At 40.3% G+C, this 57,671-nt stretch carries 56 protein-coding genes, 1 tRNA gene, 3 pseudogenes and 1 riboswitch (1 of these 61 only partly in view); of the genes and pseudogenes, 42 read left to right on the forward strand and 18 right to left on the reverse strand.

Annotation, left to right across the window (positions count from 1 at the left end; translation table 11 throughout):
* The first annotated feature begins 58 nt into the window (after positions 1 to 58).
* Positions 59 to 1,102, forward strand: a complete 1,044-nt coding sequence (locus tag LC040_01940; protein ID WLR51689.1) for a CapA family protein — start codon at positions 59 to 61, stop codon at positions 1,100 to 1,102.
* Positions 1,103 to 1,129: 27 nt separating this feature from the next.
* Here the strand turns inward: LC040_01940 and LC040_01945 are convergent, their stop codons facing one another.
* The 5 genes from LC040_01945 to kynU are packed head-to-tail and all read right to left on the reverse strand — an operon-like array spanning position 1,130 to position 5,546.
* On the reverse strand, positions 1,130 to 1,339 hold the full coding sequence (locus tag LC040_01945) for a hypothetical protein (protein ID WLR51690.1): 210 nt from the start codon (positions 1,337 to 1,339) through the stop codon (positions 1,130 to 1,132).
* A 48-nt stretch (positions 1,340 to 1,387) separates the two neighbouring features.
* Positions 1,388 to 2,731: a sodium-dependent transporter gene (locus LC040_01950; GenBank protein WLR51691.1), complete on the reverse strand. Its 1,344-nt coding sequence runs from the start codon at positions 2,729 to 2,731 to the stop codon at positions 1,388 to 1,390.
* Between the two features lie 24 nt (positions 2,732 to 2,755).
* Positions 2,756 to 3,613 carry a tryptophan 2,3-dioxygenase gene (gene kynA / locus LC040_01955; protein ID WLR51692.1) on the reverse strand — a complete coding sequence of 286 codons (858 nt, stop codon included), beginning with the start codon at positions 3,611 to 3,613 and terminating at the stop codon, positions 2,756 to 2,758.
* Positions 3,614 to 3,633: 20 nt separating this feature from the next.
* A complete protein-coding gene (kynB, locus tag LC040_01960; GenBank protein ID WLR51693.1) occupies positions 3,634 to 4,266 on the reverse strand; it encodes an arylformamidase in 633 nt (210 codons plus the stop codon).
* Entirely contained in the window at positions 4,263 to 5,546 is a 1,284-nt protein-coding gene (gene kynU, locus LC040_01965) for a kynureninase (protein ID WLR51694.1), read from the reverse strand. The genes kynB and kynU overlap by 4 nt, the downstream gene beginning before the upstream one ends.
* A 226-nt stretch (positions 5,547 to 5,772) precedes the next feature.
* Positions 5,773 to 5,872, forward strand: a riboswitch (purine riboswitch).
* Between the two features lie 464 nt (positions 5,873 to 6,336).
* Between kynU and LC040_01970 the strand changes: the two genes are divergently transcribed.
* Complete coding sequence (locus LC040_01970; protein ID WLR51695.1) at positions 6,337 to 7,626, forward strand: NCS2 family permease; 1,290 nt, start codon at positions 6,337 to 6,339, stop codon at positions 7,624 to 7,626.
* Positions 7,627 to 7,756: 130 nt separating this feature from the next.
* Entirely contained in the window at positions 7,757 to 8,404 is a 648-nt protein-coding gene (locus LC040_01975; GenBank protein ID WLR51696.1) for an urease accessory protein UreH, read from the forward strand.
* A gap of 31 nt (positions 8,405 to 8,435) precedes the next feature.
* On the opposite strand, the gene LC040_01980 is transcribed toward LC040_01975, so the two are convergent.
* Positions 8,436 to 9,341, reverse strand: coding sequence for a DMT family transporter (locus tag LC040_01980; protein ID WLR51697.1), 906 nt, complete (start codon positions 9,339 to 9,341; stop codon positions 8,436 to 8,438).
* 233 nt (positions 9,342 to 9,574) lie between these two features.
* On the opposite strand from LC040_01980, the gene LC040_01985 reads away from it, so the two are divergent.
* The 15 genes and pseudogenes from LC040_01985 (at position 9,575) to LC040_02055 (ending at position 26,006) form a co-directional block, all read left to right on the forward strand.
* Positions 9,575 to 10,429 (forward strand): MurR/RpiR family transcriptional regulator, encoded by an 855-nt coding sequence (locus LC040_01985; protein ID WLR51698.1) that lies wholly within the window; start codon positions 9,575 to 9,577, stop codon positions 10,427 to 10,429.
* Positions 10,430 to 10,440: 11 nt separating this feature from the next.
* Entirely contained in the window at positions 10,441 to 11,460 is a 1,020-nt protein-coding gene (locus LC040_01990) for a TAXI family TRAP transporter solute-binding subunit (protein WLR51699.1), read from the forward strand.
* A 51-nt stretch (positions 11,461 to 11,511) separates the two neighbouring features.
* A complete protein-coding gene (locus tag LC040_01995; GenBank protein ID WLR51700.1) occupies positions 11,512 to 13,458 on the forward strand; it encodes a TRAP transporter permease in 1,947 nt (648 codons plus the stop codon).
* Between the two features lie 265 nt (positions 13,459 to 13,723).
* Positions 13,724 to 14,473 carry a hypothetical protein gene (locus LC040_02000; GenBank protein WLR51701.1) on the forward strand — a complete coding sequence of 250 codons (750 nt, stop codon included), beginning with the start codon at positions 13,724 to 13,726 and terminating at the stop codon, positions 14,471 to 14,473.
* Between the two features lie 22 nt (positions 14,474 to 14,495).
* Entirely contained in the window at positions 14,496 to 14,828 is a 333-nt protein-coding gene (locus LC040_02005) for a (2Fe-2S)-binding protein (protein WLR51702.1), read from the forward strand.
* Complete coding sequence (locus LC040_02010; protein ID WLR51703.1) at positions 14,812 to 15,909, forward strand: FAD-binding oxidoreductase; 1,098 nt, start codon at positions 14,812 to 14,814, stop codon at positions 15,907 to 15,909. Before LC040_02005 ends, LC040_02010 begins: the two co-directional genes overlap by 17 nt.
* A 64-nt stretch (positions 15,910 to 15,973) precedes the next feature.
* Positions 15,974 to 16,945: an ornithine cyclodeaminase family protein gene (locus tag LC040_02015; GenBank protein ID WLR51704.1), complete on the forward strand. Its 972-nt coding sequence runs from the start codon at positions 15,974 to 15,976 to the stop codon at positions 16,943 to 16,945.
* A gap of 172 nt (positions 16,946 to 17,117) precedes the next feature.
* Positions 17,118 to 18,311, forward strand: coding sequence for an FAD/NAD(P)-binding oxidoreductase (locus tag LC040_02020; protein WLR51705.1), 1,194 nt, complete (start codon positions 17,118 to 17,120; stop codon positions 18,309 to 18,311).
* 32 nt (positions 18,312 to 18,343) lie between these two features.
* A complete protein-coding gene (locus LC040_02025) occupies positions 18,344 to 18,895 on the forward strand; it encodes a hypothetical protein (GenBank protein ID WLR51706.1) in 552 nt (183 codons plus the stop codon).
* Between the two features lie 18 nt (positions 18,896 to 18,913).
* Complete coding sequence (locus tag LC040_02030) at positions 18,914 to 20,326, forward strand: MBL fold metallo-hydrolase (protein WLR51707.1); 1,413 nt, start codon at positions 18,914 to 18,916, stop codon at positions 20,324 to 20,326.
* Between the two features lie 78 nt (positions 20,327 to 20,404).
* Complete coding sequence (locus LC040_02035; GenBank protein WLR51708.1) at positions 20,405 to 21,433, forward strand: PAS domain-containing sensor histidine kinase; 1,029 nt, start codon at positions 20,405 to 20,407, stop codon at positions 21,431 to 21,433.
* 1 nt (position 21,434) lies between these two features.
* Positions 21,435 to 22,073 (forward strand): response regulator transcription factor, encoded by a 639-nt coding sequence (locus LC040_02040; GenBank protein WLR51709.1) that lies wholly within the window; start codon positions 21,435 to 21,437, stop codon positions 22,071 to 22,073.
* A 258-nt stretch (positions 22,074 to 22,331) separates the two neighbouring features.
* Positions 22,332 to 23,631: pseudogene (locus LC040_02045) on the forward strand (cytochrome ubiquinol oxidase subunit I).
* 29 nt (positions 23,632 to 23,660) lie between these two features.
* Positions 23,661 to 24,674: a cytochrome d ubiquinol oxidase subunit II gene (locus tag LC040_02050; protein ID WLR51710.1), complete on the forward strand. Its 1,014-nt coding sequence runs from the start codon at positions 23,661 to 23,663 to the stop codon at positions 24,672 to 24,674.
* 225 nt (positions 24,675 to 24,899) lie between these two features.
* Positions 24,900 to 26,006 carry an AbrB family transcriptional regulator gene (locus LC040_02055; protein WLR51711.1) on the forward strand — a complete coding sequence of 369 codons (1,107 nt, stop codon included), beginning with the start codon at positions 24,900 to 24,902 and terminating at the stop codon, positions 26,004 to 26,006.
* A gap of 9 nt (positions 26,007 to 26,015) precedes the next feature.
* On the opposite strand, the gene LC040_02060 is transcribed toward LC040_02055, so the two are convergent.
* A complete protein-coding gene (locus tag LC040_02060; protein ID WLR51712.1) occupies positions 26,016 to 27,509 on the reverse strand; it encodes a potassium/proton antiporter in 1,494 nt (497 codons plus the stop codon).
* Positions 27,510 to 27,718: 209 nt separating this feature from the next.
* Here LC040_02060 and LC040_02065 point away from each other — a divergent pair, with 209 nt between their 5' ends.
* Positions 27,719 to 28,822, forward strand: a complete 1,104-nt coding sequence (locus tag LC040_02065) for an NAD(P)/FAD-dependent oxidoreductase (GenBank protein ID WLR51713.1) — start codon at positions 27,719 to 27,721, stop codon at positions 28,820 to 28,822.
* 35 nt (positions 28,823 to 28,857) lie between these two features.
* On the opposite strand, the gene LC040_02070 is transcribed toward LC040_02065, so the two are convergent.
* From LC040_02070 to LC040_02080, 3 genes are all read right to left on the reverse strand, one after another.
* Positions 28,858 to 29,982, reverse strand: coding sequence for a M20 peptidase aminoacylase family protein (locus LC040_02070; protein ID WLR51714.1), 1,125 nt, complete (start codon positions 29,980 to 29,982; stop codon positions 28,858 to 28,860).
* 29 nt (positions 29,983 to 30,011) lie between these two features.
* Entirely contained in the window at positions 30,012 to 31,442 is a 1,431-nt protein-coding gene (locus LC040_02075) for a Na+/H+ antiporter NhaC family protein (protein WLR51715.1), read from the reverse strand.
* Positions 31,443 to 31,651: 209 nt separating this feature from the next.
* The gene (locus tag LC040_02080; protein ID WLR51716.1) at positions 31,652 to 33,661 is read right to left on the reverse strand and encodes a sigma 54-interacting transcriptional regulator; all 2,010 of its coding nucleotides are present in this window, start codon (positions 33,659 to 33,661) and stop codon (positions 31,652 to 31,654) included.
* A 98-nt stretch (positions 33,662 to 33,759) separates the two neighbouring features.
* Between LC040_02080 and LC040_02085 the strand changes: the two genes are divergently transcribed.
* On the forward strand, positions 33,760 to 34,047 hold the full coding sequence (locus LC040_02085; GenBank protein WLR51717.1) for a hypothetical protein: 288 nt from the start codon (positions 33,760 to 33,762) through the stop codon (positions 34,045 to 34,047).
* A 40-nt stretch (positions 34,048 to 34,087) separates the two neighbouring features.
* Here LC040_02085 and LC040_02090 read toward each other — a convergent pair whose 3' ends face one another.
* Positions 34,088 to 34,735, reverse strand: coding sequence for a YitT family protein (locus tag LC040_02090; GenBank protein ID WLR51718.1), 648 nt, complete (start codon positions 34,733 to 34,735; stop codon positions 34,088 to 34,090).
* 246 nt (positions 34,736 to 34,981) lie between these two features.
* Between LC040_02090 and LC040_02095 the strand changes: the two genes are divergently transcribed.
* From LC040_02095 to LC040_02150, 12 genes and pseudogenes are all read left to right on the forward strand, one after another.
* Positions 34,982 to 36,382: a protoporphyrinogen oxidase gene (locus LC040_02095; protein ID WLR51719.1), complete on the forward strand. Its 1,401-nt coding sequence runs from the start codon at positions 34,982 to 34,984 to the stop codon at positions 36,380 to 36,382.
* A gap of 101 nt (positions 36,383 to 36,483) precedes the next feature.
* A complete protein-coding gene (locus LC040_02100) occupies positions 36,484 to 37,272 on the forward strand; it encodes a DUF4181 domain-containing protein (GenBank protein ID WLR51720.1) in 789 nt (262 codons plus the stop codon).
* Positions 37,273 to 37,371: 99 nt separating this feature from the next.
* Positions 37,372 to 38,841, forward strand: coding sequence for a YdiU family protein (locus LC040_02105; GenBank protein ID WLR51721.1), 1,470 nt, complete (start codon positions 37,372 to 37,374; stop codon positions 38,839 to 38,841).
* 226 nt (positions 38,842 to 39,067) lie between these two features.
* Positions 39,068 to 39,481 carry a hypothetical protein gene (locus tag LC040_02110; protein WLR51722.1) on the forward strand — a complete coding sequence of 138 codons (414 nt, stop codon included), beginning with the start codon at positions 39,068 to 39,070 and terminating at the stop codon, positions 39,479 to 39,481.
* 19 nt (positions 39,482 to 39,500) lie between these two features.
* Positions 39,501 to 40,022, forward strand: coding sequence for a hypothetical protein (locus tag LC040_02115; protein WLR51723.1), 522 nt, complete (start codon positions 39,501 to 39,503; stop codon positions 40,020 to 40,022).
* Between the two features lie 102 nt (positions 40,023 to 40,124).
* Complete coding sequence (locus tag LC040_02120) at positions 40,125 to 40,826, forward strand: hypothetical protein (protein WLR51724.1); 702 nt, start codon at positions 40,125 to 40,127, stop codon at positions 40,824 to 40,826.
* Positions 40,827 to 40,887: 61 nt separating this feature from the next.
* Entirely contained in the window at positions 40,888 to 41,124 is a 237-nt protein-coding gene (locus LC040_02125; protein WLR51725.1) for a hypothetical protein, read from the forward strand.
* Between the two features lie 64 nt (positions 41,125 to 41,188).
* A complete protein-coding gene (locus tag LC040_02130) occupies positions 41,189 to 41,614 on the forward strand; it encodes a hypothetical protein (GenBank protein WLR51726.1) in 426 nt (141 codons plus the stop codon).
* A gap of 28 nt (positions 41,615 to 41,642) precedes the next feature.
* Positions 41,643 to 41,882, forward strand: coding sequence for a hypothetical protein (locus tag LC040_02135; GenBank protein WLR51727.1), 240 nt, complete (start codon positions 41,643 to 41,645; stop codon positions 41,880 to 41,882).
* Between the two features lie 66 nt (positions 41,883 to 41,948).
* A pseudogene (locus tag LC040_02140) lies at positions 41,949 to 42,527 on the forward strand (transposase).
* Positions 42,528 to 42,729: 202 nt separating this feature from the next.
* Positions 42,730 to 43,035, forward strand: coding sequence for a hypothetical protein (locus LC040_02145; GenBank protein ID WLR51728.1), 306 nt, complete (start codon positions 42,730 to 42,732; stop codon positions 43,033 to 43,035).
* Positions 43,036 to 43,175: 140 nt separating this feature from the next.
* Entirely contained in the window at positions 43,176 to 44,453 is a 1,278-nt protein-coding gene (locus LC040_02150; protein WLR51729.1) for an IS110 family transposase, read from the forward strand.
* A gap of 502 nt (positions 44,454 to 44,955) precedes the next feature.
* Here LC040_02150 and LC040_02155 read toward each other — a convergent pair.
* From LC040_02155 to LC040_02170, 4 genes are read right to left on the reverse strand one after another with little or no spacing between them, the layout of a single operon-like run.
* Positions 44,956 to 45,105 carry a hypothetical protein gene (locus tag LC040_02155; GenBank protein WLR51730.1) on the reverse strand — a complete coding sequence of 50 codons (150 nt, stop codon included), beginning with the start codon at positions 45,103 to 45,105 and terminating at the stop codon, positions 44,956 to 44,958.
* A gap of 41 nt (positions 45,106 to 45,146) precedes the next feature.
* On the reverse strand, positions 45,147 to 45,470 hold the full coding sequence (locus tag LC040_02160; protein WLR51731.1) for a GNAT family N-acetyltransferase: 324 nt from the start codon (positions 45,468 to 45,470) through the stop codon (positions 45,147 to 45,149).
* On the reverse strand, positions 45,464 to 45,673 hold the full coding sequence (locus LC040_02165) for a hypothetical protein (protein WLR51732.1): 210 nt from the start codon (positions 45,671 to 45,673) through the stop codon (positions 45,464 to 45,466). Before LC040_02165 ends, LC040_02160 begins: the two co-directional genes overlap by 7 nt.
* A gap of 17 nt (positions 45,674 to 45,690) precedes the next feature.
* Positions 45,691 to 45,870, reverse strand: a complete 180-nt coding sequence (locus LC040_02170) for a hypothetical protein (protein WLR51733.1) — start codon at positions 45,868 to 45,870, stop codon at positions 45,691 to 45,693.
* A gap of 205 nt (positions 45,871 to 46,075) precedes the next feature.
* Here LC040_02170 and LC040_02175 point away from each other — a divergent pair.
* Positions 46,076 to 46,148: transfer RNA gene (locus LC040_02175), tRNA-Val, on the forward strand.
* Between the two features lie 143 nt (positions 46,149 to 46,291).
* Here the strand turns inward: LC040_02175 and LC040_02180 are convergent.
* On the reverse strand, positions 46,292 to 46,504 hold the full coding sequence (locus LC040_02180) for an excalibur calcium-binding domain-containing protein (protein WLR51734.1): 213 nt from the start codon (positions 46,502 to 46,504) through the stop codon (positions 46,292 to 46,294).
* A 405-nt stretch (positions 46,505 to 46,909) separates the two neighbouring features.
* On the opposite strand from LC040_02180, the gene LC040_02185 reads away from it, so the two are divergent.
* Positions 46,910 to 47,806, forward strand: a complete 897-nt coding sequence (locus LC040_02185) for an HNH endonuclease (GenBank protein WLR51735.1) — start codon at positions 46,910 to 46,912, stop codon at positions 47,804 to 47,806.
* 182 nt (positions 47,807 to 47,988) lie between these two features.
* Here the strand turns inward: LC040_02185 and LC040_02190 are convergent, their stop codons facing one another.
* A complete protein-coding gene (locus tag LC040_02190) occupies positions 47,989 to 48,699 on the reverse strand; it encodes a LuxR C-terminal-related transcriptional regulator (protein ID WLR51736.1) in 711 nt (236 codons plus the stop codon).
* A 180-nt stretch (positions 48,700 to 48,879) separates the two neighbouring features.
* On the opposite strand from LC040_02190, the gene LC040_02195 reads away from it, so the two are divergent.
* From LC040_02195 to putP, 8 genes and pseudogenes are all read left to right on the forward strand, one after another.
* Entirely contained in the window at positions 48,880 to 49,992 is a 1,113-nt protein-coding gene (locus LC040_02195) for a class II histone deacetylase (protein WLR51737.1), read from the forward strand.
* 293 nt (positions 49,993 to 50,285) lie between these two features.
* Positions 50,286 to 51,152 carry a methyl-accepting chemotaxis protein gene (locus LC040_02200; protein WLR51738.1) on the forward strand — a complete coding sequence of 289 codons (867 nt, stop codon included), beginning with the start codon at positions 50,286 to 50,288 and terminating at the stop codon, positions 51,150 to 51,152.
* A gap of 149 nt (positions 51,153 to 51,301) precedes the next feature.
* Positions 51,302 to 51,865, forward strand: a complete 564-nt coding sequence (locus tag LC040_02205; GenBank protein ID WLR51739.1) for a YdcF family protein — start codon at positions 51,302 to 51,304, stop codon at positions 51,863 to 51,865.
* A gap of 149 nt (positions 51,866 to 52,014) precedes the next feature.
* Complete coding sequence (locus LC040_02210) at positions 52,015 to 52,755, forward strand: sulfite exporter TauE/SafE family protein (protein ID WLR53174.1); 741 nt, start codon at positions 52,015 to 52,017, stop codon at positions 52,753 to 52,755.
* 277 nt (positions 52,756 to 53,032) lie between these two features.
* Positions 53,033 to 53,980: an agmatinase family protein gene (locus LC040_02215; protein ID WLR51740.1), complete on the forward strand. Its 948-nt coding sequence runs from the start codon at positions 53,033 to 53,035 to the stop codon at positions 53,978 to 53,980.
* A 17-nt stretch (positions 53,981 to 53,997) separates the two neighbouring features.
* Positions 53,998 to 54,966, forward strand: coding sequence for a glutaminase A (gene glsA / locus LC040_02220; protein WLR51741.1), 969 nt, complete (start codon positions 53,998 to 54,000; stop codon positions 54,964 to 54,966).
* Positions 54,967 to 54,987: 21 nt separating this feature from the next.
* On the forward strand, positions 54,988 to 55,644 hold the full coding sequence (locus LC040_02225) for a helix-turn-helix transcriptional regulator (protein WLR51742.1): 657 nt from the start codon (positions 54,988 to 54,990) through the stop codon (positions 55,642 to 55,644).
* Positions 55,645 to 55,819: 175 nt separating this feature from the next.
* A pseudogene (gene putP / locus LC040_02230) lies at positions 55,820 to 57,326 on the forward strand (sodium/proline symporter PutP).
* A gap of 56 nt (positions 57,327 to 57,382) precedes the next feature.
* On the opposite strand, the gene LC040_02235 reads toward putP, so the two are convergent.
* Positions 57,383 to 57,671 carry the end of a LysR family transcriptional regulator gene (locus tag LC040_02235; protein ID WLR51743.1) on the reverse strand. Its footprint extends 635 nt past the window's final position, so 289 of the gene's 924 nt are visible here — the last part of the coding sequence; its start codon lies beyond the right edge, outside the window; its stop codon occupies positions 57,383 to 57,385.

Consider the following 57,671-nt stretch of genomic DNA (forward strand, 5'->3'; position numbering starts at 1 on the left):
AAATTGTGGGATTAAAGATTATAATGAATACGTTTATAAAGAGAAGTGGGGGGATGGGATGCGTTTATTTTTAACCGTGCTGGCGATGGTGCTTGTAATGGCTAATAGCAGTGGAGTTGCCGCACAAGAAGAAAAGCCGATAACAATTGCATTTACAGGAGATGTGTTGTTTGCTGGCAGTATTAAGAATGCGATTAATCAACATGGGGTCAATTATCCATTTGTGTATGTGAAACAAGAGGTTGAATCAGCGGATATAGCGATGCTGAACTTAGAAACAGCGATTACAGCTTCGAATGATAAGTATCCGAAGATCTATAATTTCAAAGCAGCACCACATGTATTAGGGGGCATAAAACAATCAGGGTTTGATTTAGTGAGCTTAGCGAACAATCATGCGATGGATTACCGTGAGAAAGGCTTAACTGATACGATGAACCATCTAAAAGCATACAAGCTGCCTTACGTAGGAGCAGGGAAAAATAAACTAGAAGCCTACACACCGAAACGCTTCATTGTAAATGGAAAAACCATCTCGATCTTTGGCTTTTCGCACGTGCTTCCGTCTGTTTCGTGGTATGTACAAGCTAATAAACCAGGCATCGCAAGCGGCTATCAGTTGGATCGGATGGAATATTTAATTCGCAAAGAGAAAAAGGATTATGGCTCTGATTATGTGTTTGTTAATATTCATTGGGGGCAAGAAAAGAATCCAAATCCAGTTGCGTATCAGAAAACATATGCTAGGAAGTTAATTGAAGCTGGTGCAGATGGCATTGTTGGGCATCATCCGCATGTCCTGCAAGGCTTTGAATATTATAAAGGCAAGCCAATTGCGTATTCGCTCGGAAACTTTCTTTTTCCGTCATACGTAAGTGGAAATACAGCTGAAACAGGGATATTAACGTATAGCATACAGAACGGCAAGATTTCGATGAAGTTTACACCATATCAAATTCATCAAAATCAAATTATAAAAAAGGATCAAGCCTATAACGAGAAACTGTTAACGAAAATGAGAAATTTATCTGTTAATATCGCTCGTGACAAGACATGTTTCTTTCCGAAGTTTGAACAGAAGCTAAATATATGTGGAAAATAAGAAAACTTGCCAAAGCGGCAAGTTTTTTTATTCTTCCTGAAGCAGGCGGCCCAGCTTCTTCATTTCTTTGTTTTCTCTTAATTTTGCATCGAATGGATTTTTTTCTTGTGAGAAATCATCAACTGGGTTCATCGTAATGCTGAACTGTGTCCCGTTGCTGTCATTGTTGATTCCTTCTCGTGCACCGTCAGAATGTGGTGAGACCTCTGAATGTGTATTTCGCTTTTCGTTTGGCATGCAATCAGCTCCTTACGCATTAGGATAAGAAGCAGAGCTCAATCTTATTCAAATAATGCCTAAGCTGTTTAAGAAAACGATTAGAATTGTAATCGGAGCAACCCATTTCATTAAGAATTTCCAAGCGGAGTAGATGCCTAGTGAATAGGAATGGCCTGACTTGAATTCATCTTCAACTAGTTGTTGGTTCATTTTATAAGAAATGAAAATTGCGATTAACAAACAACCAAGCGGCAACAGAATGTTACTAACAAGGTAGTCTGTTGTATCAAAGATCCCTTTTCCGAAGAACGTAACATCTTGTAATACACTAAATGAAAGTGCAGCGGGGATGCCTGCGACAAAAACGACTAAGCCTGTTAGCCATGAAACAGCAGAGCGTGAACGCTTTCCGCCTTCTGTAAAGGCCGAGATGATAATCTCTAATAAGCTGAATGATGACGTTAACGTAGCAAATAGGAACAGTAACAAAAATAAGCTTAGAAACAGTTCGCCAAATGGCATTTGAGAAAAAACAGACGGCAGCACGATAAACAATAATCCTGGTCCTTCTGTCGGTTCAAGCCCAAATGCGAAGACAACAGGGAAGATCGCTAATCCAGCTAATAATGAAACGAAAATATTCATAATCGAAACAGAGCCTGCCGCGTATGGAATGTTTTCCTTCTTATCTAAATATGAACTGTATGTAACCATGCAAGAAAAGCCGACAGCTAACGAAAAGAAGGATTGGCCAAGTGCATAAAGAACAGACTCTCCAGTGATTTTTGTGAAGTCTGGCTGCAGGAAGAAGCGAATGCCTTCCATCGCACCGTCCAGCGTTACGGAACGAATGACAAGAATGACGAAAAAGATAAAGAGAAGCGGCATCATATATTTGCTTGCCTTTTCAATTCCGTTCTTAATTCCGAATGAAAGGACGATGACATTAATGAATAAGAACAATGCAAGACCTAACAGTCCGAGTGCAGGTGAGCCTGTCACTTGTCCAAACAGCTGTCCATAATTCATATCTGGCTCAATAATACGGCCGACGAGTGACAGTGCTGTATAGAGTAAGACCCAGCCGCCGACAACTGCATAGAAGGAAAGCAGTAAGAAGCAGCCCGCGACCCCGAGGCGTCCTGTAATTGTCCATATGCTATTGGGGGCAAGCTTATCATATGCAGAAACTGCTTCTTTCTTAGCACCCCGTCCGATAATAAATTCTGAAATGAGCATCGGCAGTCCGATCAGCAGAGTGAAGGCGATAAAAATAAGAAAAAAAGCGCCGCCGCCATTGGAGCCGGTGACATAAGGGAATTTCCAAATCGCTCCTAATCCAATCGCAGCACCTGCTGAAGATAAAATAAAGCCGAGCTTCGATGACCATTGTTCTCTCTTTCTACTCATAATAGTCCTCCCCTCACAATTTCCTTATAAATCTGTACGCAGATCCCAAAGCTCAGGGAAGAAACGTTGATCAAGTACTTTCTTCAAATAACCAACACCAGAAGAGCCGCCTGTCCCTGTTTTGAATCCAATAATTCGTTCAACTGTTTTCATATGACGGAAGCGCCACTGCTGGAGCCAATCTTCAATATCGACAAGCTTTTCTGCTAATTGATATAGTTCCCAATAAGTGTCGGTATCTTTATAAACAGTCATCCACGCCTTTTTCACGGAGTCATCTGCCTTGTATGGTTTCGAAAAGTCTCGCTTAAGCAAAGCAGGATTAACCGGCAAGTCTGCTTTTGCTAGTGCTTGAATCGCAACATCATAGATGCTTGGCTTATGGAATGCTTCTGTCAGCTTCGCATGTAGCTCTGGGTCTTTTTTATAGATTTTAAGAACGTGTGATGTTTTATAGCCGAGTGCAAATTCAATCATACGATATTGATAGGACTGAAATCCAGAGGCTTGTCCTAATGAATCACGAAATTCCATATATTCAGCAGGGGTTAAGGTTGAAAGAACATCCCATGCTTGGATGATTTGTGTCTGTGTTTTGGAAACACGAGCTAATTGCTTGAAAGCCGTCTGCAAGTCTTCTTGCTGAATCGCTTCAATTGCTGCATGCACTTCATGTAGAATAAGCCGCATCCATAGCTCGCTAACTTGATGGATAATAATAAAAAGCATTTCATCATGATGGTCGGAAAGGCGGTGTTGAGCTGAGAGAATTTTATCTAGTTGCAGATATTCTCCATATGTCATATTGTTTACAAAATCAGTGTGTATGCCTTTTTCTGATTCAGCAGCACGGTTTTGATGGTCGTTTTCATGATAGGTCATCGTGGTTTTCCTCCCTTTAGTTAGATTGGTCGAATGACAGCGCGTACAGGGCTTCCGTCTGCTTCCTTTAGCGGCAGAGGAAGGGCAATGAGTTCATAATCGCCCTCTGCTATTTCATCAAGCATAAGGTTCTCTAATATATGAATGCCATGTTCGTAGAGAGCATGGTGGCCGGTCATTTCCTTGCTGTCCAGCGGGTCGACTGATGGGACATCAACACCGACTAGAACGATGCCTTTTTCTTTGAGAAAGGCGGCGCCATCAGCAGTAATCGGCGGAATCTGCTCTGGAAAGCACTCAGGTTGATTTGGTACAGACGTTTTAAAAAGCACACGCGAAATGCCATTAAGATTCGCAGTGCGAAGAGCATCTTCATTTATTTTTGAAGCAGAAGAGACGTCAATCACTCGAGCTGGGCCGATAAAGACATTCAAATCAAGGTCTAAGATTCGCTCTCCATCATCGCGGAAGTGAAAAGGAGCGTCCACGTGTGTTCCAGTATGCAGACTAGTTGTCATGCTGCCAATATTAACTGAGCCGGTTACTGTTTTCGGAAAGGTAAGATGATAAGAAAAGGCGGTATCACCTGGCCAGTGAGCAATATTATCGTCTAGCGGCTGAGAGATATCGATCCACTGCGTTTGTTTGCTCATGCGATCACTCCACGTTTATTTTCAAATTTTTTGTAATGCTCGTCTTTCATAATTTTTTTCAACGTTTGCACAGTATGCCATACTTCTTCAAATGTATTATAGAGGGCAACAGGTGCCAAGCGAATACCATTTGGAGCACGGAAGTCTGGAATAATCTCATATTCTTTTAACGATTTACAAATCCGTGCAGCTTCCTTATGTGTAATAAAAAGGTGTCCGCCGCGCTGATGATTTTCGCGTGGGTTACAAATGGTAAAGTCGTATTCGCTTAGTTCATGCTCAAGCAAGTTGGTTAAATAGCTAGTTAACCGGAGTGATTTTTCACGAATGTTTTGGATACCTGCTTCTTCAAAGAGGGAGAGGGCGCCAATTAACGGAGCCATGCTTAACACATGTGGTGTTCCCATTTGAAATGCACCTGCATCTTCAGCTGGTGTTAACGAATGATCCATATCAAATTGTTTGTCTTTTCGAGAACTAAACCATCCAGAGAGACCAGGTGTTTTGCCGAAATGCTTCTTATTGACATAAAGGGCTGCCACGCTTCCTGGTCCGCCATTTATATGCTTATATGTACACCAAAAGGCAAAGTCCACACCCCAATCAGAAAGCTGGTGAGGGATTGAGCCAATTGAATGACAAAGGTCAAACCCGATGACAATCTTTCGTTTGTGTGCTTCCTCTGTCAGTCTCTTCATATCCAAGATTTGACCACTGCGATAAAGAATGCTTGATAAAACAATTAGCGCAACATCCTCATCCATCGCTGCGATAATGTCATCCTCATTTAAGGTATGACCATCACGGCTTTTAACTTGAATGAGATGCTCGGCCGGGTCGAACCCTTTTAGCTGAAGCTGACTTTGTAGAGCATAGATGTCAGTTGGGAAATTCAATTCATCTGCTAGAATTTTTGTTCGCGTTCCATTTGGTTGATAGAAGGTGGAGGCGAGCTGATGTAAGTTTGATGTTGTGGAACCGGTTACAACAACTTCTTCTTTATGTGCACCGATTAGTGGAGCAAAGCGGTCCCCTAACGTTTCGGATAAATAAAACCATGGATGTTCGCCTTCTGTCCAGCCGTCAATGCCATATTGCTTCCAAGCATTCATCACATCTAATAAAGATTGCTCAGCTCGCTTTGAAAGAAGACCGAGTGAGTTCCCATCAAGGTAGATGCGTTCTTCACTTAAGTAAAATTCATTACGGAATTGCGCCAGAGGGTCTTGCTGATCAAGCTGTACGGCGAAGTCTCTTGAAAACTTGTCTCGTTCATTCATTGCCTGACAACCTCCTAAAATAGAATATTCGTAAAATTAATATAATTGTATAATTTTCCTTACTGAAAAAGCAAGGACATGGCAGTCCTACTGGAAAATGACTTTTTAAAATGAGCGTTTTGTCGCTTTAAGCAAATTAATGAAGAGAAAAGGAGAGGTATGACTTGTTAAAAACGAACATTTTCATATTGACATAATAAAATAGTTCGTATAATATGTCTGTTGGAATAAGTAAGATTAGTTAATTCGTATATTCTCGGTAATCTGGACTGAGAGTTTCTACAAGGAACCGTAAATTCCTAACTACGAATGGGAGCTTCGTGTGCCCATTTTTAGTTAGGAATTTTTTTTGTGGAAAAAGGGCGGAGCTGCACGCGTAGTGTGAGTGAAGCTGGAGTGTGATCGTTCTTTGGAATGTAGAGCGTGAATGAAAAGGGTGCGTCGTTTCGCTCGCACCGCTTTAATTGAAGGTTCGGAGAGGCTTATGCAAGGAAGAGGAAAAAGGGCGGAGCTGCACGCGTAGTGTGAGTGAAGCTGGAGTGTGATCGTTCTTTGGAATGTAGAGCGTGAATGAAAAGGGTGCGTCGTTTCGCTCGCACCGCTTTAATTGAAGGTTCGGAGAGGCTTATGCAAGGAAGAGGAAAAAGGGCGGAGCTGCACGTGTAGTGTGAGTGAAGCTGGAGTGTGATCGTTCTTTGGAATGTAGAGCGTGAATGAAAAACGTGCGTTGTTTCGCTCACACCGCTTTAATTGGAAGTTGAAGAGGAAAAGTGTATTGGGGGTATAATCAGTGGAACGTTTTTTTAATTTGCAGCAGTTAGGGACGAATGTGAAAACAGAAATTATTGCTGGGATTACGACCTTTTTAACGATGGTTTATATTGTTGTTGTCAATCCTGCTATTCTTTCTGCAGCAGGTGTTCCGTTTGAGCAAGTATTTGTGGCGACAATTATTGCAGCAGCAATCGGAACATTAATTATGGCATTGTTTGCGAATCATCCAATTGCAATTGCGCCTGGTATGGGGATGAATGCTTACTTCACAAGTGTGGTTGCAACGCAGGGTGTGACATATCAAGCTGTATTTGGAACGGTCTTTCTTGCTGGGATTATTTTCTTGTTGCTTAGCTTTACGAAGTTAAGAGAAACATTGATTCAATCAATCCCGCCTTCATTAAAATATGGAATTACATCAGGAATTGGGTTATTTATTGCATTTATTGGACTTAAGATGTCTGGAATTGTTGTTGCAAATGAGGCGACATTAGTTGGGTTTGGTGATTTACATCAGCCTCATACGATTCTTGCAATTATTGGTTTGTTTGTAACGTTGATTTTGATTGCTCGTAATGTGCAAGGTGCGCTGTTTTTCGGAATGCTTGTGACAGCGGTTGCGGGTTATTTTACAGGGCAGCTCCAGTTTGATGGCATTGTGTCTGCGCCGCCTGTGCCGGTATTCTTTGATTTAGATATTGGTGGAGTATTCTCACATGGATTATATACAGTTGTGTTTGCTTTCTTATTAGTAACGATTTTTGATACGACAGGCACAATGGTAGGTGTAGCAGAGCAGGCTGGCTTGATGAAGGATGGGAACTTTCCAAGAGTGAAGCCGGCATTAATGGCTGATGCGATGGCAACAATTGTTGGGTCTACGTTTGGTACAAGTCCTTCTAGTGCATACATTGAATCCTCCTCAGGTGTGGCAGTTGGGGGCCGTTCTGGGCTCACGTCACTTGTTGTTGGGTTGTTATTCATTGTTTCACTTTTCTTTTCACCATTTGTTTCAGCGATTTCATCTCTTTCAGCCATTACGGCACCTGTGCTGATTATTGTTGGCTGCTTTATGATGGAAGGGTTAGCACGTGTGAATTGGAAGGTGTTTGATGAAGCGTTTCCTGCATTTGCGATTATCTTAACGATGCCATTGACATCAAGCATCGCGACAGGAATTTCAATTGGATTTATTACGTACCCATTAATGAAGCTAGTTAGCGGAAAAGCAAAAGATGTTCATCCTATTTTGTACGTGTTTGGCGTTATCTTTATTATCCAAATGATTTTCTTTCCTGCACATTAAGCAGAAGACAAAGGGCTTTGCGCTCTTTGTCTTTTTTGTCTTAAAAGTTCATTTTTCGTAGATTATTCATAGCATTTTTATTTCTATTGAATTATAATTTTTTAGAAGAATTTGTTAGAGGGGGATTTGAATGGAGATTGGTTTTCTATCAGTCTTGCTTTTTGGTTTTATATTAGGAATCAAACATGCGATTGAGCCTGACCATGTGATTGCGGTATCGACCATTGCAAGTAAGAGTAAGGTTTGGTGGCGCTCTTCGCTTGCAGGTGTCTTCTGGGGGATAGGACATACATTAACACTGCTGGTTGTTGGAGTTATCGTCATCCTATTAAAGGTTGAGATTAGTGAAGTTGTAGCGATGTCTTTAGAATTTCTTGTCGGCATTATGCTCGTTTATCTCGGTGTAACAAGTGTCATTTCGTATAAAGGACAACCTCATTCACATGAAGACAGCAAAGGATTTTCCTATGGAAAGTCATTGTTTGTCGGGTTCGTTCACGGCCTAGCGGGAAGCGCCGCGATGATTCTATTAACGATTTCTACAGTGGAAAGCTTAACTGAGGTTGGTTTGTACATCTTCATCTTCGGCCTTGGAACGATTGTCGGCATGTTGCTATTCTCTACTGTTATCGGCCTGCCGTTTGTCTTTAGTATAAAAAAAGGTAGTGTTAATCAAACACTTACAAGACTGACTGGTGTAGTTAGCGCAGCTTTTGGAATTTACTTCATGTATAACCTCGGCATCAATGAAGGATTATTTCAATTATGGATTCAATAGATTTAATTAAGCCAGAGATTACTCTCTGGCTTTAATGATCTCTTATAAAACGAGGGAGGCGCAGTTCTTTTGTAATAAGAATGCCAATTAAGATAAGTACTGAACCGATAATCATCTGGGTGTTCATTTCTTCTCCTAACAGTATCCAGCTGAACAGAAGTCCAAATACAGGCACAAGTAAAGAAGAAATGGTGACAGTCACGATGTTTACTTTCGTTAAAAGGTAGAACCAAACGGAAAAGCAAAAAGCAGAAGCAAGCACGCCTGTAAATAAAATCGTATAAATGCTCATCGGCGTTAGTGCAAGTGGCTTTTCGCTATCAATTAGTAAGGTTGCGAGAAAGATTCCAAGTGTCCCGAAGAACATCTGAAACGTCGTCACTTGTATTTTATCTTCATTTTTAAATTTCTTTTGGTGAAAAATGTTCGCCATTCCCCAAGAAACAGCTGCAAGTACAATGAGTACTTCTCCAAATACGACATTCAAATTCTGCGTTAAGAAGACATCCCACCCAATGATAAATAATAAGCCGACAGTTCCTATGCTAATTCCCAGCCATTTTTTCGATGTTACCTGTTCGTTTAGAAAGATCTTAGCAAATAGACTACTCCAAAGAGGCATGGAGTAAAGGATAACAGATGACTTGCCTGCTTCTACGAAACGCATGCCATACATAACGAGTAGGAAGACGAACGTTGTTTGCAGCAAGCCAAGCAGAAATAAATCAAATAACCGTTCTTTCTTCGGAAGTGGATTTCTTAGAATAAATAGAATCAGAAATAATGTGAAAGTGCCGACAGCAAAACGAAGCAAAGAAAATGTAAACGGCCCCATATATTCCAATGAAACTTTCATCAGCACCCACGAATAGCCCCAAATCGCGACGATTGCCAACACTAAAAGTTGAAGAGAGAGCTTATTTGTATGTGGCATCATTATTGTTTCACACCTTTTTAATATTATTAGAAATTAATCAGTTAGATGAGTTACTACAAACCTTCTCTCGGAGAAAAAGATTTACCCTTGCTATGTTTTTTATTCTATAACTTTACAAAATTACCTTGACATTTCAATAGAATTAAAATATTCTGAAAATAATAAAAAAAGAATAAACTTCTTCTTTTTTATAGATAGAAGAAGAAAAAACTTCTTTTAAAGGAGGGGATGAAGTGTTGGAGCAATTTGTGCTAGACAAAATAAAACATAACCAAAAGAATCTAACAAAGGCTCAAAAGCTTGTAGCTGACTATCTTCTTCATAACAGTGAAAAGGTTTCATATATGACAGCAGTGCAAATTGCGCAAGAAGTTGGTGTGAGTGAGACAACAGTTATTCGTTTAGCAGTAAGCCTAGGTTATCAAAAGTTCTCTCAACTACAAGAAGAATTTAGAAAAGAGCTTCTTAATCGCCGAACCTTGCAAAGATTTAAAGAAGCGAGTGAAAGGGCAGAAACAGATAGTATATTAGCTCAGAGCTTCCAACAGGATGTAGAGAATCTTAATTTAACATTGGAGCGTATTGACGAGAAGGAATTCGAAGCCGCGATCGATTCTATTTGTGAGGCAAGCAAGGTTTATACGTTAGGCTTTCGTTCTTCAACTACTGATGCTTTTTACTTAGGATTTACATTAAACAATTTAATAGGGAATGTCGAGCCTATTACAACGATAGGAACAGCGATGGATAGTTGTTTGAAGGAATGCGATGAAACAAATGTGATTATCATTTTCTCTTATCCAAGGTATACCTCGATTACAGTAGATGCTGCGAAGTACCTTAGTGAGAAAGGCTGTAAAATTATTGGTATTACGGATAGTCTCCAATCGCCAATTATTCAATATTGTAAGCAAGTGTTTTTTACTTCTATTGAATCTTATACACCATCAGACTCTCATGTTGCTGGAATTGCTCTTATTAATGCCTTTCTTTCGGCAGTCGGGCAGAAGCTTCCAGAACGTGTGGAAGAACAATTAAATGAATTAGAAGGTTATTTTGAGAAGATGAAGATATTTCATAATTCATGAGGAGGATTCGTATGAAAATTAAACGCAATTTTTTATTTGTTTTATTGTTAGCGCTTTCAATGGTAATGGCAGCGTGTGGAGGACAGCAAGCTTCACCTGCGCCAGATAATGAAGAAGGGGCAGAGGAACAACAACAAGGGACGCAAAATTTAACAATCGCCACGGGTGGAACGACAGGTACGTATTTTCCAGTTGGAACTGCTATCGGTCAAGCGATGAGTAAAAGTGATCAATTTAAAGTGACAGCGCAATCGACAGGTGGTTCAATTGCTAACCTTCGAATGATCAAACAAGGTGAGGTTGAGTTAATCTTATCCGCTGCAAATACTGGTTTTGCAGGGTATAAAGGAGAAGACCCTTTCAAGGAGCCAATTGAAAACATTCGAGCAATTGCTGGGCTGTATCCAGAAACATTCCAATTTATTGTGAAAAAAGATTCTGGTATGAAAACAATTGATGATTTAAAAGGAAAACGAGTTGCAGTTGGTTCGCCTGGTAGTGGTACAGAGCGTACGGGGAAATTAATGCTTGAGGCTCACGGGATTACTTATGATGATATTAAGCCTGAGTTTCTAGGATTTGGTGAAGCAGTTACAGCCTTGAAAGATGGTGGAATTGATGCTGCAATCATTGGTTCAGGTGTACCGACAGCTGCAGTTGTGGATGCTTCATCTTCTATGGAAATCGACCTGCTAAATGTAGATAAGGAGAAATTCGAAAGCTTTATCGAGGACGAGCCATTCGTTATAACAAATACCATTCCAGCAGGTACGTACGAAGGTGTTGATTATGAAGTAACAACAGCAGCTTCACCAGCAATGCTATTAACTTCAACAGAGATGGATGAAGAAGCTATCTATAACCTTACAAAAACAATGTTTGAAAACATTAACGTTATCCAAGAAGCACATGTGCAAGGTAAAAACATTTCACTTGATACAGCGCTCAAAGGCATTTCGATTCCATTACATCCAGGAGCGGAAAAATATTATAAAGAAGAAGGCAAAGACGTTAGTGGTATCGGTCAATAGTAAAAAGGGGGAGGCTCTCTCCCTTTTTTAATAAGAAAGAGGGTGAAATGATTGAGTAACCAATCTACCTTAAATTCTCAACAGGATGAAAAAGAATATGATTCTGAAAGTAAGGTAAGGGACTTGAAAAAATGGTTGAAAACAGTCGTAACCATTATTGCTGTCTCATTTTCATTATATCAATTGTATTCAGCTGGGGTTTCTTCCCTTCCAGCAATGCAGCATAGAGCGATTCACCTTTCTTTTGCATTGGTGCTGATTTTCATTCTGTATCCTGTAACGCAAAAAGGCAAAGGTAAGTTTCCGATTTTTGATCTCATACCAATTCTCGCAAGTGTCTCAATAGGTGCCTATATTACGATCAACTATATGGAATTAGTTTATCGGCAAGGTGCACCTACTACAATGGACCAAGTGATGTCTGTTATTGCAATTCTTTTATGTCTTGAAGCATGTCGTAGAACAATGGGATTATCGCTTAGCATTGTTGCTTTATGTTTCTTGGCTTATAACTTCTTTGGTCAATATTTATCAGGGCCTCTTGCACATAATGGCTTTACACTTGGTCGTATACTCGAGCATCAATATTTAACATCAGAAGGGATCTATGGAGTAGCGATCTATGTAACTTCGACCTTCATTTTTACCTTTATCTTATTCGGTGCATTTCTCCAAGTAACTGGTGGCGGAAAAGCGTTTATTGATTTAGCGTTTGCTATTACAGGTAGATATCGAGGTGGGCCGGCAAAGGCTGCTGTATTCGCAAGTGGATTTATGGGAAGTATTTCTGGAAGCTCATTTGCAAATGTAGCGAGCACAGGCATCTTTACTATCCCATTGATGAAGCAGGTTGGATACAAAAAAGAATTTGCAGGTGGAGTTGAAGCTGCGGCTTCTTCAGGCGGTCAAATTATGCCACCGGTTATGGGGGCTGCCGCATTTATCATGGCTGAAATGACAGGTATTTCTTACAATCAATTAATTGTATATGCCGCATTTCCTGCTATTCTTTATTTCTTCTCGGTGTTTCTTATGGTTGATTTTCGTGCAGCGAAAATTGGGTTGAAAGGATTAAGCAAAGAGGAAATTCCTAGTGTGAAGGAAACGTTAAAGAAAAGTATTTTTGTTCTTGTCGGACCTGTGGCGATTATCTACTTTTTAGTTGCTGGGTTTTCTCCTATTAAGGCTTCCTTCTATGCGGTATTAGTGGTCATTGCAGGAAGTTATTTTAGAAAGGATACAAGATTAACATTTCCTAGATTAATAGAAGCGCTAGAGTTAGGTGCGAGAAATTCGATTGGGTTAATTTCAGCCTGTGCTGTCGCTGGCTTAATTGTGGGTACTGTAACGTTGACAGGTATAGGGGTGAAGTTTGCTGATTTAGTAAACCTCTTATCAAGTGGCTCCGTATATATTGCATTAGTATTAACGATGCTTGCAAGCATTGTAATGGGAATGGGACTTCCGACTGCTGCTTTATATATAATTTTAGCGACGATGGCAGCTCCAGCCCTTGTGAACTTAGGAATTGCTCTGCCGGCAGCTCATTTATTTATTTTCTACTTTGGTTGTATGGCTGCAGTCACACCTCCAGTCGCCTTAAGCTCGTTTTTAGCAGCTGGTATTGCTGGTGGTAATCCGATTTCGACATCGATTCAAGGCTTGAAGTTATCCTTAGCAGCATTCTTGTTGCCGTTTGTATTTGTATTAAATCCAGCTATTCTATGGTATGAAACTGATTTATTACACTTTTCTGGAGTAGCGCTTACCTCAATTATTGGAATTATCGCCTTAGCAGCGAGCTTAGAAGGGTATATCATGAGCAAATTATTGTACTGGCAAAGAATTGTTTTATTTGCTTCAGCGCTATTATTGCTTGTACCAGGATTAGTGACAGATTTAGTTGGGGTGATAACAATTCTATGTATTATAGGTTTTAATTCCTTTAGAAAAAACCCTGTAGAAAATTCTAAAATTGAAAATCACTCTTCGGCTTGAGGTGATCAAATGTCTGAAACTGAAATGGTTGAAATTTTATTTAATGAAAAAAGCCTGAATGTTCCGAATGGAATAACTGTTTCTTCCGCGTTATGGACCTCTGAAATAAAGGCTCTGAATTATACCTATAAAAGTGGCAGTGTAAGAGGGATGTATTGTGGAATAGGCAGGTGTCAAAGCTGTCGGGTGTTTGTAAATGGTGAAATGAAACGATCATGCCAAACGTTAGTAGAGCCAGGAATGGTCATCCAGGAGGGAAATATGTATGAAAGAACGTGAACTTTCCATTATTATCGGCGGTGGAAAGTCAGGACTTCAACTTGCTGAGCAGTTTATTACAAATAATCAAGACTTTCTCTTGTTTGAAATGTCGCCTTTTATAGACGGTAAGCCAAAGAGACAGCATCAGAGATATTCCGCCGATGAACGGTTTCAAACGAATACGATTGTGCATGGGATTACGAAAGACTTAGAGCTGTTAATTGAACAAGAGGAGACGACGGCAACCATTCAAGCTTCAAACGTTTATGTAGCAACTGGAAGCTATGAAGAGCCGCTTGTTTTTTCAGGATGGACTTTACCTGGAATTATTACATCGCAAGCTGCAAATCAATTATTTTATCGAGATCGTGTTCCGCTCGGAAAACGTGTTGTATACCTATCCGCATGTAAGGTGGACGAAAAATTTTTCGTGGATATGATTCGTGAATATATTCATATTGACCTCCTAGAAGGGTATAAAATTTCAGAGTTAACTTGTATTCAGAGCTCGAACGCAACGCTTACTGTCTCGTATACATGTAATGGAAAACGACATGAGCTGAAAGATATTGATCTTGTAATCTGTCAGAATAGGAGATTACCTGCTTTAGAGCTTGTGAAAATGGCGGGAGCTAAAGTAGAAAAGACGACAGACGATATGATACGACCTGTACTTAATGAGCAGGGTGAATCTTCAATACAAGGCCTTTTTGTAGTCGGTAGTGCAGCAGGAAGGTCTGTTGCAAACTCTTAAAGATATAAGGTTGGGATGAGGAATGCTTCACTTAATTGACGAATTTTCAATTGTGTGTAGGTGTGAAGAAATTAATCGCGCTGAAATTGAAGAAAGCATTGATGCTGGCGCACGCACGTTAGATGATATAAAGCGCCTTACGCGTTGTGGAATGGGAGCTTGTCAGTGGAAGACGTGCAAAACAACTGTAGAGAAAATTTTACAACATAAATTACCGCATCAGGACATTAAAGCTGATACGCCTAGCTTAAGGTATCCTTTATTTCCAATTGAAATAAAAAAATTGGTGAGTATGAAAGCGTACAAAGAAGTTAAGCCACAACAGTATGGTGAAAATAATGAAAAAAGTGTATAAAACAATTATTCTAGGCTCGGGTATTATTGGCTCAACGATAGCTTACCATCTATCTAAGCAAGAAGACGGGATTTTAATTATCGATAAGCATGCACCTGCCTCTGGAACATCAAGCGCTACACAAGCGTGGGTGTGGGTTCATACGAAGAAACCGGACTTTTATGCTGAATTATCCATGTATAGCTCAGAGTTATATTTAAATCTCAAAAAAGAGCTTTCTTATGAATTTGAATTTCATCGTAGTGGGGGCATAACGCCGATCTTTACTGAGGAAGAATGGGAGAATGCTGAAAAGCTTGTTCAAACACAAAAGAAAGTGGGCATTAATGTGAAGCTGCTTTCTAAGAAACGCGCCCTTAAGAAGGAACCAGCTTTGAATCCTAGCATTATTGGTGCGATGTATAGTCCATTAGATGCTCACGTGAATCCTATGAGACTCGTGTATAGCTTAATAAAGGAAGCAGAAAAGAATGGGGTTCAAACCTCCTTTTATAATGAAGTTATATTTGCAGAGAAATTAGATGCTGGAGGATATAAGGTCGAAACACAGCAAGGGACATTTTTTGCTGAACGCCTCGTAATTGCAGGTGGGCCATGGGCCCCGCAAATTGGAAAGTGGTTTGATATCGATATTCCGATTGAGTTAGTTAAAGGACAAATTATGGTCACTGAACCAATCCAGCCGATTATTAAACATATTGTCAGAGGAATGAGACAGACGAATAATGGTGAGCTGCTAATCGGTATGTCGAGCGAGAGGACTGGCTTTGATAGAAGTACAACATTTGATGTTCTAAAGCAAAGTGCACAGCTAGCTTCACATCTTATTCCTGCCTTAGAGGATGTGAAAATTGTGAGACACTTTGCTGGTATTAGAGCTGTGCCGAAAGATAAGCTACCGATCTTTGGTGAGGTAGACGGGCATGAAGGACTGTTTGTTGCTGCTACCCATAGTGGGATAACGCTGGCTCCGATCATTGGACTGTTAATGACTGAAATTATTTCTGGTAAAGAGCCGACCATTTCATATGACCCTTATGACATTAAACGGTTTGAAAAGTCAAATAAAGTAGAGGTGTAAAATGGCGAATCTTCATTTCATGTATTTGTCCCAAGAAGATGTGAAAAAATGCGGTGCTTCAGATATGGAATTAATAATAAAACATATAGAAGAAGTTATTTCTCTTCATGAAAAAGGTGATTATAATTTACCTACAAAAACCACGCTTAGATGGGGAGATATTGACAGTGAAAAAACAAGCGGAAGAATTAATTCGATGCCAGGGTTTATTGGTGGAGAATATCAAGCCTCAGGGATAAAGTGGATTTCAAGTGCACCTCAAAATCCTTTTAAATATAACTTACCAAGAGCTGCTGGAATTATTGTAATAAACGATTCGGAAACACTTATTCCTGTGGCTATTATGGATGGAACCCTTATAAGTGCTATGCGCACAGGTGCTGTTTCAGGAGTGGCTGCTAAATATTTAGCAAAAACAAACGTAAACGTGCTTGGATTAATTGGGGCTGGGGTTCAAAATCGTACTCAGCTTATGGCAATGATGAGTGTCTTTCCAAGGATAGAGAAAGTGAAGGTAAATGACCTCAATAATGATCGTGCAAAAGCATTTTGTGAAGAAATGGCGGATATGTTTGATATTGAATTTGAAATTGTTACTGAAGCTGAACATGCTGTAAGAGGTGCTGATATTTTTATCACTGCTACTGTAACAGATGCACCCATTGTAAAGCCGCACTGGGTTGATGAAGGTACTCTCCATATCCACGTAGGTAGCCATGAATGTGAGTTCGATGTTTTGCACCAGGCAGATAAAATAGTAGTAGATGATTGGGAGGAGTTAAAACATAGAGGCGTTGAAACGATTTCAATCATGTATGCTCAAGGTGAATTTGATCCGAAGAATATCTATGCAGAATTAGGGAATATCGTAAATGGAAAGAAAGCAGGACGTGAAACGGATAAAGAAAGAATTTACTTCAATAGCGTTGGCATGGGAATTGAAGATGTTGCAATTGGAAAAGTTATTTATGAACGCGCAAAACAATTAGGTGTAGGCCAAAGGTTAAGTTTGTGGGAGTCGCTAAGCTTAGTTTAAAATCTATGAAAGTATTGGAGGTCCGATTTTCGGGCCTCTTTTTTATGTTAAGTAGAATATAGGGGAAACCCCCTATGGTATGAAGTGGATATTTTTAATATTATGAACATGTAAACGTTAACAAATAAAGACCTCACACACAACACATGTATTTTCATAAGGAGGGGTTGAGATGACCTTACATTATAGAGTCATAGTTGTCGGTGGTGGTTCAGCAGGCATTTCCGTAGCTGCTCGTTTGTTACGGGGGATGAACGGCCTTAAGGAAGATCTCGCGATTATAGATCCAGCAGAAAAACATTATTATCAACCACTTTGGACTTTGGTTGGCGGTGGAGCCGTTGATAAAAAAATAACCGAACGTGACATGTCTTCCGTTATTCCAGAAGGCGCACGGTGGATTCAAGAAGCAGTAAATGCGTTTCATCCGAAAGAGAATCAAGTGACATTAAGGAATGGGGAAATGCTTTCGTATGACTATCTTGTCGTGGCAGGCGGCATTGAGATTAATTGGGAGGCAGTTAAAGGATTAAAGGATGCGGTCGGAAAAGGCGGCGTATGCAGTAACTATACGTATGAAACGGCTGATTATACGTGGGAAACCTTGCGCAATTTCAAAGGTGGAAACGCTGTGTTTACTCATCCGAATACACCAGTAAAATGTGGAGGAGCGCCGCAAAAAATTATGTATTTAGCAGAAGATTACCTTCGTCAAATGGGCATACGTGACAAAGCCAATATTATCTTCGGTTCTGCTAATCCAGCAATTTTTGATGTGCAGAAATATCGTGATGCACTTGAGAAAGTTGTGAAGCGTAAAGAGATTGAGACAATGTTCCGTCATAATTTGATTGAAGTGCGACCAGAAACAAAAGAAGCGGTCTTTGAGAACTTAGAAACAGGTGAAGAGAAGATTATCGATTATGACATGCTCCATGTAACACCTCCCATGCGGGCACCAGAATTTATACGAAACAGTCCGTTAGCAGATGAGAAAGGCTTTGTTGATGTGAGTCCGTATACGTTGCAGCATACGAAATATACGAATATCTTTGGCTTGGGAGACAGCAGTAATCTACCAACATCTAAGACAGGGGCCGCGATTCGAAAACAAGCTCCTGTAGTGGCAAACAATCTTCTTTCTTTATTAAAAGGAGAAGCGCTTACCGCCTCTTATGACGGCTATACATCTTGTCCTGTCGTTACAGGCTATAAGAGTTTAATACTAGCAGAATTTAATTATAACAAAGAGCCGCAAGAATCTTTTCCATTTAATCAGGCAAAAGAACGGTACAGTATGTATTTAATGAAGAAAGACTTATTACCAGTCTTGTATTGGGACGGCATGTTGAAAGGGACAATTTAACAAAATTGTTGAACTTAGAAAGGAGGGAGTATATGTCTAATCGAGAATTATCAAATGTAGATTGGATTGAACTTCTTGAAAAAGACGAAATCCGTCAGTCCTTGCAAATATTGTTGGAAAAGCTTCCGCAGTTCGTTGACGCCATCCTTTCAGTAGAACAATTGCTTGAAGTTGCAACCGTCGTCCTAAAAGATAAACAAACAACGGAACAATATATTCAAAAGCTAGAAGGACTAAATATCAATGTAGACACAATCGAAGCACTGCTTCAGCTTATCGAAAAATTGCCAGTGTTAATGAAATGGCTGTCGAAGGCTGAAGAGGTTGGAACCTTTGCAGAAGCGGTAGTGAAGGATGAGCAGTCCCTTGCAAGTTTGAAGAATAGTGTGGAAGAGCTGATTAACCCTGCTAAAGGGAAGGCGCAAGAAGGTGTAAGCCTTTTAACAGAAGTGAAGCAGCGGGCAGAAAGTTCACAAGGACAGATTTCAATTTTCACAATCATGCGTTGGTTAAAAGACCCTACTGTTCAAAAAACTCTCTCATATGTCCAAGCCTTCTTAGAAGTATCTGCTAAGAGAGCATAAAAAATAAGGAGTGGTACCATGTTATTACGTTATTTTTATGATGAGAAATTAGCGCACGCATCATATCTAGTAGGCTGTCAAGCGACAGGTGAAGCTGTTGTCATTGACCCGTCCCGTGACATTCAATCATATGTAGAGGTAGCTGAGAAAGAAGGGCTTCGTTTAACAGCTGCGGCCGAAACGCACATTCATGCTGACTTTGTAGCAGGCTCTCGTGAACTTGCTCATGCATTTGATGCGACTCTTTATTTATCTGATGAAGGGGATGCAGATTGGAAGTATCAGAACTTAGCTGGTATGAAGCATGAGCTATTAAAGGATGGCGATGTCTTCACAATTGGGAACCTTGACTTTCAAGTAATGCATACACCTGGACATACACCTGAAAGCATTTCCTTTATTCTGACTGACAAAGGCGGCGGAGCAAATCGTCCGATTGGAGTCTTTACAGGAGATTTTGTTTTCGTTGGAGATGTTGGGCGCCCTGATTTACTTGAAAAGGCTGCGGGACAATCAGGAACAGCAGATGCTGGTGCTCATGCGATGTTTCATTCATTGGAACGATTCAAGGAGCTTCCTGATTTCTTGCAAGTATGGCCGGCACATGGCGCGGGAAGTGCATGTGGTAAGGCGCTAGGTGCTGTCCCATCATCAACTGTAGGGTATGAAAAATTATTTAACTGGGCTCTTCAATATACAGATGAGACTCAGTTCGTGGAAGCTCTATTAGAAGGTCAGCCTGAGCCTCCAAAGTATTTCGCGGTTATGAAGCACGTGAATAAAGTGGGCTTACCGCTATTAAAAGATTTAGATGAACCCGAAAATTTCACATCAATTACACAATTAGAAGCTATACTAGAAAAAGGGCATCTGGTTCTTGACCTGCGTCCGGCAAGCGCATTTGCGAAAGGACATCTTCCTGGAACAATCAATATTCCATATGGAAAGTCATTCACAAACTGGGCAGGCTGGATCGTAAATTATGATGAACCGTTGTACCTCCTAACAGATAAATCACAGCTGGATGACGTCTATCGTGCACTTCACTCAATTGGTATCGACAAAATTGCCGGTGTGATGGATGTTGAGAAAGCGATTGATGAAGCGGGCGATCTTGAAACATATGACGAGCTTACTCCGACAGAAGCACTTGCTGAAGTTGAAAAGGGAGAAATGAATGTATTAGATGTACGAAACCAGACTGAATGGGATGAGAGCCACATTCCGGGCGCTTCTCATATCATGCTTGGAACATTAATGGACCGCATTGATGAGGTGAAAACAGATAAGCCGCTCTTAATGCAATGTGGATCAGGTCTTCGTTCAGCGATTGGCGCAAGTATATTACAAGCAAATGGTATAAAAAATATTTATAATCTTACAGGTGGTTTCACTGCTTGGCAAAATGAAACTGACCTAGTAACGAAATAATCATAAGAGGAGGGCTGTTCCGTTAGAATGGACGGCCCTCCTTTGCCAAATTTGTGTGTTTAGAAAAGGTGGGGTTGGATGCATTCTTTACAGTTGGACAATCGATATTTGAAGCAAATTTTCGAATATATTCAGGACGGTATTATCGTTATGGATCAGTCTCGAGAAATTAAACTAATGAACCCTTCTGCAATGCGTTTGACTGGATGGAATGTTGGAGATTTTGTGCCCTATTGTACATTTTGTGAAAACAGGAGCCTTAAAAAAGGTGAAAATAAATGTTATTTAATCGCAAGAGAAGAGGTGCCATACTTCTTATCAAAAATGCCAACATATCATGGGAAGCAAATTGACGTTGAGATGAGCACTGCTTTAATCTACTCTGACCAAGATAAGGAGCAAAAGGAATACTTACTTGTGCTGCGTGATCAAACCTTGCGTCAAAAAGAAGAGGAAGCACGCATCTCAAAGCTTATGATTCAAAAGCTGATTCAAGCTCAAGAGCGGGAACATAAGCGGTTAGCACAAGAGCTTCATGATGGGGTAAGTCAATCACTTTATACAATTTCAGTTGCTTTAGAAGCAATTGATTCCTTTGTGCAGAACGAGAAATTAAGTCAGTATTTAGAAGAAGTCCGTCTTGAACTAGAAAACGTGATTTCAGATGTTAAATCATATTCTCATCATCTTCGCCCAAAGGTATTGGACAGTCTTGGCTTGATTCCAGCAGTGGAGAGTCTTATTACATCGATTAAGCGAAATGCCCCGCAATTAGAGATTCGCTTTGAGGCAATGGTAGAGGAGCGGCTGCATTCGACGGTTGAAATTAACTTATATCGCTTTGTCCAAGAAGCACTGCACAACATTGTGAAATATGCTGAAGCTTCGAACGTGCTCATTGAAATACGGAAAGAGGCCAATCAAATTACGATAAAAGTTGTGGATGATGGAAAAGGATTTGAGCGTGAAGCGGTAAAGGATGGACTTGGATTGAAGCATATGGCAGAGAGGATTGAGCAGCTAGGTGGGACCTTTACTCTGCGAACAGCTGTAGGCAAAGGAACGATTTTAATTGGACAAATTCCTTTTAAGGAGAGGGGTTTGTAGAATGAAAGTAATGATTGTTGATGACCATGCACTTATCAGAAAAGGCATCATCTTACTACTTGAAAACTATCCAGAAGTTGAGGTTGTCTACGATACAGGGGATGGGAACGAAGCGATTGTAATGACTGGAAAGCTTGAGCCTGATATTGTCCTATTAGACCTCTCAATGCCAGGTGGGCTGGATGGGTTTGTTACGGCCCAAGAGATTCGCAAGCAAAGGCCAGAAACGAAAATTATTCTCTTAACGATGCATGATGAAGAAGTGTATATTCAGAAGGCTGTGCAAATTGAAGCTGATGGTTACATCTTAAAAAGGGGCCAAGGAAGCGAATTGTATGATGCTCTTCGTTCAGTGTATAACGGGAAGCGCTACTATCGTGTTGGCTTTTCAGAAGAACAGCTGGACAAGATGTTTCGGCATAAAGAAAGTCCTCCTTCCATTCTTACATTACGTGAGCAGGAAATCGTTCGTCTTACCGTATTAGGCTATACAAATAAGCAAATATCAGAAAAGCTGCTAATCAGCCCGAAAACAGTGGAAAACCATAAGGCAAATATTATGCAGAAGCTGCAAATGAAAAACAAGCATGAGCTTATTCAGTATGGACTTCAAAATGACTATGTTGAATTGAAAAAATAAGTGACGAAACCACTCCTACAATCGAGAGTGGTTTTTTACTGTTTTTATAGTGAAAAGTTCAAATATTGTTCACCAATCAAGCCGTGGATAGGGGGATGCACCTATAGGTTCTGTAAGCATTTATACATACACTTAATATATAAAGATAATAAAAGAGGTGAAAAAATCATGGATAAATGGTTTTACTTTCTTTCGAGTACAACAGCTTTTATTAGTTTGATCGTCATGCTTGGTTTAGCCGTATAGGAGGGAGAAGGGATGTTTGAATATGATGCAACACTGTATAGCAGAATACTAACAGAAATGACGTTAGCTTTTCATATTCTATTCGCGACGATTGGTGTGGGTGTACCGTTGATGATTGCACTAGCGCAATGGATCGGTATCAAAAAAGATGACCCACATTATATTCTTCTCGCTCGCCGTTGGGCTAGAGGTTTTACGATAACTGTCGCTGTAGGGGTAGTAACTGGAACGGCAATTGGCTTGCAGTTAAGCTTATTGTGGCCCAAGCTTTATGGAGATGGCTGGACAATTAATCAGCTTACCATTATTTATGGAAACATTCGCGTTCTTCTTTGAAGCTATTTTTCTTGGTATCTATCTTTATACATGGGATCGGTTTAAGAGTCAGTTTAAGCATTTTTTGTTGCTTATACCAGTCGTAATTGGTTCTACGATGTCAGCGTTTTTTATAACGACGGTTAATGCTTTTATGAATACACCACAGGGTTTTGAATTAAAGGATGGAGTTGTGGTGAACATTGAACCGCTTGCTGCGATGTTCAACCCTGCGACACCTACGAAAACCGCTCATGTTCTTGCTTCAGCTTATATGACATCAGCGTTTGTCTTAGCCGCAATTGCAGCTTGGCACCTGTTTCGTGGTAATAACCATTCGTATCATCGAAAAGCTCTGCATATCACGATGGTCTCTGCAATGGTTTTTTCTGTCGCGACCGCTGTTATTGGTGATTTCTCTGGAAAGTTTCTTGCAGAGTATCAACCTGAAAAGCTCGCCGCTGCGGAATGGCATTTCGAAACAGGTAATCAAGCTCCACTTGTGTTATATGGAACATTAAATGAAAACAAAGAGGTGGAAAATGGCCTCCACATTCCATATGCATTAAGTATTCTTGCTCATAATGATCCTTCCTCTGAAGTGATTGGGTTGAATGAGTTCCCAGAGGATGAGCGTCCGCCTTTGTATGTTCATTACTTATTTGATGCGATGGTAACGATCGGTATATTGCTTACGGTACTTTCGTTTGCCTATGTAGTATTCAAGCGATGGTTCCCGCAGTATGTCTATCGAAAGTGGTTTCAGTTTCTTATCATTCTATCAGGTCCTGCAGCACTATTAGCTATTGAATTTGGTTGGATATTTGCTGAGGTTGGGCGTCAGCCATGGATCTTACGCGGCTATATGAAAACTGTTCAAGGTGCTACAGCAGCAGGGAATGTGGATGTATTAATTGTTGTATTTCTCCTTCTGTATATCTCCTTAGCAGTTGGTTGTGTGAAGGTATTAAAGAAAATCTGGTTGAAAGAGAGTTAGCAGAACGGAGATAGAGGGGGTGAGTGGTGATGTCTTATGAATTAGTTGGGATTACAGTACTTTGGATTTTCTTATTTGGCTATGTCATTGTCGCTTCTGTTGACTTTGGAGCAGGTTTCTTTAGCTTATACAGTCACTGGACAGGGCAAAAGCATGTGTTGCATAAGCTGATTCAGCGGTATTTATCTCCTGTTTGGGAAGTGACAAATGTTTTTTTAGTATTCTTTTTCGTCGGGGTCGTCGGCTTCTTTCCGAAAACCGCTTATTACTATGGAACAGCGCTCCTGATTCCGGGCAGTATTTCAATTATTTTGCTTGCCATTCGCGGTTCATATTATGCGTTTAACACATATGGAAGCAAAGAGAATACATTGTTTACGGTTTTGTATGGGATAACAGGTGTGTTAATTCCAGCTTCTCTTACGACGGTATTGACGATTTCAGAAGGGGGCTTTATTGAAGAAAAAGACAGTGGCATTCAATTGTTAACAGCAAAGCTCTTGACAAGTCCCTTTTCGTGGAGTGTTGTGCTGTTGGCGATTGTAAGTGTGTTGTTTATCTCAGCGAGCTTTCTTCTCTATTATGCTGACAAAGCTGGTGATCACAAGGCAGTGAAGCTGTTAAGAAGATATGCATTAGGCTGGAGCTTTCCATCGATTTTATCTGCTGTAGTTGTGTTTTACACGTTACGTGAACATAATCCGAGTCATTTCAATAACATGCTTTCGGATGTATGGATGTTTGCGCTGTCGCTGTTATTTTTCCTTGGGGCAGTGAGGCTTATATATAAGGGAAGGGCTTATGGTACCGCTTTTCTGTTTGTCGTTTTCCAATATGGATTAGCCTTTTTTGCGTATGGTATTTCTCATTATCCGTATCTCCTGTATCCAAGCTTAACCATTTACGATGGCTTTACGAATGAAACAATGGCTTTGGCGTTGGTGGTGGCATTTATTGCAGGGCTTTTCTTGTTGCTTCCATCACTTTATCTTTTATTAAAACTGTTCCTATTCAATACGCAATACATTAAAGGGAATAAGTGAGGTGAAGAAGATGCAGCACTTTTTGATTTTTTATGCACCAGTCATTGTGATTATTATAGGAGTGGCAGGTTTATTCATATGGGGTGCGAGAAGTAAAGGAATTTAATAGTTAAAATCCCAACACAGGAGTGTTAAAATAAGCATCAACATCTGTATAAAAGCAGCCAAGAACCGTTTTGGACGTTTGGTTGCTTTTCGTGCTTATTGAAGAAGGGATTAAATGCAATGAATGGTTTGTTGTTTATTCTAATGAGCAGTGTTGGCGGCCTGTTACTTTCTTTAACAGGGCTGTCGATTGGCTGGCTGATCGGTACGCTGGTGACGGCGGCATTTCTTTCGTTTAAGCCGTTACCTTTTCTTAAATTTACGCATGGGTCTAGAGGAATTTCCTCCTATTGGCTGCGAGCCGGGCAATGCATAGTTGGGATTGAGTTAGGAAAGAAAATGAACTTATCGGTTCTTCATACATTTCAAGCAAACTGGTTAATGATTTCAATGATGTTAGTATTATCACTGGCTTTTTCATTGCTGGCAGGTTTTGTTCTGTGGAAATTCAGTAAGATTGAAATGATGACAAGCTTCTTCAGTACAGCACCTGGCGGGTTAACGGCCATTCCAAGTATTGCGGAGGAAGTAGGAGCGAATACAGCGGTCGTCAGCATTGTGCAGACGATGCGTGTTTTTCTTGTCGTGTTGACTATTCCGCTTGCGGTGTCTCTGATGAGCTCTACTGAAAGTCGTGAGGCGGTTCTTATTTCTGGCTCAGCAGAAGGCTTTGGGTTTGGTTCGTTCATGGGGACGCTCATTTTTATTATTGTAGGATGTATTGGTTATTTTGTAGGAAAATATTTAAGATTTCCTGCACCATGGCTTGTTGGGAGCATGGTTACGGTAGCGGTGTTTCAAGGTGTCACAGCTTCAATTATTGGTTATGAACCCCGTGCTTGGTGGCCGGGTGAATTTATTATTATCGCGCAGGTGTTGATTGGGGCATGTATTGGCTCGAGACTTCATCGAGATATGTTTCGAGGGCTTGGAAAAGCGATGATGGTCGCTCTATTCAATATCATCGGGTTAATTGTTGCGATGCTTCTTAGTGCGGCATTGTTTGCAGAAATGACAGGGATGTCTTACATAACCGTTGCCCTTGCAATGGCGCCCGGAGGCATTGCGGAAATGGCAACGACAGCTGTTGTTCTACAAGCGGATTCAACCTTTGTAGTAGCAGTTCAAGTGCTGCGGGTTATTGCGGTTTTGATTGTATTGCCGATTTTCTTTCGGGTTTTGGCTCGGAAAAGTAGTACACGCAACAAAGAGCATCAGTTCAAATAACTGATGCTCTTATATTTGTTCTGGTTTATATATTTTTCGTCGTCTTAAAAAGCGCTTCAAATCTTCCTTGTTGTGCTTGCTTGTTAAGATGTAGAGGATGTCGCCGGCTTTGATTTTCGAGCAGCCTTGTGGTGGGATTAATTCGTCCTCTCTTATAATCGCGTTGACTACTGCGTTGTCAGGAAAGTTAATTTCTTTAAGGTTATTGCCAGTAAGCTCGGATTCGTTTGTTACATAAAACTCAATAATCTCGGCATTTGCTTTTCCGATTGAGACAAGCTCTAATGAATGGGGTGTAGAGATTGGTTCACGACCCTCTAAGCCGAGCTTCCTGATGATAAAAGGAATCGAAGCGCCTTGAATCAAGGCAGACGTAAGAACAACGAAAAAGACAACATTAAAGAACAGCTGACTATGTTCAAGGTCTGCAATCATTGGAAATGTAGCTAATACAATCGGTACTGCCCCGCGCAGGCCTGCCCATGAGAGAAAGATTTTTTCTCTTATTTCATATTTGAAAAACATCGTCGTTAGAAAAACAGCAACAGGGCGTGCGACAAACATAAGAATGCATGCTAAAAATACCCCTTTTAGCATAATGCTTAGTTGAAATAATTCCGACGGGAAGACGAGCAGGCCGAGAATAGCGAACATCAGAATTTGCATCATCCAAGCAAAGCCTTCATTAAACCGAAAGATACTGCGGCGATAGGTTAAGTCACAGTTTCCGATAAAGAGAGCTGAAATATAAACGGCAAGCAGGCCGCTGGCATTGATCATCGAAGTTGCACTATAGGTGAGGATCGCAAATGCTAACGTGAAGACGGGATAGAGTCCGCTTGAATCAAGGTTAACTTGATTAATGGCGTAGGAGGCAGCCTTTCCAAATACCAAACCAGCCAATATGCCAATCCCAATTTGCCAAAAGAAAATTCCAAGCATCAGAAATGAACTAGTTGTTTCGGCAATAATTAATTGAATAAACGTAATGGTCAAGAACATTGCCATCGGGTCATTTGTTCCTGATTCCACTTCTAAAGTTGCTGAAAGCTTTGACCGTAGATTATGTCCTTTCAAAACGGAAAATACGGCTGCCGCATCTGTCGAGCCGATAATGCAGCCAAATAGAAAGGCTTCATACCATGAGACGTCAAAAATTAATTTGCTCGCTATCCCGACAATACTAGTTGTCAGTAATACACCTAGTGTTGCCAGTGAAAAGGAAGGACGAACAACAGGCTTGACCGTACTCCAGTCGGTCTGCAGTCCACCTTCAAAAATAATAATAATCAGCGCAAAAATCCCGACTGTTTGGGCCAAATTAGCATTTTTAAAATCAATAATTCCTAATCCATCACTTCCCATTACCATTCCAATTCCGATAAAGAGTACAAGGGAAGGAACGCCAAGACGGGTCGAAAATTTTGTTGTTAAAACGCCTAGAATAAGCAGTGTCGCGAATAATAGGATGAAATAGTTAATGTTCTCTAGTTGATTTTCCACAATGTCCTCCTGTGTAAATATTTCCTATTTATACAATCTACCCGTTCAAACAACAACAAAACTCGGTAGAACGTTGTCTACCAGTTAATGGTTTGAATTTTTTGTCATGAGAATTCACATCATCTGTAGGAATTTTTTTGTCGAATAATCTGCACTTTAATCACACAAGTTAAGAGATAGAATGGTATTCAGGAAAGGAGGCACATGTGGTGAAAGTCGCGATTATGGGAGCGGGTGTTGCAGGGCTGACCTGTGCACTTATGTTAGAAAAGCATGGTGTGACTGCCGATGTGTTTGAGAAGCGCGGAGAAGTTGGGGATCGTTTTATTATTGCTGAAGCGATGTATACGATGCTGAACCACCCGTTTGATTCTGTCCGAATGTTTACTGAGCAGTTTGGCATCTATATTAAACCAACGAGCAATATCCGCAAAAATTTCGTTCACACACCAAATAAATCTACCTATGTAGAAGGGCATTTAGGATTTACGAATATGCGCGGAAAGCATGAAGAATCATTAGAAAGACAATTAGCCAATCAGTTTAATGGCAAGATTCATTTTCATTCTGATGCTTCGTATGAGGAATTGCTACATAACTATACTCATGTTGTGTTAGCGACAGGCGATGCTCGTGATACAAGCAACATTCAGCCATTTGATAAGTCACTTGCGGCATCCTTTAAAGGAGCAATTGTAAAGGGACGTTTTCATCCGACAGAGGTGCATACGTGGTTTAATCATGATTTTGCACCAAAGGGAATGGGCTATTTAATCCCGCATACGAATACAGAGGCAAGCTTAGTGCTCGTTTATCCAGAATATACGGAGAACGAGAAGTATGTGAAAGAGGAGTTATGGAAAAGGTTTCTCGATACAGCAGAGAAGAATATACACCAGTCATTAGAGGTTGTGAGTGAATATGAGTTGTCCAATTATGTAATTGGAGAAGCTCGCTACCCACGGATTGGGAATACTCTGTTCGTCGGAAATTGCTATGGCGTCATTAATCCTTTTCTAGGGTTTGGTCAATTTATATCGATGCTGACAGGTGTGTATGCAGCTCTTGATATTTGTGGAGTCGAGCAATATGAGAAATTGTTAAAACCGGTTAAGAAAGATTATCGTGACTCGCTTGCATTAAGAAGAGCGCTGGAATATATGCAAAACCCACAGTATGACCTTATCGCAGAAATATTAAGCAAGGAGTTTGTCGGCAAGACGTTAGTAAGTCCAAAGTATTCTCTGTTAAAGGTGATAAGCAAAGCTATTCTGCTTGTGAATTGGCAGAAGGGACTTAATCAAGAACGCTAAAAAAAGCACCAGCTTTAAAAGCTGATGCCCATAAGTTAATTTTGCGAATTTAATGTGCGGATAATCGCGTTTGCAAGAATTTCAATACCAGAAAAAATTGAATCACGCTGAAACGTCATATTAGGATGATGCAGTCCTGGTTGTAAGTCAGCCCCAATGCCGAGCATCGTTGCTTTTAAGTGCGGCCGCTTAATCGTATAAAAGTGAAAATCATCGCCGCCAGAAGTGACGATTGATGCGGCAGTATTTGACTTCCCAAGTGTAGCTTCAATTGCTTCTCTCATGAAAGCCTCTGCTTCTGTATGCACTTCCGCTGCAGGCACATAATCTGAAACATGGAGTTCGATCTCTGTGTCATATGCTTGTTTGACAGCTTCAATTCTTGTGCGGACCTGGTGTTCAAGCTCATCAAGGGCGTCATTGGTTTGGGCGCGCATATCAATGCTGAACGTTGCTGCCCCTGGAATAATGTTTGCATTGTCTCCGCCAGCTTGAAACTTTGTGACTTTGACCGAATGTGGAACCATTGGATCAAGGTGAATGCCTTTTAAGTATTCGATGATTGAAGAACCGACTTCGACTGCATTTGTACCAAGGTGAGGGCGGGCTCCGTGTGTATCGTCCCCGATGATTTTCCCGTCGAGAAAGAGACCTGCGCCATGAATAATTGCTGGAGCGGCTTGTCCGCTTTTTGCTTCTTGGATCGGTCTTAGATGAACTCCGTACAAATAATCAGCGTCATCGACGACATGTTTTTCAACCATTTTCAAAGCTCCGTTGCCTTTTTCTTCAGCAGGCTGAAAGATAAATCGAACCGTTCCATTCGGAAGGTCTTCTTTGAGCAGGGCAAACAACAAGCCAGTTACAATCGACATGTGGGCGTCGTGACCACATGAATGGTTGGCTTGAAACACCCCGTTGACTTCCTGCCACAGTGCATCCATATCAGCGCGAACGGCGACAACTGGTTTTCCGTGCCCGATTTCAGCAATTAAGCCTGTACAATCGGGGAATGTTGTCACGTAAACGCCTTTTTCCTCTAGCAGCTGCTTAAGATATGCGGTTGTTTGTTCTTCTTTCCAGCTTACTTCAGGATTTGCATGCAAGTGTTCAAAGATGCCGTTTATTTCCTCACGAAGTGTTTCGATTGTTTGCTTCATTTCTGAAAAATCTCCTTTTTGCATAGTGGTTATGATACGCCGATTAGTACTGCGACAATAAGTGCAATCATTGCGATGGCAATCCATCCTAGGATAAGCTTCCAGATGAATTTCACCCATTTTTCATATGGAATTCCTGCTACAGCAAGATAGCCCATTAAGGCAGCTGATGTTGGAATAACGGAGTTTGTAATACCGTCCCCATATTGGAAGGCAAGAACAGCTACTTGTCGTTGAATATCCACAAGGTCAGCAATTGGTGTCATAATCGGCATTGTTGTAGCCGCCTGTCCACTTCCGGATGGAATAATGAAGTTCAAGCAGACTTGTACGATGAACATGCCGACAACATTCAACGTGTCAGGTAAATGATTAATCGAAGCAGCTAGTGAGTCGATAATCGTATCCATAATGCGTCCTTCTTCCATCACTACTAGAATTGCCCGTGCAAACCCGACGATAAGGGCGCCGAATGTCAGCATTTTCGCTCCATTTACGAAGGAATCAAATGTCTTGTTAACTGTAAGGCCGCCGATTAAGCCAGATGCAAGCCCCATTACGAGGAATGAAGCTGTTAATTCTGTTAAGTACCATCCCCACTTAAAGACGCCATACATATTGAAGGCCAGTCCGCCGACGATAATGAGGAAGACAAAGATATGACGTTTTTGGAAGGTTGGGATATCCCCATTGCTAGCTTCTTGCTCTTCCTGACGCTGCTGCATTTCAACTTCATACATCACACTGTTTTCAGGATTTTGCTTTACTTTCATCGCATAGCGAGTAACGTACCACATGGCAAAGCTTAGAATGAATAGATAAACAACGAAACGAAAGCCGATGCCTGAGAATAACGGGAGCTGTGCAATTGATTGCGCTACGCCGACGGTAAATGGATTCATCATTCCGCCGATAAAACCGCTCGCTGCGCCAAGGCTAATCATCGCTGTTCCTGTAATTGCGTCAAAGCCCATAGCCCTTGCAATCGCAATTCCAATCGGCACGAAGATAATGCTCTCTTCGGCCATGCCAAATGTTGCACCACCGACAGAGAAAATAAACATTGTCGCCGGTATGAGTAACTTTTCTCGATTTTCTAAATGAATAACGGCTTTATGAATGCCAGCTTCTATTGCTCCTGTCGCTCGAATAATTCCAAAAGCCCCACCGACAAGAAAGATATAAAAGATAATGGTTGCGCCATCCTTCATACCAGTCGGGATGGCTTTGAAAATATCAAAGAATCCTACAGGGTTGCTTTCAACCTCTGAATAACTGTCTTGTACAACAACCGTTTTGCCTGTTGCTTCATCTTGAATACGTTCGAATTCCCCGGCAGGTACGATATACGTTGCAAGTGCCGCAATTAAGACAATGCAAAATAAAATCGCATACGTATGAGGAATCCACCTTTTCTTTTTCTTCTCTTCGTTTTCTGCTTGTACGGCTGGTTCTGCCATACGATCACTCCTTTTTAGCTGTTTGTTTTTAATATTGCAAAAATAATGCCAACATTTCTGAAAATAAGGAATATTGAAGAATTGAGATGGGAAAACGCGCTAATATAGGGCTTTATGAGGAGGGGATTTTTTTGTTCGGTCATTATTTTAATAGAAATGAATAGGTGCATATTAGGTTATTCAGAACCTAATATACACCTATTAACAACCTAATTATCAATGATATGAATTCCTTTTTCTGTAAGGGTTGTGCCTTGTCGGGTCGTACCGCTTCTTATATAGCCTTGTGCTTCGAGCTTCTTAAAGCGTGTACGTAGACTTGCTTCTGTTAAGCCTAATGCTTTTACTTCAGGTTGACGCGCTAGCTTATAACGTCCAACTCGCTTATTTTCTAGTGAAGCGTGGTAGAGAATCTGTAGCAGCTGTAATTCCTCCTGTGTTAAATCATGCGTGTCATTATCGTAAGTTGATTTCAAATTCTCGGGTAAATCATCGATCGAAATCGTTTCATCCTCTGCCATTACAAGCGCGTAATCCAATACATTTTGCAATTCACGAATGTTTCCCGGCCAATGATAGGTAAAGAAAAGTTCTGTCACTTCTTCACTTATTTTCTTTCGTTCAGTGAAGCTTGCAAGATAGGAAGCAATGAGGAACGGGATATCCTGTCTTCGTTTTTGAAGGGAAGGGACATGAAGCGGCAGAACATTCAGCCGGTAATAGAGGTCTTCACGAAAAGAGCCTCTTTGAACCATCTCTTCTAAATGTTTGTTCGTTGCTGAAATAATACGGCACGAAACAGATAAGACCGTTGTTCCACCGACGCGGATCACTTCTTTTTCTTGAAGGACACGCAGAAGCTTGACTTGAATCGCCGGAGAGATATCGCCAATTTCGTCTAAGAAAATCGTACCGCCGTCTGCTTGCTCGAACATCCCTGGTTTGCCGCCTTTTTTTGCTCCTGTAAAGGCACCTTCCTCATAGCCGAATAGCTCACTTTCAAGCAGGTTATCTGGCAATGAGGCACAATTAATGGCTACAAATGGTCCGTTCGCGCGTTCTGAAGAATGATGAATAGCGTGAGCAAACAATTCTTTTCCTGTGCCATTTTCCCCGTGAATTAAAATATTGCGATTGCTGCGTGCCATCTTTTCAGCTTTTCTTTTTGTTTCTAAGAGGATGGGGGACGTGCCGATAATATCGGAATAGGTGTATTTAGCTGTATGACCCCTTGCTGTGAATTCCTTTCGAAGCTTCTTTTCAAGCCGTTGAATATGCGTGACGTCTTTCAGCATACATACAAAGCCGAGGTGCCGCTGATTGTGAATGATTTGCTGGTTATTTAAAATAAATGATTGCTGCTTAATGCGGACGACAGCATCGTTTTCTTCACTTTCCTTTGTAAGAAACGGCTCGATTTTCTCGTAATTTGTTAACACTTTGTATGATTTTTCAACAGCTGACGACGGCGTAACGTCAAATAAGGTTCCAGCTGATTCATTCATGAAGGTGAGAATACCATCTTCATTGCAGGCAATAATCGGGTCTTGAACGGCTTGGAAGGTAGAATCCAACTGATGGTGAAGCTGTTCAATTGTAATGTACGAATCACCTAAATCCTTGCCAAGCTCCATCATTTCAGAAATGAAATTTGAGAAAAACACTTTTTCCCGTTCAAAAGGAATCCTAAGCTGCCGTCCGACATGGATTAAATCATGCAGGTGAATATTTCGGATACCAATATCAACAAGCTCAACCCCAGGTGGAGGGGAGATATCAGGAGCACCTGAAGTAATCGCGTAATGGACGTCTTCTGTTGGCTCAGAGCACCCGGGGTAATACGGAATAAATGTCAGATGATTAATTTTTTCATCATGAAGACTGCTAATCGTATCACGGCACGTTCCTGCTAAATTATTAATCACAAGCACATTTGTCCCATTTGGAATTTGCATAAGTCCCTTTAGCTTCTTCGGCTGAAAGAGACGGCGAAGTACCGTAATTGGAACGCCTTCTGGAGCGTATTTCACGACTTCATCATAAATATCAGGTGCATAACTTGTTGTAAATAAGTGAACAACATGATCAAGAGGCTTCAGCTGGTCGTGAAGTGAATAGCCAATCACCTCATATTCTGGTTCGAAATATTGCTTCAATTGACTATAGAGAGTGGAAAAGACGTCTTTTCCTTGTGTAATTAAGCCGATTTTTTGTTTCATACATCCACCTCAAACGTTTTTTGTTAGTTTAACACAATCATTTTGACCCTTTCACTCGAGTATGAAAGAATGAAAATAATGATGTAGCGAGGAGGAGAATGATGAAGTTAATTGCCTCACAGCCGTATGTGTACACAACGCGTGTGATTGAATATAACGAACAGCATGTGACGGAGCGAGAAGAGATGATTGATTTATATGAGGAGAAGCTTACAACGCCTCTGCAGCAATTTCATTTGAAGGAAGTGTTTGATATGTCACACAGGATCATTTCCGCTGAGTACGGCTTTCTTTATTTGCATACGTGCAAAGGGGTCTTTTCTTTTAACGTCACGACGAGCCCGCAAGCATTTATCCAAGCGTATAAGCAGCTGAAATCAAATTAAAACGCATGAAAAGGGAGCGGAACCCTCTTCATGCGTTTTATTAGTTTTTTTCAAAGGAAATGTGTTCTTTCACAGTTGTTTTATTAATGAAGAAATGCAGTAACTTTTGACATTGCGGCATGGAAATCGAAATGATTTTACCGAGCATAAATGCAATTATGATCGTTCCGATACCAACTGGACCGCCAAGCATCCAGCCGAGCAGAAAGACGAGAATTTCGATGCCGTTTCGCACCCATGTTACCTTCCAGCCTGTTGCTTCAACGATAAGAAGCATCACACCGTCACGAGGGCCCGCGCCTAAGTCAGCTGATACATATAATCCAATTCCATATCCCAATATAATAACCCCGGAAATAAAAGCAATAACTTGAACGAGGAGTGTTTCCGGATTTGGAAGAAGGAAATTGAATAAGTCAATACATAGCCCAAGCAGCAGCATGTTCAATATAGCCCCGATTTTAGGCAGTGATTTTGTGGCAAATGATGTGATCGCAAGTAATATAAAGCCCATAATAATTGACCATGAGCCAATTGTTAGGCCGAACTGTAGAAATAAGCCATAATGAAAGACATCCCATGGGCCGATCCCAAGTGCCTTTCCTTTAATGGTTAACGCAATGCCAAGTCCTAATACGAGAAGCCCGATAAGAAAGAAGCTCCAGCGCCATAATAATTCTCGATTCATCACTAACACCCTCTAAATTGTAAATCTTTAGCCTAGAATACTATATCACAGCTATTCTGCTATATAAACCAATCGTGTTAGTAGGGTTTGAGGGAGTATGAAAAGGCGCTACTTCACATAATTGTTGGAACGATTATCGTGTAACTGTAGATATATGGGTAAGATTTCTCTAGAATAGAAGAGATAGATAGAGAAAACGAATAGATAAATGTTTCTTTGATATAGCTTTGAAATGGAGTGAAGAGAGTGAAATCAGTTGTTGTTATCGGTGGAGGCATTACGGGATTAACCGCAATGCACGAGCTGCAAAGAATAAAGAGAGAACAGAATCTCGACTTAGAATTAACTCTTGTCGAGCAAAATAAGAACTTAGGTGGAAAAATCGCCACAGCGCACCGCGGGGATTTTATTATCGAAACAGGAGCGGACTCGATGGTAGCGCGCCATGAGAGTGTGCACCGCCTTATTGAACAGTTGGAATTAGAGGAAGAGGTTGTGTATAACGCGACAGGGATTTCCTATATCTACACGAACAACGAGCTGCATCCTATTCCTGAGGACACTGTGTTTGGTATCCCGACAAGTGTTGAATCACTAAACAGCAGTACATTAGTTTCTGAAGAAGGTAAGAAGGCTGCCTTGAAGGATTTTGAAACAACAAACGAAAGCTTTACTAGCGATAGCTCAGTCGGCTCATTCCTAGAAGCATTTCTCGGAAAAGAATTAGTCGAAAAACAGGTTGCACCCGTTCTATCAGGTGTGTATTCAGGCGGATTGGATAAGCTCACAATCGCGTCCACACTTCCGTATTTACTAGAGTACAAAAATCAGTACGGAAGCATTATCAAAGGCTTATCCGAAAACAAAGAAAAGTTTAAAGCAGGAGCTAATAAGAAGTTCCTTTCATTCGAAAATGGACTTTCCACAATTATAAACAAGCTTGAAGATAAATTAACAGAGGCGTCTATTTTTAAAGGAACACAAACAACGAATGTTACGAAAAAAGCTGACAAGTACGAAATTTCGTTCGCCGACCATGACCCAATTGAAGCTGATTATGTCGTACTTGCTGTGCCGCACGACGTTGCGCAAACCTTATTAACAAATGATGAATTAGACAATGACTTTAACAAGCTGTCCAATTCATCGATTATCACGCTCTACCTTGGCTTTGACCTTCCAGATGAGCAGCTTCCTGCTGATGGTACAGGCTTTATCGTTTCTGAAAACAGTGACGTGACATGCAACGCCTGTACGTGGACAAGCCGAAAATGGGCGCATACATCTAGTAAACGAAAATTACTCGTTCGTCTTTTCTACAAAAACTCAAACCCAGCGTATGAAGAGTTAGTGGCAATGAATGAAGAGGAACTCACACAAGTTGCTTTAAAAGATATCGAAAAAAGCCTTGGCATTAAAGAGCATGCCCCAGAAGTAGTGGAAGTTACACCATGGACAAACTTAATGCCAAATTATCACCTCGAACACGGACAAGCCGTTCATGCTTTGAATGATAAGCTTGTTGAATTGTATCCAGATGTCATTCTAGCCGGTGCCTCTTATTACGGTGTGGGGATTGGCGCATGCATTGAAAACGGAACAGATACAGCAGAATTGATTGCGAAGAAAATGGCAGAGAGAGAATAAGGGAGAAGCTGGACAGAATGATCTGTTCAGCTTTTTTTGGTGTTGAAACATTTACCATTATTCATTCGTTATATTAGTAAAAGAAATGAAGGAGAGTTCGGATGGAAGCTGTCGTTGTTGCATTTGTTTTGTACATCATGTTGATCGATTATTTGTGTAGCAAATGGTTGATTGGTGATAAGAAGGTACAGCTCACTGAAACGAAGGGTGAATTGATTTTTCGTTGGGGAGTCGGCATATTGGTAGCTTTCGGGGCTAGTACGGCGGTATTAATAGCTACTGTTCCCAATTTCATTAACTTTCGCACGTTTGTATGGATAGCGGCGAGCTACTTAATCGTAAGCTATAGCTTTCGGGCATGGTTAGAGTGGAGGTATGTAAAGAAAACAAAGCAGTATGTGGTCTCACTTGTTGTCATGGCTTTCGGGGTGCTCTCTATTATTGGCATGTCTTATATCAATGAACAGATGGCATACACGTCATTTTCCGAAGTGGTAGATGAAAAGTTAAATGAAGATACGACGATCGAATGGGTGACGATTCATATAAATGACCTGTCAGGCAGGTTTCCAGAAAGGGAAGCAGGGACAACTATTAAGGACCGAGAAACGATTGAGCGTCTTATCGAAGACTTTTCAAATATGGAGTTGAAAAAGGAAGAGCAGGGTCGAGAAGAGCAAAAATATCGTGTGGGAATTGTAGTAAGAAATCAAGTTGATGAAGACCACTACTCAACCGAAATGATTCATTTGCTAGTAGATGAAAATAAACTAAGGATTCCAAAACTAGATTCCGGTCGTTTTGAAATTATTAGTGAGACAAACCATTTGAAAACAATTGAAGCCCTTATTGAAAGTAAAGAAGTTGAGTGGGAAAGGGGTGCGAACTAAGGCAGCGCGTATGCTCTTCCGATTCGCACATTTGCATTCCACATCTGAGAGTGCCTATAATTTGAGGAAAAGGAAGACAAACGTAGGGAAGGTGACAGAATGACGAATAACCAAGAAACTCCAACAGCAGGATGGAACTTCGATAACAGCTATGCTCGTTTGCCGGAAGCCTTTTTTACAAGCCAGAAGCCGGTTCCTGTCCGTTCTCCAGAGCTCATCATCTTTAATGAACAGTTGGCAGAATCACTCGGGTTACATGCGGAGGTGCTTGAAAGCGAAGAGGGGACAGCGGTTTTTGCAGGAAACAATGTTCCAGAAGGAGCTTCACCTCTTGCTCAAGCTTATGCAGGACATCAATTTGGTCACATTAACATGTTAGGTGATGGACGTGCTGTGCTCCTAGGTGAACAGATTACGCCACAGGGTGATCGATTTGATATTCAATTAAAGGGTTCAGGCAGAACGCCTTACTCCCGCGGAGGCGATGGGCGAGCGGGACTTGGGCCAATGCTGCGAGAATACATCATAAGTGAAGGCATGCATGGTCTTGGCATTCCGACAACCCGCAGCCTGGCAGTGGTGACAACAGGTGAATCGATTATCCGCGAAACGAGACAGCGTGGTGCAATTCTGACACGGGTAGCGAGTAGTCATCTTCGAGTCGGGACATTTGAATACATAGCAGGAAAGCAGAATGTCGATGAGCTTCGTGCGCTCGCAGATTATGCAATTGAACGTCACTACCCAGAGATTAAGGAGGCTGACAATCGTTATCTTTCCTTGCTTCAGGAAGTGATGAAGCGTCAGGCTGCACTTCTTGCACAGTGGCAGTTGATTGGTTTTATCCACGGCGTTATGAACACCGACAACATGGCCATTGCAGGAGAAACCATTGATTACGGACCTTGTGCATTTATGGACACATACGACCCGAAGACGGTATTCAGCTCCATTGATGTTCAAGGCCGCTATGCTTATAGCAATCAACCGCCTATTGCTGGTTGGAATCTCGCACGCTTTGCGGAAACACTTTTGCCGCTGATTCATGATGAACAAGAGCAGGCTGTAGAAATCGCTCAAGACGAGCTGACAAAATTCCCTGACCTGTATCGAGCAAATTGGCTTGCAGGAATGAGAGCAAAGCTTGGTATCTTTAATGAAGAGGATGACGATCAATCATTGATTGAGGAGCTTCTCACGCTTATGCAAAAGAATCAAGCTGACTTTACAAATACGTTCCGCGCTTTGACGTTAGAGAAGAAAGAAAATTGGTTTGATACAACGGAATTTAAGAAATGGCATGAACGCTGGTTGAACAGACTAGATAGACAGCAAGAATCAAAAGAACAATCACACGAACTAATGAAGCAGAATAACCCAGCGATCATCCCGCGGAACTACCGGGTAGAAGAAGCACTCCAAGCTGCAGTTGAACGAAGTGATTACAGTGTGATGGAGCGGTTGTTGAAAGCTCTCCAAAACCCTTATGCATATTCGGCGGAACAGGAGGAATATGCGAAGCTTCCACCTGAAACGGATAGACCGTATCGTACGTATTGTGGAACGTGATTAGGAACAAAAACAAATATAGTGAGCTATAACTTAAGGTCAAGCTTCTTTGGTTTTTAGTAAACCGAGGAAGCTTGACCTTTTTAATGGGGCAAGTATGAAGGAGGGAAAGATTGCAGAAGGAAGGAAATAAAAATAGTTCATTATGTTACAATAAAAGGAAGTTAAATTGAAATATTTTCTAAAGTAAAGTGTGTTTATTCGATTCCGAAAGAGAGGAGATACAATGAAACGGTTTTTGCTTTATTTTAGTTGGACAATCGTTGTTGGGGTTGTTCTTTATTTTGGAATACGGATTCAAGCTGAGTTGAAGGAGCAATTCAAGACGACGTTTGAGATAATGCCAGCGCTTATTTTTTCAACAGTATATCCAATTATAGTAGGGATGCTGATGGGAACGATGAAGCTTATCCAAGACATACGAGCGGCGAAGAGCTGGTCAATTGATTGGATGAAAATAGTGGCGATTGGCCTGCCGTCACTGTATGTAACGTTTATTCCGCTTCTTTATTTTACAATTCCCTACAGCAAATATTTGTTATTTGCTACGGAAATTATCAATTTAGGTGGGGGCTCATTACTTTCGACCATTTCCGGGATTGTGTTCGGATATGTGTTCATTGATAGTTTGAAAGAATAAAGCAGGAGGGTCGGGGGCCATGCATTTTGAAAATCAAGTCGCCAAAATTTTATTTGTAATCGGTTGTTCAACGATTGGGTTGGGAGTCATTTCTGGATTTTCATTCGGATATGAAAACACAGGTTATCGAACGGAAATGGAGTGGTCAGTGTTTCTTAGTTGGTTTGCTGCCGGCTTTATTTCTGGCATGTTATTTATCGGCTTTGCAGAAGTCATTCACCTTTTACATACCATTAATAAGAAAATGAACGGAGCAAAGGTACATGAAGAAGTCGCACAGAAAGATGAAGATGATGAAGAGGAAGAGACTCATAAAGTGAACTGGGTTGTCTCGGCAGTCGATAAAGAAAAAATCACGGAACTGTACCGAACCGAAAATGTCCAAGAGATAATTCCGACACCATTTGAAGACTATTGTATCGTAAAGCTAAGAAATGAAGCAGATTATAAGATTGTGGATGTTGGTGGATTTTCAGCGATTGAAACGAAAGAAAGAACGGTAAATGAGAAGGTGAAAGAGTGGTATGACAAGGTGCGATAGTGGTAAGATTTCCGAAATTTTCTATATTACAGTCAGAGTGGGTTTTTTATGAGGCACAACGTTTTTTCTTTGCTTATGGTCCTTAGTATATTGGGGTTTCAAATGGGCTGTCAGGAAAATAAGGAAGCGAACCAAACTGAAGTAAACGAGCTAAAGGAAGAGGAAAATAAAAATCATCGAACGGTATATGCTGTAAAAGTTATTGAAGCCCCAAAGACGATTACTTCTCCTGCCGAAGCAGTGGTACATCAATTTGAAGTGATTTTTACTAATGGAGAGAAAGCATTTCTGAATAAAGATGCTGTTATTTCTGAAGCAATACTTGGCAGTAAAAGCATCGTCACGGTTCATTCTCCAGAAGGGAAAAATCATTATAGGGTTTTTCTCTATGAACACAAAGATAAATGGTTTATGGATAGTCTCTTGGCAATAAATGCATGGAAGGATGGTCCTTTTACAGATAAAGAAGGCTTAAACCTGCCTATGGACACGTTCAATAAGACTGACTTCAAACATGATGGCAAGGAAATTTGGGCTTTTGTCGATGAACAGCGTATTGTTACCATTTCAGTATTTGATAAACTCTCCTTTGAAAAGAGACCTGAAACGAATAGTGTCACGTTGAATAATGGAAATGAAGCCTACCTTTCAAGAGGTTCGCAAGGCAATGATTATCTCTATTATTTTGATTTTGATAAAGTGATTTTGGTATCCGGAAATTTAGAAAAAAATGAAATTGTAAGTCTTGCTAACTCGTTGCCCTCAGTTGATTCATTCGATTTTCCGCATTCCGCAAGCTACTGATTGCAGCACGGATTATTAGTAAGAGTGAGAAAAAGAAAAACGACTTGTTGGAGGGGCGAAAATGACAGAAAACCACTTAAGCAGGAGTGAGATTGATCGATTGCTTGGCGTAGATACGAGTAAGCGGCCAGCTACTCATGAAGAGTTCCTGAAAATTAATGAAGAAATAAAGCGTGTAAAAGCAAACCATCAGGAGATTAACTATAAAGAGATGTTGAAAAAATTGGGGCTTGAGGATGTTCAAGTTATTTCAAGAGAGGAATTACTTGAAAGTGTGAAGCTGCAAAATGAGGAGTAGTATATTATGTGGTTACAAGGAATGCAGGGCTAAAAGAGGTTTGTAATCGAGGAGGAGAAAGTTATTGAGTAAAAGGATAGGAATGGCAATTGTGTTATGTCTTTCATTCGTCGTGCTGTTCCTCTTATTCTTTGAAAGTGACCGAAAAGTGATTGAAGCAACAGGGAGTTCAGAGAATTGGAAAGTTGATATTATGATGGACGTTAAACCTAAAGAGAAATATTATGTTACGAACGGAGAGTTGGAATATCTCGGTGCCTCCAAACCAGAAGCAATTTATTATGAATGGATTGCACCTACCGCAGGTCATGTTGATAAAGAGAATGTCCGCATTTCAAGCACTGGAAATGAAGTTGATCTTATCGACCAAAGAGGATTCTACCCTATTGAATACATTAAGAGGTCTCTGAACACGCAGCCCTTTCGCATTAAGTGGACTGAGAATGGTGGACCTCGCGAGGAAACAATCATCATTAATGTTGCAAATTAGCTAAAACGTGTTAAAGAAGGGAGCACTTATGAGGAAAACTACGGCGTGGCTACTACTCTTGACTATTATTCTAGGAATCATGGTCGGCTGTAATGATAGTAAGGTTGTAAAGCCTGATAGTCCAGAAAATACGACCCATCTAATGAAATTAGCGATTGATTACAGACCTTTGAGCGAGAAAGTCCGTTGCTTGAGGTGCGGGATGAATCGCTCAATTTTTTTAATAAAAGGTGATGAAATAATACAAACGTATGTTCTTTTTTGGTAAAATAAAGATAGACAGGAGGTGAGAAGAAAATGGCCCCAAGTAGAATCCCTTCAAGCTCGCACAACGGGAGTGGATGCCGGGTTGAACTATCTTGCCGTGGCTTCCGTTGGCACAAAGTCGATGTTCTTCAAAGGAAATCAAATGGCTTTTATGCGCAGGCGATTTTCATCCAGAAGACGCGCGTTAGGAAAAAGCAAGAAGCTGTACGCGATCAAAAAGTCAAAAGGAAAAGAATCGCGTTGGATGAAAGATGTGAACCACAAACTGAGCCGTCAGGTCGTGAATTTCGCATTAGAGAACGGTGTTCGTCTGATTCGAATGGAGGATTTGACAGGCATTCGGCATCGAGCAAAATCAAAGAAAGAAGCAGGGAGAAATTTACATTCTTGGACCCATTATCAACTTCAGCAGTTTATCGAATACAAAGCGAAAATGGCAGGGATTGACGTTCAATACGTGAACCCTAAAGACACATCGAAAAGGTGTAAATGTGGATATATCCATAAAAATAACCGTCATGGTCGTATCTTCAAGTGCAAAAAATGCGGCTATGAAAGTCATGCGGATGTTAATGCGAGTATAAATATTTCGAAAGCAATTAGCGGCTTCATGAAGAAAAAGAAGACAAAAACATCTGAAAACTAGTGTTGTGGTAACAGCAGCACCGCCTGTTAGGTACATATATCCAAAAGGGATATAGAACGAAGCAGGACGGGGTGATGACACACCCCCTAACTGAAGGCTTGTTCAAAGCAGAAATGAATTGCGAACGCTGAAGCACTTCAGAATCCCACTGCTTCAGCTGTGGGAGTGTCAAAATTACCATTTAGATGAAGAATCGAAGGTGTTGACGGTCGAAGAAGGATATTTGGACAAGGAATCATATAGCGTACAAGTTAATGAGGACAATAGCATACAAGCAATATATGTCATGTTGTCTATTAACAGTGCTAAGAGGCTGTGGAAAATAAACATTGCAATACTACCAGTTTTTATAGCAGGCTTTTTTACGCTTTTGGAACGCCCGAAATATTTTAAACGGCTTGCTGGACTGTATTTTCTTTGTCTTATAGGCTTTATTTTGTGGGATATTAATCAGAATCAAGGGGTGTTGGAGGAGGTTGTTGAGAATGTTGGTTATTTCGGTATATAATAGCGGGGAAATGAAGAGAGGAGCATTCCTGTTAGAAGCTTTTTCGGGGACTTGAAATAAAAAGAGCCCTCTTGGTATGATGCGGGGTGTCAATTCACGGACGAAATGACCCCTAATTTGGATACCAAGGAGGACTCAATATGAATTCTACGCAAAACAATAAAATTAATCAAGTCACCGAACAAACACTCGTTGTCGGTATGGATATTGCAAAACGTACACATTACGCATGCTTTGTCGATGAACGGGGCAGGGTGCTTAAAAAAGCTTTTCCGGTTTCTCAGTCCCCAGATGGATTCGATAAACTGTATCAAAGGATATTGAAAGCAATGAAGGAACATCAGAAAACGGAAGTCATTATTGGGATTGAGCCGACCGGTCACTACTGGCTGAACCTGGCGTATTTCCTTGATGACCGAGGCATTCCTTTGGTGATGACGAATCCAATGCATGTGAAGCGTTCCAAAGAGCTGGATGACAACCTTCCAACGAAGCATGATGCCAAGGATGCGCTGGTGATTGCCCGCCTTGTGAAAGACGGACGATTCAGCTATCCGCGAATTCTTAAAGGCATGGAAGCCGAGCTGCGCGTTGGTTCAACGCTTCGTTCAAAGCTCATAGAGGAACAAGGCGCCGTCCGAAACCAGATAATTCGCTGGCTTGATCGCTACTTTCCAGAGTTTACTAAAGTATTCCCGACCTTTGGCAAAATGGCGCTCGCTGCACTGGAAACATCGCCATTTCCATGCGATCTAGCAAAAAAAGAAGTCGAAGAGCTATTAGATGAACTTCGGCAGGTTGAAGGGATGAAATCACCCCAAGCGCCAAAAGTAGCGAAGCTCATTAACGTCGCTCACCACTCGATTGGCGTAACAGAAGGACAACAGATGGCCCGTGTTGAAATCGCCACACTTGTCCGCCGTTACCGCCAGCTTGAACAAGAGGTTGCGACCTTGACGGATCAGTTAACAGAGCTTGTCCGAACATCTGTTGAATATGAATGGCTTTCGACTGTACCAGGTCTCGGAGATGCGACCATTGTCGAACTGCTCTCTGAAATCGGCAGTTTCTCTCATTACCGCCACCCACGCCAACTACTCAAACTTGCGGGGTTAACGTTGCGAGAGAACTCATCCGGTCAGCACAAAGGACAGAAGCGAATCTCTAAGCGTGGAAGGAGACGGCTGCGCGCCCTCCTCTTCCGTGTCATGATGCCGATGATTCGCCATAACGCAGCCTTTCGCGAGCTGCATGATTATTATACAAACCGGACAACAAACCCATTACGCAAAAAGCAGTCAATCGTTGTTCTATGCGGTAAGTTATTGAAAGTTTTACATGCGATCAGCACGAAGCACATAGCCTTTGATGCAAAGCGAATGATGCAAGATATCCCTCTCCTCGAAGAGGCACACTAAGCTTACACATTTCTTTTGAACCTAGACAACAGGATGACACGGAGAAGCTGGCACTATCTTTTCCATTCGACCTATGAGTCCCCAGAGGAGCATCGCTGGCCTCTGCCTTATGACTAGACCGAACGAAGGAATGTAGGCACTTAGATGCCCAGAGACATGGGAGGGTACGTCATCATAAGCGACGCAGAGATCCAATGTGCATCGATATAGAACACACTATCGCAACCAATTATATCCAATTGCGACCGCGTAGCGTACCCTTAGACTGTTATAGTTTCACATATTTAAATAATACTGTTAGAACAGGTGTCATAAAAAAATTTTTGGCACCCCTAACAACGGCCTAAACCGTTGATATATCAATATTTATAGAGGGAGAGAATATGAGAAGTTTTCGTAAATATTGAAGGACTAGTTAGCAAAACTTTGTTTATGCGAAAAGTCCCTTCCTTAAATTAGAATCAAGAACCTCCATTACGGTGAGTGAATAACAAAATTTCGTTTATTTATCAAAAAGTCTTTTTTTAGCCACCTTGGCTTCTTGTATAAATGCTTTTTTCTCTTTACTCACTTCTTTCGATTTATTAAAATCCCCTAAAATCTTATTAGTATCAGACTTATCTAACTTATGACGACCCATTTTCAACTGCATCACTGCCCTTTTTTCTATATCTTAATCAAGAAAAAGGCAAATTATTCTTCAAAATCAAAATTAATTTCAGGGATTAAAAATCTCATAAGGCGTAGCCCGTCTCTTTCTTTATTCATACTTTCAAAATACAATTTCCTTTCATAGAAGGGAATGGCTTTTGGAACTGCCCATAAAAAAACATATCTACAGCCAATTATTTCAGCTATTTCTAGCGCCTGCCCTATAACACCTTTTATAATTTCTGTACCAATTCCTTGGTTTTGATAATTTTCGTTTATTCCAATATACATTATCTCTATTGCAGGCACTTCAAATCCCTTATCCATACCTAACTTTTGCGCTTCATCTACTTCAACTTCTACCAAACAGCATCGTGTTGAAACACAAAGCCAATTATTTCATTATCAGCAACAAAAGTAGTTGTCTTGGCTAATCTATGGATATGGTCTTCTAATGCCATATAATGCTTCTGAAGATAACCATCAATATGATCATTTCCACAAGAAAACCCTTGGATCAATTCAAAGGATTGATCCAAGGGTACTGTTTGCAACTTTTCTAAATTCATATCTCTCACCCTGAATGTTATCTATTTATAAACTCTTTCTTTTGACTAAATATTTTTTTTGATTTCATACATTCTTTAACAAAATCATGTACTTCGTTTTTATAATCTACACTTCTATCTTTTCGAGTTTTAATCTCAATAGCAATATTTCGTGAATCTTCTTCACTTAACTTTAAATTTTGGAGATACATGCTCATTCATTTCACTCTCCCTTATATATATTATTTCCCTTTACGATTATAATGTCAAACACTAGTCATTGGCGCCTATTCCTCGCCAAAGTGAAGTTTTATGGTACTGGGGGAAAGGCACAAGACTTAGCATTATTTTGTTATTGACTTTCCCTTGATAAATTGTATAATAAAACTTGTCCGGTAAAAATGTACAATATCTTATTTATACGATTCCGTAGCTCAGCTGGGAGAGCGCTACCTTGACAGGGTAGAGGTCGCTGGTTCGAACCCAGTCGGAATCATCCTTTTTAGAAGCCGAAATCCTTGATTTATAAGGGTTTCGGCTTTTTGCATAACAAACCTAATTTCTCAATTGACTACATTTATTTTTCCATTGTTTATTATAAAAAGCTAGCCTTATTAAAAGACTAGCAAAAAACTTTGATTAACGTAAACTCTCACAAACAACCCCATCACCATCACGGTCTAAGCCGTGAGGATCTTCTGAACCGGCTGCTTCAAAAAATGCTTGTGCTTCTTCTTGAGTTAAAAAGTCAGAGCAGTTACGATCCGGTCCTTGTGGGTCATATTTTAAATTTCCGTTGTTTGTTGAATTATTATCATCATCTTGAGGTTGGTCATTACCGATTGTACCCACTGTACTACCTTTGCAGCTTGTATCAGCTGTGATTGTTACCTCTTGTGTTGCGCCATCCTAGTGATTCAAAAATTCCTCTTAATGGGACAAGTGTTCGCCCATTGATTATTTCTGGCGAATGGTCATATGATTGCTGACTCCCATTAATAGACACAGAAATCTCTTTTTTGGCTGAAGCTGTCTATTAGTTCGGTGTAGGCATGGTTGCATTCGGCTGCTGTTGGATTCATTATCTTGTATCACCGTAAATAGATCTGTCTAGCTGCGAGGAAATCGACAAAAAATGACATTTTATATTAAGGACATGTAGTAAAATAGTGGTAGTAAAAACGAAACTTAACATTTATTTAGTTCAAAAATAATTGAAAATATGATGTGATAATTCACTCGAAAACGGAGGAAGCGATGAGTTTATTTCGTAAAGTTGGAAAAGGTGTAGGGACTGTAGGGGGAGGTCTAATAGGGGGGACTGTTAAGGTCGCTGGAAAAGCTGTTGGGAGTAAGTGGAAGGGAACTGGTGAATGGATTGAGGAAGTTGGAGATAGTGTAGAATCCGCTTCTAAAATGGCTTTAGATAATGCAGGACAATTTGTTGATGGAGCAGTACAAGGCACCTACGGCGTAATTAAAAAAGATAAGCATTATAAAGAAAAAGGATTAAATAACCTAAAGGACTCTTCTGGAAAAACGATTAAGGGAATTGGAGCTACACTAAAATATACTGTTCAAAATGGTAGCTCCACATATAAAGGATTTAGAAGTGGAGACAGAGACCAAGCAATACAGGGGTTAAAAAATATTGGTAAAGTAGTTGCTGTGTCTAGCCTTGCTATTGGAGTTGTTGATTTAATTGACGGAGCCGATATCGTGGAAGCGGAGGAACTTGAAACGAGGAATGATCATTTGGTAGACCATGAGCATCCAGAAACAGGGGTTCCTTTTGTAGAAAAAACAGTTGATTTACCAAATGGACAAGTGGTAGAGGGGACATTCCCGGTATTCAATGAAACTTTTAATGTCATGATTGCTGAGGATTATTATTTAGAAAGTGATGATGTTCATTTTAGAATAGCAAATGATAGTTTATATCAAGCTATTACAGAAAATTCTGAGCTTATTAATGAAATGGAATTTTCGCAATCAGATGTTGAATACTTGGCAAATGGACAAACACCAGATGGATACACGTGGCACCACAATGAAGAACCGGGTTTAATACAGTTAGTAGATGAAGAAACCCATGCTCAAACTGCTCATACAGGTGGTCGAGCAATTTGGGGAGGCGGTAGTGAATACCGTTAAACGGGTTAGCAGCAACGCTTGTATTCATGTGTTGAAGTGACTAATGTCATTTAATTGCTTCAATGTTTTGGCTCCTATTTGAAGTTATATCACAGTGAGCTAGTCAATAAATAAGACAGAAGCTTTATACCAAGCAGTTTCTGTCTTATTTAGCAACCACCAGAGCTTTGAAAAATCCCCCCTCACAACTTCTTCACCAGCTGCACTCTATTCCTCACTTCATATTTTTGAAATATATTTTGCAAGTGCTTTTTCACGGTATTAAGTGAAATGTAGAGTTCTTGGGCGATTTCTTGGTTGGTTCGTCCTTCTTTTAAGAGCTGGGTGACTTCTGCTTCACGTTTGGACAGGAGGGAGGGAACGGGTTTTGTTTGGCGTGATAGGGTTGTTCCGATTAGTTCAGATAACAATTGAAAGCGTTTGCAATCTTTTGTAGTAAAAGGCATTGTGTCCTTTCTTCTTGCCATGCCAAGTACCCCGACACAGGAGTTTTCGCTGTTCATTAAGGCAACGACCATTTCGTCGTAATAGCCGTTTGGCTGCATGAATGAGCGATAGTATGTAGAGTTTTCGTATTCATTGAATGTGGTTAGATCAGAAAGGCGTAATGCCTTATTTGAACGGAAAAGGTTAAGGTGTTTCTTCGGATGGAGGTAATCATATTCAAAATACTCTTCAATATAATCAACAACAACCTTATCATGAATGCGATAGGGGAGCGGGTTGGTTAAGTTTCCGTTATCATCTGCCAGCCAGAAGATTGATTCATCGTAGCCAAATTGAGCAGCTAGCTCATGTTGAATGAGAGAGCGAATGTTTTCAGTAGGTTGTGCTATTGTAGTCGCAAAGTGGAGCATTTTTTCATAATCGTTAGGGAATAATGATGTGTGCACTCGAATCCTCTCCTCTCATAATTAATTCTTTATAAACTATTATAATAAAAGTTTACTAATTAACCAAATTAAATAACTGAAAATTATTAATAATGCAAAAATAACACTTTAGGGTAATATACGGAAAACTATTCAAACGATTATGATAAGGGTGTGATACTAACAAGGGAAGGTGAAACAATGGCTAAGAAAACGGGCTTTGTTTGTGACGAAAGTTATTTTTGGCATGATACTGGAAATGGGGCATTGTTCATGCCTCCGGGTGGATGGATTGAGACAGATGTGCATTCTGAAAATCCTGATACGAAGCGCAGATTTAAGAATTTGTTAGAAAGAAGCGGTTTAATGAAGGAGCTTACACAAGTTGCTCCTAGAATGGCCTCTAATGAAGAAATAAAGTTATATCATAGTGAAGAATATATTAGAAAAGTTGAAGAGCTTAGTGAAATTGGACATGGTGATGCTGGGGAACTGGCTCTTGTTGGAAAAGGGTCTTATGAAATTGCACTTCTCTCGGCCGGCGGAGCTATTAAAGCAGTTGAGGCTGTAGCGGATGGTGACGTTGATAATGTATATGCGTTGATACGTCCACCAGGTCATCATGCGGAAGCTGAGTTAGGAATGGGCTTTTGCCTTTTTAACAATATAGCAATTGCAGCGAAGTATGCTCGTGAGAACTTAGGATTTGAAAAGGTGATGGTGCTAGACTGGGATGTGCATCATGGAAATGGAACAGAGTCTGCCTTCTATGATGACCCGAATGTCTTGTTTGTTTCAATGCATCAAGAGAAGAATTTTCCTCCTGGCCGCGGGCAAGCTGAAGATGTTGGAGAAGGTGAAGGCAAAGGTTATAACATTAATATCCCATTGCCAGCTGGTACTGGAAATGCAGGGTATATGCATGCGCTCGAAGAAATCGTCGGCCCCGTAGCGGACCAGTTTCAGCCAGAGTTAATTCTTATTTCAGCAGGGCAAGACCCAAGCTTGTTCGACCCGCTGGCGCGGATGATGGTAACAGCCGAAGGTTTCCGGAGAATGACTCGGTTTATGCTAGGGCTTGCTGATAAATACACAGGTGGAAAACTAGTTGCATGCCATGAAGGTGGCTACAGCTCTGCGTATGTCCCGTTCTGTTCACACGCAATTGTGGAAGAAATGAGCGGGGTTCGAACAGAGGTTGAAGACCCATTTGCTCAAGCGTTACATGAAATCCCAACTGACGAACTCTTTGATATACAAAAAGACTATGTGGAGAAAGTGAAGAAGGTACAGAGTGAATTTTGGAAGTTTTGATCTAAAGTTTATATGATTGCGAGGCTGCATTCCTTGAGGTTGTCAGGGGTGTAGCTTTTTTGTGTTTTAGGGGGAATTTGTTTTAGCCGTGGGTAGATAGAACACTACGAAAAAATATACGTGCAGGCAGTGCGACCATACAATTAAAGTTCCGTAGTTTAAATGCTATTTTTTTGATTGGTTAGACAAATTTACATAATTTTCTTAACACTATTAGTACCCAATGTAGTATAATTTTTATATAAAAGGAAATTATTTTCGTGGAAGCAAACATCTAACTATGAGGTGAGAAAATGCTGGGGCAAATGAAGCGAAATCAAAATGGGGTAAAAGATGATGAGGTACATATTCTAGATGCAATTCGTATTGCGCTTCCTTATTTGAAAGAGTGTATGAAGGAAGATGTGATGTTCGCGCTTACTGATCATGAAAAGTTTCTAGCGTACATTCCGAACTCGGAAATCAATTTGGGTGTAGGCTATGGTGACCCGATTCCTCCTCAGGATATAGCTCTTAATCATGCATTGAAAGGGAAAACAACGGCTGAAAGACTACCAGAAGAAGCATATGGTGTTCCTTTCTACGGGAAGACAATTCCGGTTACGGACAGTCAGAACCAAGTAATTGGTGCACTTGGCTTAGGGTACAACATTAAAGACCAGGTGATGATGGAAAATACCGTTTTGGAGCTTGAAGAGATTACGAAGCTTGTTCAGGACCAAACGACAAGTATTGCGGCGCATTCGGAACAGTTGGCGGCTACAAGTAACAACATCTTTAATTATTCATCAACAGCTGCAGAAAACACAGCTACTATTGATGAAGTAATGACGATAATCCGGAATGTTTCCTCCCAAACGAATTTGCTAGGCTTGAATGCATCAATAGAAGCAGCTAGAGCTGGTGAACATGGCAGGGGCTTCAGCATTGTGGCAGATGAAGTGCGTAAGCTATCACTACAGTCATCAGATGCGACGGAAAAGGTTTCTTCCTCGGTTGAACTTATTAATGGAAACCTTAATGAAATTCGCAACGGCTTAGAGGACATTCGAGACTCAGCAAACGATCAAGCAACTTCCATTGAAAGCTTTACAAGAATGGTCGATAATTTGGTGAAAATAACCGATACGCTTGAGAAGTATGTGGAGAGAATGAAATAAATAAGAAAACCGCTAAAATGCTTAATAATAAGCGTTTAGCGGTTTTTATTTATGGAAAATACCTCCATGCTTTTGAAACAAATGAAGCAATAGCTCCGTCTACAAGATAACTTCAGATATTACCTTATATATAAAGGATTGAAAAAACAATGAAACGAAAACGAGTCTTAATCATACCTGTAATTCTACTACTCTACATTCTGCCAGTCCATATCGCGATCCAAGGTGCGGCGGGAAATGAACCGAAGAAGGATGCGGCGTATTTGATTGTGCTTGGTGCGAAAGTGAATGGTGAGCAGATGTCTCATGTGCTTACGAACCGTGCAAAAGCAGCTGTCGCTTATTTGCAAGAAAACCCTGACACGAAAGTCATTGCAACAGGCGGTCAGGGAAAAGGGGAAGACATCACGGAAGCGGAAGCTGTGAGTCGTTATTTGATTAAGCAGGGGATAGATGAGAAGCGGATTATAAAGGAAGAACGGTCGACCTCAACTTATGAAAACCTTACGTTTGCAAAAGCATTCATGAAGGAAGAGGATAATGAGGTGGTTATTGTAAGCAATGATTTTCACGTATACCGAGCTTTGAAAATAGCAAATCGGTTGGATATCGAAGCGGAACCATTAGCCGCAGAAACACCGTTGATTGCACGGCCGCAGCTTTATGTACGGGAATACGCGGCAGTGGCGAAATCATTTTTGTTTGATCGTTGAGAGTATATTTTAATACTCTATAAAAATATACCCTAGTGGATATGGTATGATAATTGCTGGACCATCTCTTTCTCGAATAGAAAATGAAGCAAATGTGGTGATTAGCAATTATTATTTTATATTTTCTAATTGGTTTTTTAGCAACAATCATCGGTTCGGTTGCAGGTGTTGGCGGTGGGGTCATTATCAAGCCTACTTTAGATGTCCTAAGCTCTTATGATGTTTCTTCAATCAGCGCCCTTTCGTCAGCGACAGTTTTTGCGATGGCTGTGATGTCTTTAATAAAAACATTTTATAGAAAGGTAAAAATCGAGTATACGATCAGTCTATTTCTAGCGCTTGGTTCGGTAATCGGTGGGATTCTTGGTAAGACGACATTTAATCAAATTGTCAGTTCTGCTTCTTCAAAGGATATTGTAACCGTCATACAAGCAGGTACACTAGCGGTATTGCTCATATTTGTTCTTTTATTTGTAAAAAATAAACAGAAAATGAAAACCTTTAAGATACGAAATAAAGCTACTATCTTGTTGGTAGGGTTTCTGTTAGGGACGTTTTCATCGTTTTTAGGAATCGGTGGAGGGCCTTTTAATGTGGCAATTCTCATGTGGTTCTTTTCACTAAATACAAAGGATTCTGCGATCAATTCGATTTTTATTATTTTCTTTTCGCAATTATCAACGTTAGTGACCATTTCTTTCTCACCAGGGTTTGGCCAGCTGAATTTGTCGATGATGACGTACATGATCGTTGGCGGACTATTAGGAGGGCTCCTTGGTTCAGCTTTATCAAAGAAAATCGATGATCAACAAGTTGAAAAAATATTCAACCTGACATTAGTGCTGATTATTGGCATTAATCTATACACGATTTTTTCGAAGGTTAGTTAATAAGAGAAAAAGAGATTTTTCGAACTGTAATTTCAAAAATTAAAATACTAATATAAAGAGCTGTAATTCTTGAGTTATCAAGGATTACAGCTCTTTTTAATTGGGGTCATCACAAAATTTTGATTGCTAATCAAATTGATTTTAAAAATAATAAAAAAATCCTTTGTTTTTTAATAATTTTAAAAAAATTATTGACTTATATTAAAAATGCAACTATGGTAAATATACAGAAAATAATAATTACTACAAAGTTTATACACAGGAAGGGTTGTTCTAAATGACACAAAAGCTATATGGAAATACTCCATGCTTTCTTGGAGCAGAGAATTTATCTTTGACAAAGAACATCGATCATGTCGATGCTGTTGTATATGGTGTCCCTTGGGAAGGGGCTGTAACCTGGGGAGATTATACAGGGTGTGAATTAGGTCCGAAGGTAATGAGATTATGTTCTGCTAGGTATAGTGGTTATTTGCCGGAGTTGGACAATATCGATGTCTTTGATTCTATTAAGATAGGAGATGTAGGAGATGTTGATGTCGTTCCAGCGGATGTAGACGAAACGATGGATCGAATTGAAAGATTTACCGAGAAGTTATGGAGTGGTAAGAAGTTTCTCATTGGTCTTGGTGGGGACCACGGCGTTACCTATCCAATAATTAAGTCCCTTACGAAACAAGGGAAGAAGGTTGGGATTATTCATCTTGATGCTCATTATGATAATCTACCCTCTTACAATGGGGATAAATACGCGAGATGCAGCCCGTTTGCCAGATTGTATGAATTAGAAGGTGTCAAAAATGAAAATATTATCCATGCTGGTATTCATGGTCCTCGAAACACACCAGAAAGTGGTCGGAATGCAACAGCAGCAGGAGCTGTTACAATAACGGTTAATGAAATTCGTGGTAATCAAAATTTGAAGAAGCTTGCCGATGAAATTTATCAACTAGCTAGTAAAGACGTGGATTGTGTATATTTAAGTATTTGTAGCGATGTTCTTGATTACGCTTTCAATCCGGGTGGACCAGTTGATGGAAATGGTATATCTTCTTTTGAATTGCTGACACTTGTACATGAGTTTGCCAAGAAAGGTATTATTGGAATGGACTTTGTAGAAGTATATCCACAACAGGATCCAAATCAATTTTCAGCACATTTTGCATCAACGATAATTTTATATGCATTGGCAGGTACAATTAAGCAAAAACAACTTCAAAAATAATGTTGGGTGTTGCCGGTATGAATGCAAATAAATTAAATATCTCAGAGAACCAAGAATTCATCTACTTTTTGAAAGAAAGAATCTTGAACTATAAGGAAGATCAAGGTGGAGCTTGTGCAAGCTATATTCCCGAGTTAAAAAAAGCTAACCCTAATCACTTAGCTATTAACCTTTTGCTGCCTAATGGAGAGAGCTTTTCTGAGGGAGATTTTCAGCAATCTTTTTCAATTCAAAGTATTTCGAAGGTCATTTCCTTTATAGCAGCATGTATGGCAAGGGGGGTGTCCTATGTATTAGACTGGGTAGGTGTTGAACCTACTGGAAATCCATTTAACTCATATTTAATTGAAAAGCGGAAGCCTTTGAATCCTATGATTAATGCAGGTGCATTAACAACAGTGTCTCTTCTTCCTGGTAACAATTCGGTTGAAAAATTTCATAGTGTCACGGATCTCTTATCTATATTAATCGGTAGAAAGGTAATGATTAATTCGAAAATTTTCAATTCTGAATTAGAATCAGCTTACCGTAATCGTGCACTAGCCAATTTATTGATGGAGAACGAATTCCTAGCTTCGGGTGTGGAAGAAACAGTACTAACTTATACAAAGCTTTGCTCAATTAATGTGACTGTGAATGATTTAGCCAAAATCAGCTTAATTCTTGCGTATGACGGGTTCGATCCAATAAATGAAATACAATTAATTCCAACTGATATTGCAAGGCTTACAAAGGTGTTAATGTATACGTGTGGGATGTATAATTCTTCTGGAGAATTTGCTGCACTTGTAGGAATACCAGCAAAGAGTGGTGTCTCAGGTGGTATACTAGCAATTGTGCCACCATCTCATCGAAACAGCTCTTTAATATCTAATGGGTGTGGAATTGGTATATATGGGCCGGCAATCGATGAAAATGGGAACAGTGTGAAAGGAATAAAGTTATTAAAAGACTTAATTCGGTCGTATGATGTGAGCATTTTTTAAACATTCGGAGGGACATTTTGTATGAATTCATTAGATAACGATGTAAGTAACCCGTTAGCAAGGTATGTTCCAATTGCTGATATGATTGTCGCTACTTTTGGCAGTAACTGTGAAGTGGTTATTCATGATTTGCGTAATTTACAATCTTCTCTCATTTATATTAAGGGAAAGGTAACAGGTAGACAGTTAGGTGCACCAACTACAGATGTAATCTTAAGGGAGCTTCGCAAAAACGGTGATCAGGCTAAAGACATGTTGGGCTTTACTACAAGAACAAAAGACGGGAAGTTCTTGAAAACATCTATTTCTTTCATTCGCAATCAGAATGGTGAAGTGATAGGCTGCTTAGGAATTAACTTTGATATCACAGCGTTTTCAATGATTAACCAAATAATAAATGATTTTTCGGTTACAAACGATATTAATCAAATTAATCACCCTATGCCAGAGTCGTATGCCAAAAATGTCGAGGAAGTCTTTGAGAATTTAGTTGAAAATATGCTCCTTGAAATCGGTGTTCCGATAGCAGAGATGAAGAGGGAGGACAAACTGATTTTCGTAAGAAGGTTAGAAGAAAGTGGTGCCTTCCTTGTTCAAGGAGCGATTGAACGAATCAGTGAGATTTTATGTGTATCAAAACAAACGATTTATAACTATTTAGAAGAAATCCGTTCCTAGTCCCTAAAAGGAGTAGGGACTTCATAAAAACAAATTATCTGAATATTCAGAATAAAAAGGAGAGATAAATTTGGAAGCGCATTCTTTTACATTGTTTACTTGGTTTCTCTTTCTAGTTCCAATGCCGATTGTGGCTTTAATTTCTATTATTTCATACTTTCGAAGGGAGCGTTAAATTTTGAATGCTACTTATATAACATTTATTTTATATCTGTTCGTTATGCTTGGGATAGGGATTTATACGTTTAGACAAACAAAGAATATGTCAGATTATTTTCTTGGTGGAAGGCAATTAAATAGTTGGGTTACCGCTTTCTCTGCACAAGCTAGTGACTTTAGTAGTTGGTTGTTAATTGGTTTGCCTGGAGCAGCTTATGCAGGGGGGAATGGGGCAGTGGAGTATTTACATTGCAGTAGGTACAGCTATTGGAGCGATGCTTAATTGGTCCATTATCGCAAAGCGTCTCCGTACGTATACAGAGGTTGCAGGCAATTCAATTACCCTCTCACAGTTTTTTGAAAATAGATTCAAAGATTCATCTCATATTCTCAGAGTGATCTCTGCAGCGTTTACGTTAATCTTTTTCCTCTTCTATACAGCAGCTGGTTTAGTTGGGGGCGGTCTTCTATTTCAAAATACGTTCGGCCTAGATTATACAACTGCTGTTATTATTGGTGCAGTGGTTATCATTTCTTATACTTTTTTAGGAGGATTCTTAGCTGTTAGTTATACAGATTTAATACAAGGGATTCTCATGTTTATAGCGTTAATTATTACGCCGATCATCGCTATTATGAACTTAGGTGGCTTCGATCAATTACTAGATTCTGTTGGCTCAATTAATAAAGATTTACTAGATGCAACGAAAGGTACGAACTTTAATCCAGATGGTTCAGTTGTTTGGGAATCTTCAGGCTTGATCTCTATTACCGGTATTATATCGGCAATGGCGTGGGGGCTTGGCTATTTTGGACAACCACATATCCTGTCAAGGTTCATGGCAATCCGTTCTGTCAAAGAAATAAAAGAAGCGAGATTAATTGCCATTACAATGGGTGTTGTGTTGCCGTTATATGGCGCATTATTAGTTGGACTAGTAGGTATTGTATTGTTCGGTCCAGATAACCCACTTAGTAATAGTGAAACTGTGTTTATCGAAATCGTGAAAGTAACATTTAACCCGTGGATTGCAGGGTTCTTCTTAGCAGCGATATTAGCAGCAATTATGAGTACCATCGATTCGCAGTTACTTGTCTCATCTAGTGCATTAGCAGAGGATTTCTACCACACATTAATTCGAAAAAATGCAACAGATAAGGAGCTTGTATGGGTAAGTAGGATTACAGTAGTCTTGATTTCTTTCATTGCCATTTTGCTAGCTTTTAATGGAGGGAAAATATTAGATTTAGTTGGATACGCTTGGGCTGGATTTGGCGCAGCATTTGGAGCCCCAATAATTTTTGCACTATTCTGGAAACGAATGACGCGCAATGGTGCACTAGTAGGGATGATTGTTGGTGGTTTAACTGTAATGCTTTGGCAATATACGAATCTCGAAATTTATGAACTTGTCCCAGGGTTTATTTTCTCAGCGCTCTCGATTGTAGTAGTGAGCTTAATTGATAAAGAACCATCAAAAGAAATTCAAGAAGAATTCGAATTAGCTACGAATAAGCAATAGAGACGAATAAACAAAGAAGCTGTATTCCTTGAACTACAAGGAGTACAGCTTCTTTGTTAGTCAACATAATAAGGGTTAATAACTGCATTTAATTCTTGGGAAACCTTTAATGTTTGTTTCAGAAATTGTTCAGTAGCTGTACTACGAAAGCGTCCCTTCAAAGTGATTAACTCTAAATGAGAGTACAGGGAAGGGTACTCAATCTCTCGGAAGATAGGCATCTCTTGAAAGGGTAAGTACTCAAATGACTTGGGGACAAAAGTAATTCCCGTTCCCTTGCTTGCAAGGATAATCATAGGTGTTGCTTGTGAACCCCAATAGGATACCTTTGGAATAAACCCTACT

The sequence above is a fragment of the Bacillus tianshenii genome (genome assembly GCA_020524525.2).
Classification (GTDB): domain Bacteria; phylum Bacillota; class Bacilli; order Bacillales; family Bacillaceae_N; genus Bacillus_AV.

What these genes read in the sequence shown, in the direction of transcription:
- LC040_01940 (WLR51689.1), top strand. Translation starts at nt 59, where the DNA reads ATGCGTTTATTTTTAACCGTGCTGGCGATGGTGCTTGTAATGGCTAAT.
- LC040_01945 (WLR51690.1), bottom strand. Translation starts at nt 1,339, where the DNA reads ATGCCAAACGAAAAGCGAAATACACATTCAGAGGTCTCACCACATTCT.
- LC040_01950 (WLR51691.1), bottom strand. Translation starts at nt 2,731, where the DNA reads ATGAGTAGAAAGAGAGAACAATGGTCATCGAAGCTCGGCTTTATTTTA.
- kynA (WLR51692.1), bottom strand. Translation starts at nt 3,613, where the DNA reads ATGACCTATCATGAAAACGACCATCAAAACCGTGCTGCTGAATCAGAA.
- kynB (WLR51693.1), bottom strand. Translation starts at nt 4,266, where the DNA reads ATGAGCAAACAAACGCAGTGGATCGATATCTCTCAGCCGCTAGACGAT.
- kynU (WLR51694.1), bottom strand. Translation starts at nt 5,546, where the DNA reads ATGAATGAACGAGACAAGTTTTCAAGAGACTTCGCCGTACAGCTTGAT.
- LC040_01975 (WLR51696.1), top strand. Translation starts at nt 7,757, where the DNA reads ATGGAGATTGGTTTTCTATCAGTCTTGCTTTTTGGTTTTATATTAGGA.
- LC040_01980 (WLR51697.1), bottom strand. Translation starts at nt 9,341, where the DNA reads ATGATGCCACATACAAATAAGCTCTCTCTTCAACTTTTAGTGTTGGCA.
- LC040_01990 (WLR51699.1), top strand. Translation starts at nt 10,441, where the DNA reads ATGAAAATTAAACGCAATTTTTTATTTGTTTTATTGTTAGCGCTTTCA.
- LC040_02000 (WLR51701.1), top strand. Translation starts at nt 13,724, where the DNA reads ATGAAAGAACGTGAACTTTCCATTATTATCGGCGGTGGAAAGTCAGGA.
- LC040_02005 (WLR51702.1), top strand. Translation starts at nt 14,496, where the DNA reads ATGCTTCACTTAATTGACGAATTTTCAATTGTGTGTAGGTGTGAAGAA.
- LC040_02010 (WLR51703.1), top strand. Translation starts at nt 14,812, where the DNA reads ATGAAAAAAGTGTATAAAACAATTATTCTAGGCTCGGGTATTATTGGC.
- LC040_02015 (WLR51704.1), top strand. Translation starts at nt 15,974, where the DNA reads ATGGAATTAATAATAAAACATATAGAAGAAGTTATTTCTCTTCATGAA.
- LC040_02020 (WLR51705.1), top strand. Translation starts at nt 17,118, where the DNA reads ATGACCTTACATTATAGAGTCATAGTTGTCGGTGGTGGTTCAGCAGGC.
- LC040_02025 (WLR51706.1), top strand. Translation starts at nt 18,344, where the DNA reads ATGTCTAATCGAGAATTATCAAATGTAGATTGGATTGAACTTCTTGAA.
- LC040_02030 (WLR51707.1), top strand. Translation starts at nt 18,914, where the DNA reads ATGTTATTACGTTATTTTTATGATGAGAAATTAGCGCACGCATCATAT.
- LC040_02035 (WLR51708.1), top strand. Translation starts at nt 20,405, where the DNA reads ATGCATTCTTTACAGTTGGACAATCGATATTTGAAGCAAATTTTCGAA.
- LC040_02040 (WLR51709.1), top strand. Translation starts at nt 21,435, where the DNA reads ATGAAAGTAATGATTGTTGATGACCATGCACTTATCAGAAAAGGCATC.
- LC040_02050 (WLR51710.1), top strand. Translation starts at nt 23,661, where the DNA reads ATGTCTTATGAATTAGTTGGGATTACAGTACTTTGGATTTTCTTATTT.
- LC040_02055 (WLR51711.1), top strand. Translation starts at nt 24,900, where the DNA reads ATGAATGGTTTGTTGTTTATTCTAATGAGCAGTGTTGGCGGCCTGTTA.
- LC040_02070 (WLR51714.1), bottom strand. Translation starts at nt 29,982, where the DNA reads ATGAAGCAAACAATCGAAACACTTCGTGAGGAAATAAACGGCATCTTT.
- LC040_02075 (WLR51715.1), bottom strand. Translation starts at nt 31,442, where the DNA reads ATGGCAGAACCAGCCGTACAAGCAGAAAACGAAGAGAAGAAAAAGAAA.
- LC040_02080 (WLR51716.1), bottom strand. Translation starts at nt 33,661, where the DNA reads ATGAAACAAAAAATCGGCTTAATTACACAAGGAAAAGACGTCTTTTCC.
- LC040_02085 (WLR51717.1), top strand. Translation starts at nt 33,760, where the DNA reads ATGATGAAGTTAATTGCCTCACAGCCGTATGTGTACACAACGCGTGTG.
- LC040_02090 (WLR51718.1), bottom strand. Translation starts at nt 34,735, where the DNA reads ATGAATCGAGAATTATTATGGCGCTGGAGCTTCTTTCTTATCGGGCTT.
- LC040_02100 (WLR51720.1), top strand. Translation starts at nt 36,484, where the DNA reads ATGGAAGCTGTCGTTGTTGCATTTGTTTTGTACATCATGTTGATCGAT.
- LC040_02105 (WLR51721.1), top strand. Translation starts at nt 37,372, where the DNA reads ATGACGAATAACCAAGAAACTCCAACAGCAGGATGGAACTTCGATAAC.
- LC040_02110 (WLR51722.1), top strand. Translation starts at nt 39,068, where the DNA reads ATGAAACGGTTTTTGCTTTATTTTAGTTGGACAATCGTTGTTGGGGTT.
- LC040_02115 (WLR51723.1), top strand. Translation starts at nt 39,501, where the DNA reads ATGCATTTTGAAAATCAAGTCGCCAAAATTTTATTTGTAATCGGTTGT.
- LC040_02120 (WLR51724.1), top strand. Translation starts at nt 40,125, where the DNA reads ATGGGCTGTCAGGAAAATAAGGAAGCGAACCAAACTGAAGTAAACGAG.
- LC040_02125 (WLR51725.1), top strand. Translation starts at nt 40,888, where the DNA reads ATGACAGAAAACCACTTAAGCAGGAGTGAGATTGATCGATTGCTTGGC.
- LC040_02135 (WLR51727.1), top strand. Translation starts at nt 41,643, where the DNA reads ATGAGGAAAACTACGGCGTGGCTACTACTCTTGACTATTATTCTAGGA.
- LC040_02150 (WLR51729.1), top strand. Translation starts at nt 43,176, where the DNA reads ATGAATTCTACGCAAAACAATAAAATTAATCAAGTCACCGAACAAACA.
- LC040_02155 (WLR51730.1), bottom strand. Translation starts at nt 45,105, where the DNA reads ATGCAGTTGAAAATGGGTCGTCATAAGTTAGATAAGTCTGATACTAAT.
- LC040_02165 (WLR51732.1), bottom strand. Translation starts at nt 45,673, where the DNA reads ATGAATTTAGAAAAGTTGCAAACAGTACCCTTGGATCAATCCTTTGAA.
- LC040_02170 (WLR51733.1), bottom strand. Translation starts at nt 45,870, where the DNA reads ATGAGCATGTATCTCCAAAATTTAAAGTTAAGTGAAGAAGATTCACGA.
- LC040_02185 (WLR51735.1), top strand. Translation starts at nt 46,910, where the DNA reads ATGAGTTTATTTCGTAAAGTTGGAAAAGGTGTAGGGACTGTAGGGGGA.
- LC040_02195 (WLR51737.1), top strand. Translation starts at nt 48,880, where the DNA reads ATGGCTAAGAAAACGGGCTTTGTTTGTGACGAAAGTTATTTTTGGCAT.
- LC040_02200 (WLR51738.1), top strand. Translation starts at nt 50,286, where the DNA reads ATGCTGGGGCAAATGAAGCGAAATCAAAATGGGGTAAAAGATGATGAG.
- LC040_02205 (WLR51739.1), top strand. Translation starts at nt 51,302, where the DNA reads ATGAAACGAAAACGAGTCTTAATCATACCTGTAATTCTACTACTCTAC.
- LC040_02215 (WLR51740.1), top strand. Translation starts at nt 53,033, where the DNA reads ATGACACAAAAGCTATATGGAAATACTCCATGCTTTCTTGGAGCAGAG.
- glsA (WLR51741.1), top strand. Translation starts at nt 53,998, where the DNA reads ATGAATGCAAATAAATTAAATATCTCAGAGAACCAAGAATTCATCTAC.
- LC040_02225 (WLR51742.1), top strand. Translation starts at nt 54,988, where the DNA reads ATGAATTCATTAGATAACGATGTAAGTAACCCGTTAGCAAGGTATGTT.